This is a genomic window from Aestuariicoccus sp. MJ-SS9 (genome assembly GCF_032586235.1).
Classification (GTDB): domain Bacteria; phylum Pseudomonadota; class Alphaproteobacteria; order Rhodobacterales; family Rhodobacteraceae; genus Aestuariicoccus.
In genome coordinates this window covers 1-55,539 of the sequence record NZ_JAWHTD010000014.1, presented here as the reverse complement: position 1 = coordinate 55,539, position 55,539 = coordinate 1, and the positions used below count along the sequence as shown (strand labels likewise).

The 55,539-nt window shown below is 62.0% G+C and carries 54 protein-coding genes, 1 tRNA gene and 1 pseudogene (1 of these 56 only partly in view); 20 read left to right on the top strand and 36 right to left on the bottom strand.

Annotated elements, in window-relative coordinates:
* From folP to RXV88_RS11685, 4 genes are all read left to right on the top strand, one after another.
* Positions 1-709, top strand: the 3' portion of a protein-coding gene (gene folP, locus RXV88_RS11700; protein WP_316293049.1) for a dihydropteroate synthase. 320 nt of this gene lie to the left of the window's left edge; only the last 709 of its 1,029 coding nucleotides appear in the window; its start codon lies off the left edge, out of view; it ends in the stop codon at positions 707-709.
* Complete coding sequence (gene glmM, locus RXV88_RS11695; RefSeq protein WP_316293047.1) at positions 699-2,048, top strand: phosphoglucosamine mutase; 1,350 nt, start codon at positions 699-701, stop codon at positions 2,046-2,048. Before folP ends, glmM begins: the two co-directional genes overlap by 11 nt.
* Position 2,049: 1 nt before the next feature.
* On the top strand, positions 2,050-2,859 hold the full coding sequence (locus tag RXV88_RS11690) for a phosphodiesterase (RefSeq protein WP_316293045.1): 810 nt from the start codon (positions 2,050-2,052) through the stop codon (positions 2,857-2,859).
* 102 nt (positions 2,860-2,961) lie between these two features.
* A tRNA-Gly gene (locus RXV88_RS11685) sits at positions 2,962-3,036 on the top strand.
* A 111-nt stretch (positions 3,037-3,147) separates the two neighbouring features.
* Here RXV88_RS11685 and RXV88_RS11680 read toward each other — a convergent pair.
* The 16 genes from RXV88_RS11680 to RXV88_RS11605 all read right to left on the bottom strand — a co-directional run bounded on the left by RXV88_RS11680 (position 3,148) and on the right by RXV88_RS11605 (position 18,160).
* On the bottom strand, positions 3,148-3,552 hold the full coding sequence (locus RXV88_RS11680) for a MarR family transcriptional regulator (RefSeq protein WP_316293044.1): 405 nt from the start codon (positions 3,550-3,552) through the stop codon (positions 3,148-3,150).
* A 117-nt stretch (positions 3,553-3,669) separates the two neighbouring features.
* Entirely contained in the window at positions 3,670-4,626 is a 957-nt protein-coding gene (locus tag RXV88_RS11675) for an NAD(P)/FAD-dependent oxidoreductase (RefSeq protein WP_316293043.1), read from the bottom strand.
* 73 nt (positions 4,627-4,699) lie between these two features.
* The gene (locus tag RXV88_RS11670; RefSeq protein WP_316293041.1) at positions 4,700-6,808 is read right to left on the bottom strand and encodes a molybdopterin cofactor-binding domain-containing protein; all 2,109 of its coding nucleotides are present in this window, start codon (positions 6,806-6,808) and stop codon (positions 4,700-4,702) included.
* On the bottom strand, positions 6,805-7,263 hold the full coding sequence (locus tag RXV88_RS11665; protein ID WP_316293038.1) for a (2Fe-2S)-binding protein: 459 nt from the start codon (positions 7,261-7,263) through the stop codon (positions 6,805-6,807). Before RXV88_RS11665 ends, RXV88_RS11670 begins: the two co-directional genes overlap by 4 nt.
* On the bottom strand, positions 7,257-7,736 hold the full coding sequence (locus RXV88_RS11660) for an OsmC family protein (RefSeq protein WP_316293036.1): 480 nt from the start codon (positions 7,734-7,736) through the stop codon (positions 7,257-7,259). The genes RXV88_RS11665 and RXV88_RS11660 overlap by 7 nt, the downstream gene beginning before the upstream one ends.
* Positions 7,733-8,992 (bottom strand): hypothetical protein, encoded by a 1,260-nt coding sequence (locus RXV88_RS11655; protein ID WP_316293033.1) that lies wholly within the window; start codon positions 8,990-8,992, stop codon positions 7,733-7,735. Before RXV88_RS11655 ends, RXV88_RS11660 begins: the two co-directional genes overlap by 4 nt.
* Positions 8,989-10,503: a tripartite tricarboxylate transporter permease gene (locus RXV88_RS11650; protein WP_316293031.1), complete on the bottom strand. Its 1,515-nt coding sequence runs from the start codon at positions 10,501-10,503 to the stop codon at positions 8,989-8,991. Before RXV88_RS11650 ends, RXV88_RS11655 begins: the two co-directional genes overlap by 4 nt.
* Positions 10,496-11,008 (bottom strand): tripartite tricarboxylate transporter TctB family protein, encoded by a 513-nt coding sequence (locus RXV88_RS11645; RefSeq protein WP_316293028.1) that lies wholly within the window; start codon positions 11,006-11,008, stop codon positions 10,496-10,498. Before RXV88_RS11645 ends, RXV88_RS11650 begins: the two co-directional genes overlap by 8 nt.
* 85 nt (positions 11,009-11,093) lie before the next feature.
* Positions 11,094-12,095, bottom strand: a complete 1,002-nt coding sequence (locus tag RXV88_RS11640) for a tripartite tricarboxylate transporter substrate-binding protein (protein WP_316293026.1) — start codon at positions 12,093-12,095, stop codon at positions 11,094-11,096.
* A 98-nt stretch (positions 12,096-12,193) separates the two neighbouring features.
* Positions 12,194-12,955: a sulfite exporter TauE/SafE family protein gene (locus tag RXV88_RS11635; protein WP_316293025.1), complete on the bottom strand. Its 762-nt coding sequence runs from the start codon at positions 12,953-12,955 to the stop codon at positions 12,194-12,196.
* Positions 12,952-13,929 carry a PhnD/SsuA/transferrin family substrate-binding protein gene (locus RXV88_RS11630; protein WP_316293022.1) on the bottom strand — a complete coding sequence of 326 codons (978 nt, stop codon included), beginning with the start codon at positions 13,927-13,929 and terminating at the stop codon, positions 12,952-12,954. Before RXV88_RS11630 ends, RXV88_RS11635 begins: the two co-directional genes overlap by 4 nt.
* The gene (locus tag RXV88_RS11625) at positions 13,926-14,678 is read right to left on the bottom strand and encodes an ABC transporter permease (RefSeq protein ID WP_316293020.1); all 753 of its coding nucleotides are present in this window, start codon (positions 14,676-14,678) and stop codon (positions 13,926-13,928) included. The genes RXV88_RS11630 and RXV88_RS11625 overlap by 4 nt, the downstream gene beginning before the upstream one ends.
* A 7-nt stretch (positions 14,679-14,685) precedes the next feature.
* The gene (locus tag RXV88_RS11620; RefSeq protein WP_316293017.1) at positions 14,686-15,486 is read right to left on the bottom strand and encodes an ABC transporter ATP-binding protein; all 801 of its coding nucleotides are present in this window, start codon (positions 15,484-15,486) and stop codon (positions 14,686-14,688) included.
* Positions 15,486-16,301 (bottom strand): ABC transporter permease, encoded by an 816-nt coding sequence (locus tag RXV88_RS11615; protein ID WP_316293015.1) that lies wholly within the window; start codon positions 16,299-16,301, stop codon positions 15,486-15,488. The genes RXV88_RS11620 and RXV88_RS11615 overlap by 1 nt, the downstream gene beginning before the upstream one ends.
* A 66-nt stretch (positions 16,302-16,367) precedes the next feature.
* The gene (locus RXV88_RS11610) at positions 16,368-17,354 is read right to left on the bottom strand and encodes an ABC transporter substrate-binding protein (RefSeq protein ID WP_316293012.1); all 987 of its coding nucleotides are present in this window, start codon (positions 17,352-17,354) and stop codon (positions 16,368-16,370) included.
* An 86-nt stretch (positions 17,355-17,440) separates the two neighbouring features.
* A complete protein-coding gene (locus RXV88_RS11605) occupies positions 17,441-18,160 on the bottom strand; it encodes a FadR/GntR family transcriptional regulator (RefSeq protein WP_316293010.1) in 720 nt (239 codons plus the stop codon).
* A gap of 132 nt (positions 18,161-18,292) precedes the next feature.
* Between RXV88_RS11605 and RXV88_RS11600 the strand changes: the two genes are divergently transcribed.
* Positions 18,293-18,976: a fumarylacetoacetate hydrolase family protein gene (locus tag RXV88_RS11600; RefSeq protein WP_316293009.1), complete on the top strand. Its 684-nt coding sequence runs from the start codon at positions 18,293-18,295 to the stop codon at positions 18,974-18,976.
* Positions 18,977-19,056: 80 nt separating this feature from the next.
* Here the strand turns inward: RXV88_RS11600 and RXV88_RS11595 are convergent, their stop codons facing one another.
* Positions 19,057-21,279 (bottom strand): NADP-dependent isocitrate dehydrogenase, encoded by a 2,223-nt coding sequence (locus RXV88_RS11595; protein ID WP_316293006.1) that lies wholly within the window; start codon positions 21,277-21,279, stop codon positions 19,057-19,059.
* Positions 21,280-21,530: 251 nt separating this feature from the next.
* On the opposite strand from RXV88_RS11595, the gene RXV88_RS11590 reads away from it, so the two are divergent.
* The 3 genes from RXV88_RS11590 (at position 21,531) to RXV88_RS11580 (ending at position 24,302) form a co-directional block, all read left to right on the top strand.
* A complete protein-coding gene (locus RXV88_RS11590) occupies positions 21,531-22,865 on the top strand; it encodes a serine hydrolase (protein WP_316293004.1) in 1,335 nt (444 codons plus the stop codon).
* Positions 22,862-23,353, top strand: a complete 492-nt coding sequence (locus RXV88_RS11585) for a hypothetical protein (protein WP_316293003.1) — start codon at positions 22,862-22,864, stop codon at positions 23,351-23,353. The genes RXV88_RS11590 and RXV88_RS11585 overlap by 4 nt, the downstream gene beginning before the upstream one ends.
* Positions 23,354-23,507: 154 nt before the next feature.
* Positions 23,508-24,302: an inositol monophosphatase family protein gene (locus RXV88_RS11580; RefSeq protein ID WP_316293002.1), complete on the top strand. Its 795-nt coding sequence runs from the start codon at positions 23,508-23,510 to the stop codon at positions 24,300-24,302.
* Positions 24,303-24,338: 36 nt separating this feature from the next.
* On the opposite strand, the gene RXV88_RS11575 is transcribed toward RXV88_RS11580, so the two are convergent.
* From RXV88_RS11575 to RXV88_RS11555, 5 genes and pseudogenes are all read right to left on the bottom strand, one after another.
* A complete protein-coding gene (locus tag RXV88_RS11575) occupies positions 24,339-25,427 on the bottom strand; it encodes an ABC transporter ATP-binding protein (RefSeq protein ID WP_316293000.1) in 1,089 nt (362 codons plus the stop codon).
* Positions 25,424-27,652: an iron ABC transporter permease gene (locus tag RXV88_RS11570; protein ID WP_316292998.1), complete on the bottom strand. Its 2,229-nt coding sequence runs from the start codon at positions 27,650-27,652 to the stop codon at positions 25,424-25,426. Before RXV88_RS11570 ends, RXV88_RS11575 begins: the two co-directional genes overlap by 4 nt.
* 39 nt (positions 27,653-27,691) lie before the next feature.
* Positions 27,692-28,717: an ABC transporter substrate-binding protein gene (locus tag RXV88_RS11565; protein WP_316292997.1), complete on the bottom strand. Its 1,026-nt coding sequence runs from the start codon at positions 28,715-28,717 to the stop codon at positions 27,692-27,694.
* Positions 28,718-30,242: 1,525 nt separating this feature from the next.
* Positions 30,243-30,963, bottom strand: a pseudogene (locus RXV88_RS11560) (IS6 family transposase).
* 262 nt (positions 30,964-31,225) lie between these two features.
* Positions 31,226-31,897, bottom strand: coding sequence for a GntR family transcriptional regulator (locus tag RXV88_RS11555; RefSeq protein ID WP_316292996.1), 672 nt, complete (start codon positions 31,895-31,897; stop codon positions 31,226-31,228).
* A gap of 123 nt (positions 31,898-32,020) precedes the next feature.
* Between RXV88_RS11555 and RXV88_RS11550 the strand changes: the two genes are divergently transcribed.
* The 4 genes from RXV88_RS11550 to RXV88_RS11535 all read left to right on the top strand — a co-directional run bounded on the left by RXV88_RS11550 (position 32,021) and on the right by RXV88_RS11535 (position 36,071).
* Positions 32,021-33,019, top strand: a complete 999-nt coding sequence (locus RXV88_RS11550; protein ID WP_316292994.1) for a TRAP transporter substrate-binding protein — start codon at positions 32,021-32,023, stop codon at positions 33,017-33,019.
* 79 nt (positions 33,020-33,098) lie between these two features.
* Positions 33,099-33,584, top strand: a complete 486-nt coding sequence (locus tag RXV88_RS11545; protein WP_316292991.1) for a TRAP transporter small permease — start codon at positions 33,099-33,101, stop codon at positions 33,582-33,584.
* A gap of 10 nt (positions 33,585-33,594) precedes the next feature.
* Positions 33,595-34,878: a TRAP transporter large permease gene (locus RXV88_RS11540; RefSeq protein ID WP_316292989.1), complete on the top strand. Its 1,284-nt coding sequence runs from the start codon at positions 33,595-33,597 to the stop codon at positions 34,876-34,878.
* A gap of 47 nt (positions 34,879-34,925) precedes the next feature.
* The gene (locus RXV88_RS11535) at positions 34,926-36,071 is read left to right on the top strand and encodes an alpha-hydroxy acid oxidase (protein ID WP_316292987.1); all 1,146 of its coding nucleotides are present in this window, start codon (positions 34,926-34,928) and stop codon (positions 36,069-36,071) included.
* Positions 36,072-36,100: 29 nt separating this feature from the next.
* On the opposite strand, the gene RXV88_RS11530 is transcribed toward RXV88_RS11535, so the two are convergent.
* From RXV88_RS11530 to RXV88_RS11470, 13 genes are all read right to left on the bottom strand, one after another.
* Complete coding sequence (locus tag RXV88_RS11530; protein WP_316292985.1) at positions 36,101-36,505, bottom strand: methylglyoxal synthase; 405 nt, start codon at positions 36,503-36,505, stop codon at positions 36,101-36,103.
* Positions 36,486-37,001, bottom strand: coding sequence for a 2,4'-dihydroxyacetophenone dioxygenase family protein (locus RXV88_RS11525; RefSeq protein WP_316292983.1), 516 nt, complete (start codon positions 36,999-37,001; stop codon positions 36,486-36,488). The genes RXV88_RS11530 and RXV88_RS11525 overlap by 20 nt, the downstream gene beginning before the upstream one ends.
* A 10-nt stretch (positions 37,002-37,011) precedes the next feature.
* Complete coding sequence (locus RXV88_RS11520) at positions 37,012-37,713, bottom strand: SDR family NAD(P)-dependent oxidoreductase (RefSeq protein WP_316292981.1); 702 nt, start codon at positions 37,711-37,713, stop codon at positions 37,012-37,014.
* Positions 37,710-38,336, bottom strand: a complete 627-nt coding sequence (locus tag RXV88_RS11515; protein WP_316292980.1) for a 2-dehydro-3-deoxy-6-phosphogalactonate aldolase — start codon at positions 38,334-38,336, stop codon at positions 37,710-37,712. Before RXV88_RS11515 ends, RXV88_RS11520 begins: the two co-directional genes overlap by 4 nt.
* A complete protein-coding gene (locus RXV88_RS11510) occupies positions 38,333-39,253 on the bottom strand; it encodes a 2-dehydro-3-deoxygalactonokinase (protein ID WP_316292978.1) in 921 nt (306 codons plus the stop codon). Before RXV88_RS11510 ends, RXV88_RS11515 begins: the two co-directional genes overlap by 4 nt.
* Positions 39,234-39,923, bottom strand: coding sequence for an RraA family protein (locus tag RXV88_RS11505; protein WP_316292977.1), 690 nt, complete (start codon positions 39,921-39,923; stop codon positions 39,234-39,236). Before RXV88_RS11505 ends, RXV88_RS11510 begins: the two co-directional genes overlap by 20 nt.
* A gap of 12 nt (positions 39,924-39,935) precedes the next feature.
* Positions 39,936-40,967 (bottom strand): C-terminal binding protein, encoded by a 1,032-nt coding sequence (locus RXV88_RS11500; protein ID WP_316292975.1) that lies wholly within the window; start codon positions 40,965-40,967, stop codon positions 39,936-39,938.
* Positions 40,960-41,454, bottom strand: a complete 495-nt coding sequence (locus RXV88_RS11495) for a lactoylglutathione lyase family protein (protein WP_316292973.1) — start codon at positions 41,452-41,454, stop codon at positions 40,960-40,962. The genes RXV88_RS11500 and RXV88_RS11495 overlap by 8 nt, the downstream gene beginning before the upstream one ends.
* A 22-nt stretch (positions 41,455-41,476) precedes the next feature.
* On the bottom strand, positions 41,477-42,265 hold the full coding sequence (locus tag RXV88_RS11490) for an SDR family oxidoreductase (protein ID WP_316292970.1): 789 nt from the start codon (positions 42,263-42,265) through the stop codon (positions 41,477-41,479).
* A 1-nt stretch (position 42,266) separates the two neighbouring features.
* Positions 42,267-43,256, bottom strand: a complete 990-nt coding sequence (locus tag RXV88_RS11485) for an ABC transporter permease (RefSeq protein ID WP_316292968.1) — start codon at positions 43,254-43,256, stop codon at positions 42,267-42,269.
* Entirely contained in the window at positions 43,253-44,776 is a 1,524-nt protein-coding gene (locus tag RXV88_RS11480; protein ID WP_316292966.1) for a sugar ABC transporter ATP-binding protein, read from the bottom strand. The genes RXV88_RS11485 and RXV88_RS11480 overlap by 4 nt, the downstream gene beginning before the upstream one ends.
* Positions 44,777-44,863: 87 nt before the next feature.
* Positions 44,864-45,898: a sugar ABC transporter substrate-binding protein gene (locus tag RXV88_RS11475; protein ID WP_316292965.1), complete on the bottom strand. Its 1,035-nt coding sequence runs from the start codon at positions 45,896-45,898 to the stop codon at positions 44,864-44,866.
* A gap of 26 nt (positions 45,899-45,924) precedes the next feature.
* Positions 45,925-46,794, bottom strand: coding sequence for an SMP-30/gluconolactonase/LRE family protein (locus RXV88_RS11470; protein ID WP_316292964.1), 870 nt, complete (start codon positions 46,792-46,794; stop codon positions 45,925-45,927).
* 108 nt (positions 46,795-46,902) lie between these two features.
* Here RXV88_RS11470 and RXV88_RS11465 point away from each other — a divergent pair, with 108 nt between their 5' ends.
* From RXV88_RS11465 to RXV88_RS11440, 6 genes are all read left to right on the top strand, one after another.
* The gene (locus RXV88_RS11465) at positions 46,903-47,574 is read left to right on the top strand and encodes a GntR family transcriptional regulator (RefSeq protein WP_316292963.1); all 672 of its coding nucleotides are present in this window, start codon (positions 46,903-46,905) and stop codon (positions 47,572-47,574) included.
* 135 nt (positions 47,575-47,709) lie between these two features.
* Positions 47,710-49,272 carry a sugar ABC transporter ATP-binding protein gene (locus RXV88_RS11460; RefSeq protein WP_316292961.1) on the top strand — a complete coding sequence of 521 codons (1,563 nt, stop codon included), beginning with the start codon at positions 47,710-47,712 and terminating at the stop codon, positions 49,270-49,272.
* 2 nt (positions 49,273-49,274) lie between these two features.
* Entirely contained in the window at positions 49,275-50,261 is a 987-nt protein-coding gene (locus RXV88_RS11455; protein ID WP_316292959.1) for an ABC transporter permease, read from the top strand.
* Positions 50,262-50,316: 55 nt separating this feature from the next.
* Positions 50,317-51,306 carry a substrate-binding domain-containing protein gene (locus RXV88_RS11450; protein WP_316292957.1) on the top strand — a complete coding sequence of 330 codons (990 nt, stop codon included), beginning with the start codon at positions 50,317-50,319 and terminating at the stop codon, positions 51,304-51,306.
* A 54-nt stretch (positions 51,307-51,360) separates the two neighbouring features.
* The gene (locus RXV88_RS11445; protein ID WP_316292956.1) at positions 51,361-52,263 is read left to right on the top strand and encodes a hypothetical protein; all 903 of its coding nucleotides are present in this window, start codon (positions 51,361-51,363) and stop codon (positions 52,261-52,263) included.
* A complete protein-coding gene (locus RXV88_RS11440) occupies positions 52,251-53,060 on the top strand; it encodes an NAD(P)-dependent oxidoreductase (protein WP_316292954.1) in 810 nt (269 codons plus the stop codon). Before RXV88_RS11445 ends, RXV88_RS11440 begins: the two co-directional genes overlap by 13 nt.
* A 494-nt stretch (positions 53,061-53,554) precedes the next feature.
* Here RXV88_RS11440 and RXV88_RS11435 read toward each other — a convergent pair whose 3' ends face one another.
* The gene (locus tag RXV88_RS11435; RefSeq protein ID WP_316292952.1) at positions 53,555-53,977 is read right to left on the bottom strand and encodes a hypothetical protein; all 423 of its coding nucleotides are present in this window, start codon (positions 53,975-53,977) and stop codon (positions 53,555-53,557) included.
* Here RXV88_RS11435 and RXV88_RS11430 point away from each other — a divergent pair.
* Positions 53,954-54,325: a hypothetical protein gene (locus tag RXV88_RS11430; RefSeq protein WP_316292950.1), complete on the top strand. Its 372-nt coding sequence runs from the start codon at positions 53,954-53,956 to the stop codon at positions 54,323-54,325. The genes RXV88_RS11435 and RXV88_RS11430 overlap by 24 nt on opposite strands.
* Positions 54,326-54,497: 172 nt before the next feature.
* Positions 54,498-55,169: a DUF6639 family protein gene (locus tag RXV88_RS11425; protein WP_316292948.1), complete on the top strand. Its 672-nt coding sequence runs from the start codon at positions 54,498-54,500 to the stop codon at positions 55,167-55,169.
* The last annotated feature ends 370 nt before the right edge of the window (positions 55,170-55,539 follow it).

The window sequence follows — 55,539 nt, the reverse complement described above, 5'->3', positions numbered from 1 at the left end:
GGGCGCGGACATGATCGACATCGGCGGCGAAAGCACCCGGCCCGGCGCGGCCACCGTGCCCGTCCCGGCCGAGATCGCCCGGATCGAGCCGGTGATCACCGGGCTGCGCCACCTGGTGCCGGTGCCGCTTTCGATCGATACCCGCAAATCCAGCGTCGCCGAAGCCGCCATCGCCGCCGGCGCGCGGCTGGTCAACGACGTGTCGGGCTTTACCTACGACAAGATGCTGGCGCCGTTCGCCGCCCGCAACAACCTGCCGGTCTGCATCATGCATGCCCAGGGCGATCCCGAGACCATGCAGGACGATCCGCGCTATGACGACGTGCTGCTGGACATCTACGATTTCCTCGCCGCGCAGGTCATCTTTCTGGAAAACCTCGGGATCCCGCGCGACCGGATCGTGATCGACCCCGGCATCGGCTTTGGCAAGACCGTCGCGCACAATCTGGCGATCCTCAACGGCATCTCGATCTTTCACGGCATCGGCTGCCCCATCCTGCTGGGTGCCTCGCGCAAGGGCTTCATCGGCAAGCTGGCCGATGCCCACCCCGCCGCCGCCCGCGCGCCGGGATCGGTGGCGGTGGCGCTGGCGGCGGTGGCGCAGGGCGTGCAGTTCCTGCGCGTCCACGACGTGGCCGAAACCCGCCAGGCGCTGACGCTCTGGCAGGCGGTCGAACAGGTCGAACAGGGAGAACATCATGTCGCGTAGACTATTCGGCACCGACGGCGTGCGGGGCACGGCGAACACACATCCGATGACCGCTCAGATGGCGCTGGCCATCGGCGCCGCCGCCGGGCGCTATTTCCGGCGCGACGCCAGCAACGTGCACCGGGTCGTGATCGGCAAGGACACGCGCCTGTCGGGCTATATGTTCGAGAACGCGCTGACCGCCGGGCTGACCAGCACCGGCATGAACGTGTTGCTGCTGGGGCCGGTGCCGACGCCCGCCGTCGGGCTGCTGACGCCCTCGATGCGGGCCGATCTGGGGATCATGATCTCGGCCAGCCACAACCCGCATCAGGACAACGGAATCAAGTTCTTCGGCCCCGACGGGTTCAAGCTCAGCGACGAGGCCGAGGCCGAGATCGAGGCCCTGATCGAGGCCGGTGTGGAACCCGCGCAAGCCGGCAACATCGGCAGCGCCAAACGGATCGACGACGGCCGCTTCCGCTATCAGGAGCGGGTGAAATCCACCTTCCCGCACGGCATGCGGCTGGACGGGATGAAGGTGGTGGTGGATTGCGCCAACGGCGCCGCCTACCGCGCCGCCCCCGAAGTGCTGTGGGAGCTGGGGGCCGATGTGATCCCCGTGGGCGTCACCCCCAACGGCAAGAACATCAATGCCGACTGCGGCTCGACCAAGCCGCGCGTGGCCGCCGAGACCGTGGTCGCGCATGGGGCGGACATCGGGATCTGCCTGGATGGCGACGCCGACCGCGTGATGATCATCGACGAGACCGGCACCGTGGCCGACGGCGACCAGATCATGGCGCTGATGGCCGCCCGCTGGGCCGCCGAGGACCGGCTGCGCGACCGCACGCTGGTGGCGACGGTGATGTCGAACCTCGGGCTTGAACGCTTCCTTCAGGGCCAGGGCCTGCGGCTCGAGCGCACCGGCGTCGGCGACCGCTACGTGGTCGAGGCGATGCGGCGCGGCGGATGGAACCTGGGCGGCGAGCAATCGGGCCATATCGTCATGACCGATTACGCCACCACCGGCGACGGGCTGATGGCCGGGCTGCAATTCCTGGCCGAAATGGTGCGCACCGGCCAGCCCGCCAGCGCGCTGGCGCGCAACTTCGACCCGGTGCCGCAGCTCTTGAAGAACGTGCGCTACGCCGCCGGGCAGACACCGCTCGAGGCCGCCTCGGTCAAGGGCGCCATCGCCGAGGCCGAGGCGACGCTGGGCGACAAGGGGCGGCTCTTGATCCGCAAGTCGGGCACCGAACCGCTGATCCGTGTGATGGCCGAATGCGAGGATGAGGCGCTGCTGGTGCGGGTCGTCGACAGCATCGTGGCCGAGGTCCAGGCGCAGGCCGCGGCCTGACATGGCCAAGGCCCTGATCCTGACGGATCTGCACCTGACGCAGGGCGGCCAGACGATCGCCGGGCTGGACCCGGCCCAACGGCTGAGCGCTGCGCTCGACCATGCGCTGGCGCGCCATAGCGACGCGCAGGCCATCGTTCTGCTGGGCGATCTGACCCACCACGGCGGCCGCCGCGAATATGCCGTGCTGCGCGAGATCCTGTCGGATGTCGCACTGCCGGTGATCCCGACGCTGGGCAACCACGACCGCCGCGCCGGATATTACGAGGTCTTCCCCGACGCGCCCCGCGACACGGAGGGTTTCGCGCAATCGGTGCTAGACCTTGGCACCCACCGGCTGATCGTCCTCGACACGCTGGACGAGGATGGCATCGCCCCGCGCCACGGCGGCTATCTTTGCGACAGGCGGCTTGGCTGGCTGTCGGACCGCCTGGCCGAGGACACGCGGCCGACGGCGGTGCTCTGCCACCACCCGCCCTTCCGCACCGGGTTCGACGGGATGGACGCGATCCGTCTAATCAACGGCGCGGCGCTGCTCGACCGGCTGCAGGGCGCGCCGCAGGTCACGCAGCTGATCTGCGGCCATATCCACCGCACCATCGCCGCCAGCGTCGGGCGGCTTGCGGTGTCGGTTCTCAAGAGCCCCTGCCACCAGATGCCCATGATCCTCGGCCCCGGCGACAGCACCCTGTCCGAGACCGGCGCGGGCGGCTACGGCATCCTCTTGGCCACGGACGGCGGCTTTGTGCTGCACAGCGATGACGTGACGGCGCAGCCGGTGTTCAGCGACCCGGGCTCTGCCAGCGGGTGACGTGCGGCGGTGCGCCAGACCCGGTCAAAATCCGCCGCAAGGCGCGATTTTCCACTTGCAGAGACAGGCGCATCCTTCTACATGCCTCTCACCATTTGGCACGCGGGCGTAGCTCAGGGGTAGAGCATTACCTTGCCAAGGTAAGGGTCGTGAGTTCGAATCTCATCGCCCGCTCCAGATGGTCCGGCTCATGCCGGTCAGCAGACAAGGCCGCCCCCGGGCGGCCTTTGCTTTTTCGGCGCCAAGGCGTGGAGGCCGCGGCACCTTTGGTCGTCTTCGCAACCCGCATCAACCCGAAACGGCCTTCTGTACCAGCGCCACGAAGCGGCGCCGTTCCTGCGGTGTCAGTGCCGCGTGGATGTCGGCCTGCAGGTCCCTCCCCAGCGGCGTCAGCGCGGTCAGCAGGGCCTCGCCCTGACGCGTGAGGGTCAGGCTGCGCGCGCGGCGGTCCTGGGTGTCGACCCGGCGGGTGACCAGCCCCTTGCGTTCGAGCCGCTGCACCACCCCGCCAATGGTCGCACGGTCATAGGCGATGCGCCCGGCCAGCGTGGCCTGGTCGATGCCGGGATGGCGCGCGAGCGTCGCCAGCGCGGCATACTGGACCGAGGTTAGGTCGATCCCCGCCGCCTTCAGCCAGTCCTGAAACACCGCGTTCGACTGCTGGAGCAGCCGCCGGATCAGATGGCCCGGCATGTCGAACAGGGGGGGAGCCCTCGGCTATTGGGCACCTCATCAACGATACGCACGCGTATCACGCCAAAGGCCAGACCCGAAAGCCGGGGCATGCCGGACGCGGGACGGAGCGGGCCCTTACCCCGCGCCGAGGCTTGCCAGAAGCGCGCGGGCCATGGCCTGCCCGCTCAGGCAGGCGTCCTCGGCCAACGCGCCGCGGGTCCAGTCGCCGCCGATGAAAAGGCCGTCCTCAGGCGCAAGGACCTCTTGCCCCAGCGCGCGCTCGGTCTGGGCAAAGCGCCAGCGGTGCGCCATGGCGATCCGGACCGGCGGCAACGGGCCAAGCCTTTCTGCCAGCGCGGCCAGAAGCCGGTCGCGCACCTCGTCGCGGTCCAGCTCGAGATTGGCGCGGGTCCACTCGGCCGTGGCGTGGGCGACCCAGCATTCGCCGCCCGGCCGACCGGGCTTGTCGCTGTCGCGCAGGATCAGTTCGAAGGGGTCGGCGTCCTTGATGACAGGCGGCGCATCGACCGGCGCGTCGAAAGCGGCCATCAGGGCCCAGCACGGCGCCATGACCACATCGGCGAGCGGCCCACTGACGCTGTCCATGCCGCCGAAGATGCGCAGAACCTGCGGGGCGGGAATGGCGACGGCGACGCGGTCGAAAACCTCGACCCTGTCGGCGCTTTGCAGCCGCCAGCCGCCCGCGTGCCGTTCCGCACCCGTCACTTCGGTGGAAAAGCGGATGTCCAGCCCCTCGGCCAGCGGACGGCAGAGCGCGCTCATCCCCGGCGTGCCGACCCAGGGGGCGGTGCCGGTCAGCGCGGCTCCGCCGGGCCATTGCGCGGCATGGCCCGCCTGCCCGGCCGCGTCAAGCCAGGCCGCTCCGGCCTCTGTCGTGGCGACGATCCCCTGCGCGCCGTGATCGAATTGCACCCCGTCGCGCCGCCGTGTGGCCATGCGCCCACCGATCCCGCGGCTTTTCTCGAAGACCACCGGGTCATGCCCGGCCTGTCGCAAAAGCTGCGCGCAGGCAAGGCCCGCGGGGCCTGCGCCGATCACGGCGGTACGGGGGCTGGTATTCGGGTTGGGCACGTGAAGAACCTCCGGCAAGGCGTTGAACACGCTAAGGGAATTAGCCCGCATTTCGCCGAGTCAATGGCGCGGCTCAGGCCTGCAAAGCTGCGCCCATGATGGTGTCGGCATCGAACGGCATCCGCCGCAGCCGCAGGCCCGTCGCGTCGAAAATGCCGTTGGCGATGGCGGCGACGGTCGGGCCCGGGCTGGCCTCGCCCGCACCGACCGACGGCGCGTCCGACGGGCCGATGAGCGTGATGTCGATGGGCGGGACGTTGTCGAAGCGCAGCACCGGGTAGCTGTCCCAATCGAGGCTCTCGCGCCCCTCGCGGCCCCAGACGACCCGTTCATGCAGCGCCCAGCTTGCGCCCTGCAACACCCCGCCTTCGAGCTGTGCGCAGAGCCCGTCGGGGTCGACGACGCGCCCCGCATCCGCCACCAGATGCACCGCTTGCAGACGCACCGCGCCCAGATCGTCCACCGTCAGATCGACGGCCAGACCGACGCGGGTCATGGCATTCTTGTATTGCGCATAGGCGATGCCGCGCCCGGAGCCCTCGGCCAGCTTGGGCAGCCGGTCGGCCAGCGCATCCAGCACCGCGATGGCGCGCGGATCGTCCAGATGCCGGCGGCGATAATCGATCGGGTCGCAGCCCGCACGGCGCGCCAGATCGTCCATCGTGCATTCCATGGCCAGAACGTTCGTCGGCGCGCCAAGGCAGCGCAGCGCCGATGGCCGCATCGGCAGATCGGGGACAAGCGCCTTGACCATGCGCTTGTCCGGGATGCGGTAGATCGGGTCCAGATTGCGGTGCAGACCGGCGTGGGTGCCCATGTTGGGTTCCGGCACGAAGCGCGGCACATCAGCGTCGCGCAGGCTGTTGGCCACAAGCCGCGCCGCCCCGGCGCGGTTGGGACCGGCACGCGGGCGGCCGCGGTGGGTGTCGCCCCGCGCCTCCATCCACAGGGCGGCGATGTCGCCGCTCTGGTCCAGATCGCCCGCCACGCTGACTGTCATGGCGGTGCCGAGCGGTTCCAGCCCATGCTCGTCCTCGCGCATGTATTTCAGCAGGATCGGCGTGTCGGGGATCGCCCGCGCCACCAGTGCCGCGTCGAAGGCCGCGTCGTCGGCCCCGTTGTGGCCATAACAGCCCGAGCCGGGGGTATGTTGCAGCACCACGCTTTCGGGGTTCAGGCCGAGGCTGTCGGCGATGCTGTCGCGCAGGAAATAGATGCCCTGGCTGTGGGTCAGGATTTCCAGCTTTCCCTCCGTCCACTCGGCCAGAGCCGCCGAAGGGGCCAAAGCGCCGTGCATGGTGTAGGGCCGCTCATACCGCGCCTCGAAGTCCGGGTCGGGCACGGGGTCCGGCACCGGCGCGTCCTGTGACGGCGTGCCGTCCAACACCGCGAAGCGCTGCGCGTCGCGGGCCTGCATGATCTCGAAAATATCGCCGGTCTCGAGGCCTTCGCCAATGTCCCACTGGCACGCCGTGGCCAGCGACTGCGCCGCGCGCACCACGGGCCATTCCCGGGGGCCTGCGACCGCCAGAAAGGAGTCCTCGCGCACGATCGTCAGCCCCGCGTCGCGCCAGCGCGCCTCGGCCTCCGGATCGACAGCGGCCAGCCGCGCGCCGCCCATGGGCGGGCGGACGATGCGGGCGTGCAGCATGCCGGGGCGGTCCAGATCGTGGACATAGGCAAAGCGGCCCTCGACCATCTGGCGCAGACCGCGCGGTTCGAGATCGGGCAGCGACGCGTCCAGCACGCGTGGCGCGGCCTGAGGATCGACGCGCAGATCGGCGGGCAGATCGGCAATGGTCTCGACCAGGTCGAACTGCCGGTTGGTGGCGCGGTGGCTGATCTGCCCGTCCGCCAGATCGAGCGTGTCCGCCGCGACCCCCAGGCGCTCGGCCACCAGCGCCAGCGCGGCACCGCGCGCCGTGGCGCAGGCCAGACGCTGGGCGCGGCCGCTCTGCAGGATCGAGTTGCTGCCCGAGGTGATGCCCTCATCGGGGCTGTCGCCGGTGCGCACCGGGGCCACGTCGATGCGGTCGAACGGCAGGGTGGTTTCCTCGGCGGCGATGCGCATCAGCGCGGTCGAGATGCGCTGCCCCAGATCGACCTTGCCGGTGCGCAGGACCAGCCCGTCCCCATCGGCCCTGAGCCAGTCGCGGACCAGCGGATGTGCGTCGAGGCTCATGTCTGCCCCTCAAGCACCGCTTCGGCGGCGGTCAGAACGCGCGGATGGCTGCCGCAGCGGCACAGATGCCCGGTCAGCGCCTCTTTCAGCGCCTCGCGATCCTTGGCGGCGCCAGCCCGCGCCAAGGCGGCGACGGCGACCACCAGCCCGGCGGTGCAATAGCCGCATTGCGCCGCGCGCGCCTCGACAAAGGCGTCCTGTACGCACCGCCCCTCGGCAGTGTCCGTCAGCCCCTCGATGGTCACGATCTCGCGCCCCTCGAAGACCGCCGCCGGGGTGGCGCAGCTTTGCACCGCCTCGCCATCGACGAGCACGGTACAGGCCCCGCATTGTTCCAGCCCGCAGCCGATCTTGGTCCCCTTGAGCCTCAGCTCGTCGCGCAGCACATAGGCCAGCGGCGTGTCCGGGTCCGAGGTCAGCTCATGCTCGGCGCCGTTGATCGTCAGCTTCAGCATGGCGCGACCTTTTCCCAGGTCACGTCCAGCACAACATCGGCCGAGGAAAAGAGATTCATCACCGGGCAGCGGTATTCTACGTTGCGCTTTAGCCGCGCCAGCCGTTCGTCGGATTCCTCGGTATGGATGCGGATGCGCATCTTGACCCAGTTGAAATAGGGCCGCACCCCCTGCACCCCGCGGCTGCCACGCTGGTCGACCTCGCCGTCGGCCTCGATATCCACCGCGGAATACTCGAACTTCATCGCCTCGGCGCAGCGGTTGATGATCACACCCTCGCAGCCGCAGAGCGACGCCAGCGTCATCTCGAGCGGCGTGGGGCCGGTGTTGCTTTCCTTTTCGTCGGTGATCACCACGTGGTCGCGCACCATCATCACGCTGCGGGTCGAGGCCTCGTTGCGCATCGCCACGCGGCGGATGCCAAGCGCCTTGCGGTTCGGGTCGACGCTGGGCGGCAGCAGGTCGTCGCTCATGAGGTCATCTCCAGAATGTCGAGCCCGCTGTTGCGGTCGAGCAGGTAGATCCGTCCGTCCTCGCCCACGTCCACGTCGTTGGATTGCGGCGGGGCGCCGTCGGGGCCCGGGCCGGGGATGAAATGCGCCACCTCCTGCGGCAACAGCGGATCGGCCAGGTCGAGCACCCGCAGACCGCCCGCGAACCAGGTGCAATAGACCAGCGTGCTGTCGAACTTTTCGCGGAACTGGTGCGCACCGAAGCGCGCGCCGGGCTGGCCCACGAAGGGACTGGCGCGTTCGCTCAGATCCCAGGCCGCGACCGGCTCGATCTTCGACAGGTCGGTCACGTCCATCACCCAGACAAAGCCGTGCAGGCGGCCGGGCTGGTGGTCGTGTTCTTCGTCGATGGCCACCGCATAGCGCCGCCCGTTGATCGTCTGTTCCAGGGGCATGACGGTATGCGTGGGTTCGGGGATCGCCTTGGGCCAGACGTAGCTGGCGATCTGGCGCGGGTTCGTCAGGTCCGAGCCATCGAGCACCCGCATCCCCGCGTGCCAGCAGGCCGCCCAGAACTCGTCCCCGCAGCGCATCGCGTGGTGCAGCCGGTGGGAATAGCCGACACCCGTGGGCGTCTCGCCCGCCGCGACGTGCTGGCCCGGCATGTGCCAGCGCGAGATCTCGCGGGGGTTCGTGGGGTCGGCCAGATCGTAGATCACCAGGATATTGCCGACATAGCCCTCCATCTCGGTCGAGATGTAGGCATGGTTTTCGTCCATATCGAACCGGTGCACGCCGAAGCCGTGGGTCTTGACGTAGGACAGCAGTTTGGGCGCGGTCTTGTCGGAAATGTCCCAGACGCGAAAGCCGCCGCCGTCGTAGCCGCGCTCTCGCGCCTCGTCGAGCACGGCGATGTCCGACGGTTCGACCCCCAGGGCGGCGACTATCGCGGCCTCGCTGTGACCCTCGGCGCGCAGGCCGGGGATCTTGTCGCCCTTGCGCAGGAAATGCCGGCGGTCCTGCTCGACATTGGTGATCATCAGATCGCCCGCCACGCGCACCTTGTGGGTATGCGACCACTCGGGCGGTTCGACATGGGCCACGACGCGGGGATTGGCCGGGTCCGACACATCCACGATAGAGGTGCCGTGCGGCGGTTTCATGTGCCCGATATAGGCGTAATTCCCCTGCACCACGACCTGCCCGCCCCCGGGCGTCTCAAGCCGTCCAAGATGCCGGATGTTGCGCGACAGGGGGACGTCGTATTCGACCTTCATTGGATCACCATCTCTTTCCGCTTGCGGCGTTTTTCGAAGACCATCGGCAGCACCAGCGACACGATCAGCGCCACCCACAGGATATTGCCCAGCGTCGACGAGAAAAGCACCGTGATGTCGCCTTCGGACTTTTTCAGCGCGCGCAGGAAGTAGGTTTCCAGCAGCGGGCCGAGGATGACGCCGATCAGGATCGCGGCCACGTGATAACCGGTGCGCCGGGCGATATAGCCGATCACGCCGAAGACCAGCGCCAGGTACATGTCGAACATGTATTCGCGCGGCACGAAACCGCCGACCAGCGTGAACGAGATGATCATCGGCGCAAGGTAGATCGTCGGCACCGTGGTGACCCGGCTCATGTAGCGCGACAGCGGCAGGATCGTGAGGATCATCAGCAGATAAGCCACGGCCATCGCCATGAACATGCCGTATCCCACCTCGGGCTGGCGCTGAAACAGCGACGGGCCAAAGCTGACGCCGTGGTATTGCATCACCACCAGCATGATCGCCGCCGTCGCCCCGCCCGGGATGCCCAGCACCAGAAGCGGCACCAGAGTGCCCGAGGTCACGCCGTTGTTGGCGCTTTCAGGGGCGACCAGCCCCTCGATATGGCCGGTGCCGTATTTCTCGGGCGTTTTCGAAAAGGTCCGCGACTGCTGATAGGCGACGAAGCTGGCGATCGAGGCGCCGGCGCCCGGGATCACCCCGATCACCAGACCGATGAGCGAGGTCCAGACGATGTGCGTCCAGCGCGAAAACGCGTCGCGCACGCCCTCGAAGGTCGCCGCCCACGAGGGGCTCTCCATCGCCGCCTGCCCTTTCTCGGTCAGGATCACCCGTTTCTCGATGATGATAAAGGCCTCGGACACCGCGAAAAGCCCCACCAGCGCGGGGATCAGCGGCACGCCGTCATAAAGCTCCAGAAAGCCCATGGTGCCGCGCGGGGTGGCATAGACCACATCCGTGCCGATTGCGCCGATCATCAGCCCGAAAAAGCCCGCGATCAGGCCTTTGACCATATCCTGCGCGGCAATCGAGGCGATCAGCGAGATGCCGAACAGCATGACCACGATCATCTCGACCGAATGCATGTAAAAGCCCACACGGGCAAGCAACGGCATGGCCGCCAGCGCTATCACCGTGGTCAGCAGCCCGCCGATGGAGGACGACACGAACGAGATCGCCAGCGCCTGCTGGCCCCGCCCCTGCTTGGTCATCGGATAACCGTCGAGCGGCGTCGCCGCCGCACCCGCGGTGCCCGGAATGTTGACGAGGATCGCCGGGATCCCCGCGCCCATCCGCGCCGCGCAGTAAAGCGTGACCATAAAGATCAGGCCCGTCTGCAAATCCATCGCCAGCGTCAGCGGCATCAGGATGATGATCGTGTTGGCCGCCGAAAAGCCGGGAATGCCGCCCACGATGAGCCCGAGGAAGATGGTGGGGATGATCACCCACCAATAGCCGATCGTGTCCAGGAACACGCTGCCCAGAAGCGAAAGCGTCTCACCCATTGGCCAGCACCGTCTTCATCGTCTCTTCGAACCAGCCGCGCGGAAAGCGCGTGTCAAAGGCCCAGATGAACACCGCCCAGCCGCCCAGCGACATCGCCGCCGACACCAGCGTCACCAGGCCCGCGCGCTTGAACCGGCCCAGGATCAGCATGCTGAGCCACAAAAAGAGAAAGGTCGTCAGGGTGAAGCCCAGCTCATCGATGAACCAGCAATAGCCGACGGTCGTCACGAAGAGCCCCAGCCGTCCGGTCCGCAGATCCTCGTAGGTGACGAGATTGCCGAAGGTCAGCGAGCATTCCTCCTGCGACAGCATCTTCAGCGCTTTCACGAAGAACAGAGCGCAGAGAAAGAGCAGAACGCCGCCGATGGCGAAGGCGCTGACCTGCGCCGTCCAGGGCGAATTCCAGATCGTGGTGAAATAGTAAAGCGTGAAGACGACCGCCATCGCCGGGATGATAAGCTCGCCGCCCAGATGGCGTGTCGGCCGGTCGGGATCGTGTTTCATCGTGGCTCCTCTGCCGGATGGATTGCCCTTTTGCGGGCCGAAAGATGGCGGCGCCCCGCCGGGGGCGCCGCCTTGTGGTTCCGGATCAGGCGCCGGTCAGCAGCGGCTTGTACTTGGCGCCAAGCTCGAGCATGTCCTTCATGAACTGCGCGCATTCCTCGACGCCGCCATAGCTGAGGTATTCCGGCGCGCCGCCGGTGGCGACATAGGCCTCGAGCAGGGCGGGATCCTCGAAGGAGGCCGCAAAGGTTTCCTGCAGGCGCGCGTAGCGGTCCGGGTATTGCTCGGCCGCGGCGCGGTGGATGCCGAAGGCGCGGGCCGACAGCATCTCGGGCAGGTTCATGTCGAAGGCCTCGTTGATGCCGGGCGCGTTGTCGAGCCGCTCACCCACGCGGTTCTCGCCGAAGACCAGCAGCGTCTTCACCGCGTCGCCCGCCGCGACCACCGATCCCGAAGTCAGAACGGAGAAGTCGACCTCGCCTGTCACCGCGCCCGCGACCGTGTTCTTGCCGCCCGAGAGCGGGATCAGGTTGAACGAGGCGCCGGTCTTTTCACCCAGCGCCAGAAGCCCGATCGACGCAGGGTGCGCCATACGGCTCGTGCCCACGGTCATCGTGCGCTTCTGCGCCTCTTCGATGATCGCGTCCATGGTCTGGAACGGGCTTTCGGCACCGACGAAGAGGCAGCTCGGATCGACGTCCACGCGGCCGAAGTAGAAATAATCGTTAATGTCGAAGGTCGGCTCCTGCATGGCCCAGTTCAGAACCTCGGGGCCCATGTTGCCGAAGATCAGGCTGTAGCAATCGGGCTCGGCCTTGCCCATGTAGATCTCATAGCCCACGCGGCCCGACGCGCCGGGATAGAAGCCCGGTTCGAAATCGGTGCCCAGCTTTTCCTTCCAGACGCTGGTGAAGGCGCGGAAGTTGCGGTCCGCGCCGCCGCCTTCGCGGGTCGGGATATAGACCGAGATGTTGCGCTCCGGAAAACTCTGGGCGCGCAGAATGCCGGGCGCGGCCAGCGTCATCGCGGATGCGGCGGCCCCGGTGCTCAGCAGCGTGCGGCGGGTGATGAAAGTCTTGCGGGTCATGGTGTCCTCCCTTGGTGTCATGTCCATCGCGCCCGATTTGCCCTTGTTCCGCGATGCGCCCGGACGCGGCGCGCTCGCGGTTCTTGTGCTCTGTTGCGTTATCCCCCCGGCACGGCCAGCGCCGTTCCGCCCGACCAGATCAGCCGCAGCGCCAGAAGCGTCAGAACGCCCCGCAGAACGAGGCCGAAGAGCCGCTCGTCGATCCGGGCCAGCACTTGCCGGCCCACCAGCGTGCCCAGAAAACCCGCCGCGATCAGCAGCGCGACAAAGCCGATCCATTGCGAAAAGACGAAACCCAAAAGGCCGAAGACCGCGACCTTCAGCACATGCTGGATCGTCATCAGCGCCGCGTGGGTGGCCACATGGGACATCCGGTCAAGCTCTTGCCCGCGCACGAAGGCCGCGACGAACGGGCCGGTGCCGCCGAAGAACATGGTCAGAAAGCTGGAGATCACGCCGGTCAGCGCCGCCGACCGGCGCATGAGCGCGGGCGGCCTGAAGAAGACCGACCAGAGGATGAAAAGACCCACGCCAAGCTGGATCGCACCCGCGGGCAGCTGCACCACCGTCGCGCCGCCCAGGCCCACGCCGATCAGCGCGCCGATCAGAAAGGCGGGCACGACGGCGCCATGAACATAGCGCGTCATGATCGCCAGCCGCCCGGCGTTCGACCCCACCTGCACCAGCCCATGAACCGGGATGATCGCCGCGGCGGGCAGCAGAACGGCCAGAACCGCCAGCATCACTGCCCCGCCGCCGATGCCGAAGGCGACCGTGATGAAGGACGACGCGAAACTGACCGCCGCCAGCGTCGCGGCGATGGGCCATCCCAGCCCGGCGTGGAAGAGATCGGCGCTCATCGCACGCTCTCCGGGAACAGCTCTTCGGGTGCGACCCGGCGGGCGGCCAGGTACTGCTCGACCGAATAGCGGCAGATCGTGTCCAGTTCGGCGCGGTTGGCATCGAACCCGTAGGGCCAGTAATCAGTCCCCATGCTGCCAATCGTCGCCTCCATCGCCTCGTTGAGCCAGGGCAGCGACAGCCGGTTGGCCGAGCCCAGCCAGACCTCGCGCAGGCGGTTGAGGGCAATGTCGCGCGCCTCGGTGAAGGCGGACAGCAGCGCGGCGGGCAGATCGGGGTTTTGTGCCACCAGTGACTTGCGCACGGCAATGAGGTGCATGATCGGGAAATAGCCGGTTTTGGCGTGATAGGCGCGTTCGGCCGCGCCGAAATCCGGGATGATCCGGCGGATGCGCGGATCGCCCGCCAGAAAGGTCTTGGGCGGGTTCGGGGCCAGCAGCCCGTCGATGCGAGCGTCCAGAAGCAGCTCTTGCAGGGTCTCGCCATCGGCGATGGGCTCGACCACCATGCCCTCGGGCAGTTCCAGCGCCAGCCGTTCGTGCCGCACGCCCTGATCCAGCGCGCCTGTCCGCCAGTGGATGCCCGCCGGATCGACGCCGTATTCGTCCGCCAGCAGCCCCCGCATCCAGAGCGCGGCGGTCATCTGGTATTCCGGCACGCCGACGCGCTTGCCCGCCAGATCGGCCAGGGTCTCGATTTCGGATCCCTGGCGCGCGAAGAACCCGCTGTGGCGGAACGCGCGGCTGACGAAGGCCGGGATGGCGGTATAGGCGCTGTCGCCGCGCGACACCTGCAGAACGTAACTGCTGACCGACAGCTCGGTGATGTCGAACTTCGCCTCCTGCACCGCCAGCGGGAAAAGCTTGCCGGTGGGCAGGATGTGGCTTTCGAACGTGACCCCCGGCACCGTGACCCGCCCGTCATGCAGCGGCATGACGCGGTCATGGTCCCAGGTGGCGAGGGTCAGATTCATGCCCGTGCCCCGGCGTAATACTCGATCCGGTGCTCCAGCCGCGCGATCAGATCCGCCAGCGTCAGCGCAAAGGCGAAGAGGATCAGGATCAGCGCCCAGAAATGCGCCATCAGGAAGTTCTGCGAATAAAGCGAGAAAAGCGCACCGACCCCGATGATCGACACCAGAAGCTGGCCGATCACCACGCCCTTGACGCCCCGGATCACGCCCAGACGGATGCCCGCCAGGATCTCGGGCAGGGCCGACAGCAGGACGATCTTGAACCGCTCGAACCGCGACGCGCCGAAGGACCGCGACATCTCGATCAGCGAGGGTGAGACGTGCAGCACCCCTGCCCGCGTATCGAGCGCGATGATCCAGACCGCGAACATAAAGACCGTCACGACGACTGTGGGCAGGCCCATGCCGAAGAGGATCATGATCACCGGCACCAGCGCCGACAAGGGCGCCGACAGAAAGATGTTCACCCACATATTCAGCAGGTTGTCGGCGGCCTTGACCAGCCCCATCAGCATGCCCAGCCCGATGCCGATCACCACCGCCAGCGCCAGCCCGCCCAGATAGGCCGTCACCGTCAGCCGTGCGGCGTCCATGAAGCTGGCCGTGGTCAGCACGTCCGGCAGCGCCATCAGCACTTCGCTGAGCGGCGGGAAGAGCAGCAAGAGCTCGAACTGCCCGATAAGCTCCCACAGTGCGGCCCAGAACAGGACCGCCGTGATGCGTGGCACCTTGAAGCCATAGATCTCCATGCCGGTCTTACTCCACGTAGGCCTTGAGCCCGGCCCAGATCTCGTCGATCAGGTCGAGGTATTCGGGATTGCGCCGGATCAGGTCGGGATCGCCCGAACGGTCGATCTCGGGGGTGACGATGCGGTTGAGCCGCCCGGGGCGCGGCGACAGCAGGATGATCCGGTCCGAGAGGTAAACCGCCTCTTCGATCGAGTGTGTCACCAGGATAAAGGTCTTCTTCTCGATCTCGCGCAGGCGGATTAGATCCTCCTGGAACTTGCGGCGGGTCTGTTCGTCGACGGCCGAGAACGGCTCGTCCATCAGCAGAACGTCGGCATCGACGGCCAGCGCACGGGCCAGGCCGACCCGCTGGCGCATCCCGCCCGACAGCTCGTGCGGATATTTGTCCTCGAACCCGGCCAGGCCGACCTCGGCCACGTAGTGCCGCGCGCGGTCCTCGCGTTCCTTGACCGGCACGCCCTGCAGCTCCAGCCCGAAGGCGGCGTTGCGCAGAACCGTGGCCCAGGGCATCAGCGCGAAATCCTGAAAGACGAAGGCGCGTTCGGGGCCCGGGCCCGTCACCGGGCGTCCGTTGACCGCCACCTCGCCTTTCGTCGGTTCCAGAAGCCCCGCGATGATCTTGAGCAGAGTGGTCTTGCCGCAGCCCGAGGGCCCCAGCAGCGAGGTCAGCTCGCCGCGGTTGAAATCCAGGTTGATGTCCTTCAGCGCGGTGACCGATCCGCCATAGACCTTGTGCACGCCACGCACCTCGATGACGGCGTCGGTGGCGGTCTCGGCGCTGGTTTGAATGGCAGTTGTCATGTTCATCAGGTGCCTCGTTTTTCGGGCCGGAAAATGGTCGTCTCCAACCGGTGCAGCAGCGTCACGGCGATCACCGCAAAGGCCACGATGGAGAAAATCGCCGCGTACATATGTGCGAACTTGGCGATCGAGCGGTTGAAGGTGATCAGATCGCCGATCCCCGTCGGCGTGATCAGAAGCTCGGCCAGCACGACGCCGGAAAAGCCCTCGGCCACGCCCAGGCGGGTGCCGGCGAACATCATCGGGCTGGCGGCGGGCAGGATGATCTTGGTGATCTGCTGGCTCTGGCTGCCCATGAAGCTGTGGCTCATGTCGATCAGCGACGGCGGCACGTTGCGCACGGCCTTGTAGCTGTTGATGGCGATGACCGGCATCGCCAGCATGCAGACCGCCAGCACCTTGGACGTCAAGCCGATGCCATAGACGAAGGTGATCAGCGGAATGAGCGCCGCCATGGGTGCGGCCTGCATGGTGATGAAGACCGGCAGCGTGACCCATTCCGCGTCGCGCCTGAGCCCCATCAGCACGCCCGCGCCGACACCGACGCCAAGCGAGATGACCAGCCCGATCACCAGCGGTTCCAGTGTGCGCAGATAGGCCTTGGCCATAGAGCCGTCTGCGATCATCTCCCACAGCGCGGCCATGGTTTCGAAGAAGGTCGGGAAGGCCCAGTTGAAATTCGTGCGCCCGGCGATTTCCCAGGCCGCGCAGAACAGCGCCAGCGACGCCAGCCGCCACAAGAGCGGCGTGCCCCCCAGCATCTGGAACGCCCGGCCCGTGGGGCCGGCGATCGCGTTCGGATCGGTCTGCGTGCTCGACATGTGTTGGTGTCCTTGCAGATCATGACGCGCCGCCCCGGCGTTGCACCGGGGCGGGCATTGTCAGTCTCAGTTCGCGGCCTTGGCCGCCTCGAGCGCGGTGAAGTCCCAGAAATCGGCCGGGTTCACGTCGTCGGGGTTGCCCTCGACCTGGCCGGCGGCCGACAGGAACGCGATGTCGTCGCGCGCATCCTCCGGCTTGCCCCCGTCAAGCGGGTAGATGCCGTTTTCGACCGCTTCGGCATAATAGGGCACCGCCTCGGCGATCACCTCGTCGGGCAGGTCCGGCAGCAGGTCATACTTCACGCGCAGCTCACCCACGATCTCGGGATTGTCGGCAATGTCCTTCCAGGTGCGCAGCAGCTCTTCGACAAAGATCTGCACGTCGCCGGCCCGGCCTTCCAGCACATCGGCGCGTGCGTAAAGCGCCTCGTCGGTGGCGTTCACCCCGTCAAGCGGCAGGCGCAAGAACTTGTCGCCGCCCCGCTCCTTGAGCAGGCGGAAGTTGGCCGCGTCCACGATCGAGGCGTTGATCGTGCCCTGCAGCATCGCGCCCGCGCGCACTTCGGAGCCCGGAACATACGAGATGCCGGCATATTCGATGCCGTGCACCTGCTCCATCAGGCGCATCAGCGCCTCGGTGCCCGACCCGCGCGAGTGCACGGTGATTTCCTCGCCGTCCAGATCCTGCCAGCCCGAATAGACCTCGGAGTTGACGACCGGGAAGAACAGCAGCGTCGACATGCGGTAGAACATGCGGATCGGCGCCTTGGAATTGGCCATGAACGCGTAAGGCGCGCCCACGCCGATATCCGCCTCGCCCGACAGCACGGCCTGCACGGCCACGTCTTCGGAGTTGAAGAAGGTCATCTCCATCGGGACGCCGCGTTCCTTGGCGCGCTCCATGGCGATGAGCAGGTTGAGGCTCTCGACGCTGGCGATGTCGCCCAGGCCGACGCGCAGCGGGTCAGATTGCGCAACCGCACCGCCCGCCGTCATCGCCAGCGCGGCAACCGCGCCGGCAGCTTTCAGGATAATCCTTCTGGATAGTGACATGTCGCTCCTCCCTTAGTGCATGTCCAAATGTCGGTTGCGCGGCGGTGCTCTGACGGAACCTGTCGCGCGATCTGCCCGGAAACCCCCTACTCCTCCTCGAACAACCGCGAGGACACGGACCGCAGATGCGCGCGCATGGCGGCATAGGCGGCCTCGGGATCGCGGCGCTCGATGGCGTCGGCGATGGCCTCGTGTTCGGCAAAACTCGAATGATCTTGCGGCGGGCGCACCGTGTCGCGCGTGACCACACCCCAGGCCACGGCGCGGCGCACCTTGTTGAGCTGATCGAAGAGCGCCAGCAGCAGCAGGTTGTCGCTGGCCTCGGCGATCGAGCGGTGAAACTTGTCGTCCTGCGTTTCGTAATCCTGCCAGTTGGCGGCGGCGCTGGCGCGCTCGAGCGCGATGCGCATCCGGGTCATCGCCTCGGCCGAGGCGTTCATCGCCGCCTCGCGGGCAATGGCGGGCTCAATGGTGAGGCGCGCGCGCACCATCCGGTAGGGCGTCAGCTGGCGGCCCAGATCCGCCACCCAATCGCCCGCGTCGGCCAGCGAATCGCGCGACACGAAAGTGCCCTTGCCCACATGCCGCCAGATCACGCCCTCACGCTCAAGCGCATCCAGCGCGCGGCGCAGCGCCCCGCGCGGCAGGCCCAGCTCGCCGATGAGCTGCCGTTCGGGCGGCAGGCGGTCGCCCGGGCCGTAATCGCCCTGATCGATATAGCCGCGCACACGCTCGACGATGTCGACGTCGTCCGCTGGCCGCTCGACGGCGATGTTGCCGCTATATTGGTTATCCAATTGGTTCATTGGTTCGGATCATACCGGCGTTTCCGCCATAATCAATGTATTCTTTTGCATACAAACCAAATTGGTTTGGATTGATTTATCGGATTGATCCGTGTAGAACACCCCGGATCAACACTCAGGAGGGAGAGTTTAATGTCCGATTTCGTGATCCCCGTTCCACCGACCGTATCGGTGCCGGTCGCCGGTGGCGGCGAATTTCCGGTGCGCCGGGTCTATTGCATCGGGCGCAACTACGCCGCCCATGCGGTCGAGATGGGGCATGACCCGGACCGCGAACCGCCCTTCTTCTTTCAGAAAAACCCCGACGATCTGAACCCGACGGGCGAATTCCCCTACCCGCGCCAGTCCAGTGACGTGCATCACGAGGCCGAGGTCGCGGTGTTCCTGAAATCCGGCGGCACCGACATCCCGCTCGACAGCGCGCTGGACCATGTCTACGGCTATGCGCTGTCGCTCGACATGACGCGGCGCGACCTGCAGGGCGTGGCCAAGAAGATGGGCCGCCCGTGGGAGATCGGCAAGGCGTTCGAGGCCTCGGCCCCGGTCGGCCCGGTGCACAAGGTCGAAGAGGTCGGGCATCTGGATGAGGGGCGGCTGACGCTCAAGGTCAATGGCGACATCAAGCAGGAGGGCGACCTCAACCAGATGATCTGGAAGGTGCCCGAAATGATTTCCTACCTGTCGGAATATTTCACCCTCGCCCCCGGCGATGTGATTCTGTCGGGCACGCCCTCGGGCGTGGGCCCGGTCGTCAAGGGTGATGTGATGGAGATAGAAGTCGAGGGACTTGGCGCGATGACCGTCACGGTCACCTGAGAACCCTCGCGATCTTGCGCGGCAGCCCGTCTGCCCCGCAGCACTGAACGGGCGGCGTCGATGCGCCGCCCGCTTTTCATTCAGCCGATAATGCCGTTCATCGTGGCCGAGGGGCGCATCACCGCGCCGGTCTTGGCCGCGTCGGTGTGGTAATAGCCGCCCAGATCGACCGGATGACCCTGAACCTCGGCCATCTCGGCGATGATCTTGTCCTCGTTTTCGGCCAGCTCCTGCGCGATGGGCGCGAAATGCGCAGCCAGATCGGCATCGTCCGACTGCGCCGCCAGCGCCTGCGCCCAGTAAAGCGCAAAGTAGTAGTGGCTGGCGCGGTTGTCGGGCTGGCCGACCTTGCGGCCCGGCGAACGATTGTTGTCCAGGATGCCCTGCGTCGCCAGATCGACCGCCTCACCGATGATCCGGGCCTTTTCGTTGCCGTTCGTCTCGCCCAGGAACTTCAGGCTTTCCCCCAGCGCGCAGAACTCGCCCAGCGAATCCCAGCGCAGGTGGTTTTCCTCGACCAGCTGCTGCACATGCTTGGGCGCCGAGCCGCCCGCGCCGGTCTCAAAAAGACCGCCACCGTTCATCAGCTTGACGATGGACAGCATCTTGGCCGACGTGCCCAGTTCCAGGATCGGGAAGAGGTCGGTCAGGTAATCGCGCAGCACGTTGCCGGTGATCGCGATCGAGTTCTCGCCCTTGCGGATGGTTTCCAGCGACAGCCGGGTCGCCTCGCGCGGGGCCATGATCAGGAACTTGTCGGCCACGCCCTCGGCCTCGAGGATCGGTTTGACCAGCGAGATGAGCTGCGCGTCATGCGCGCGTGTCTCGTCCAGCCAAAAGATCGCCTGGCAGCCCTCGGCCTTCTGGCGGTCGATGGCCAGCTTGACCCAGTCGCGGATCGGCGCGGCGCGGGTCGAGGCGGAACGCCAGATGTCCCCTGCCTCGACCTTGTGCTCGTGCAGCACGTCGCCATTGGCGGCGATCATGCGGACGGTGCCGTCGGCGGGGATCTCGAAGGTGGTGGGGTGCGAGCCGTATTCCTCGGCCTTCTGCGCCATCAGGCCGACGTTCTGCACGGTGCCCGCGGTCGACGGGTCCAGCGCGCCGGTTTCCTTGAAATAGGCAATCGCCTCGTCATAGACGGGCGCATAGGAATTGTCGGGGATGACGCAGTTGCTGTCGGCTTCCTTGCCGTCCGGGCCCCAGCCCTTGCCGCCCGCGCGGATCAGCGCCGGCATCGAGGCGTCGATGATCACATCCGACGGCACGTGCAGGTTGGTGATCCCACGGTCCGAGTTGACCATGTAAAGCGGCGGGCGGTCGGCCATCACCGCGTCGATGTCCGCCTTGACGGCAGCGCCGTCCGGCATGTCGGCCACCCGCGCCAGCAGATCGCCCAGGCCCGAGTTCGGGTTGACCCCAGCCGCGGCCAGCGCATCGCCGTGCTTTTCGAAGACCGGCTTGAGATAGGCGCGCACCGCGTGGCCGAAGAGGATCGGGTCCGACACCTTCATCATCGTCGCCTTGAGGTGCAGCGAAAAGAGCGTGCCATCGGCCTTGGTGTCGGCGATCTGCTCGTCCAGGAAGGCCTGCAGCGCCTTCGCGGACATGAACGTCGCGTCCACCACCGTGCCCGCCGGCAGGTCGACACCGTCCTTGAGCACGGTCACGGTGCCATCGGCCTGCACCAGTTCGATCCGCGCCTTGCCGGCCTGCGCGTCGCTCAGGATGACCGAGGTCTCGTTCGAGCGGAAATCGTTGCCCGACATCGACGACACCTTGGTCTTGCTGTCGGCCGACCAGGTGCCCATCGAATGCGGGTTGGCCATGGCCCATTTCTTGACCGCCCCGGCGGCGCGGCGGTCCGAGTTGCCTTCGCGCAGCACCGGGTTCACCGCCGAGCCCTTGATCGCGTCATAGCGCGCGCGGGCCTCCTTTTCGGCGTCGGTTGCGGGGCTTTCGGGGTAATCGGGCAAATCGTAGCCCTGCGACTGCAGTTCCTTGATCGCGGCCACCAGCTGCGGCACCGAGGCCGAGATGTTGGGCAGCTTGATCACGTTGGCCTGCGGCGCCTTCACCAGCTCGCCCAGCTCGGCCAGATCGTCGGGCTGGCGCTGCGCGTCGGTCAGGCGTTCGGGGAAGGCGGCGACGATGCGCCCGGCAAGCGAAATATCCTTGGTGCCAAAGCTGACGCCCGCCAAACCCGCAAAGGCGCGGATGACCGGAAGCAGCGAGGCCGAGGCCAGTTCGGGCGCTTCGTCGACCTTGGTGTAGATGATATCGGGATTGGTGTGTTCTGGCATGGCCTTCAAGCCCCTCTTTATTAGGTGATTCTGACGGGTCAGCCGGCCTGACCCCACCGATCAGGCCGGGTGTTAGTACACAACGCGCCAAAGTACCACTGGCCCGAAAGCCGCAGGCAGGCAGATAACGCCGCCTGCACAGGCATGAAACCGCGCCGCCGTGCGACGGGATGCGCGCCGGCACTTCTCGTAAGCCGAAAATGCCGCTAGCCTTCGGGGCCATACGTCGACCCGGACAGGAGATTATTTCAATGACGACATCGATTGCCAACGCCGTCCGCACCACCGGTCTTGTCCTCGCCCTCGGTGTGGCCGGGCCTGCCGCTGCCCAGCAGGCGCCGCTTTCGGCGCAGGAGTCCGACCCCAACGTGATGGGCTGGATGCAGGGGTTCCCGCCGCCGCCCGACAAGCTGATCACGCAGCCCGACTCGAACTATTTCAGCTTTCCGAAATTGCGCTGGTCGGTCTGCCATCTGCGGGAATTCCTGCCGACCGAGGAAATCAGCCGCGGCACCGGCGCGCCGGTGCCGCTGCCCTACCCGTCGCCCGCCACCTTTGCCGATCTCGCGCGCGAGATCGACGCGCTGACCTTCACGCCCATCGACGGCGACGCGGACATGACCTGGGAGGCATCGCTTTACGCCAATTACACCGACGGCATGCTGATCCTGCACAAGGGCGAGGTCGTCTATGAGCGCTATTTCGGCTGCCTCGAGGAAGACGGCAAGCACGCGATCATGTCGATGACCAAGTCGATCACCGGCCTTCTGGGCGAGATCCTCGTGGCCGAGGGCGTGCTGGACGACACGTTGCTGGTGCGCGACGTCATCCCCGAGATCGGCGACAGCGCATTCGCCAGCGCCACCGTGCGGGAGGTCATGGATATGACCACCGGCGTGCAATATTCCGAGAATTACTCGGACCCCGATGCCGACATCTGGGTCTATTCCCGCGCCGCCAGCCCGCTGCCGAAAGCCGCCGATTACGACGGCCCCGACGGCTATTGGGAGTACCTCCAGCAGGTCAAGGCGGAGGGCGAACACGGGGCCGAGTTTCACTACAAGACCATCAATTCCGACATGCTGGGCTGGATGATCAGCCGCGTGACGGGCAAGGCGGTGACCGATCTGGCCTCGGAACGGCTCTGGCGGCGGATGGGCGCCGAACAGGACGCCTATCAGACCGTGGACGGCAAGGGCGTGCCCTTTGCGGGCGGCGGCGTGACGGCGGGGCTGCGCGATCTGGGGCGGCTGGGGCAGCTGATGCTCAACGGCGGCGAGATCGACGGCGAGCGGCTCTTCCCCGCCGAGGTGGTAAACACCATCGCCGCCGGGGGCGATCCGTCGAAATTCGCCGGTTTCCCGACGATCCCGAACGGCAGCTACACCAGCCAGTGGTGGGTCTTTCACAACGATCACGGCGCCTATGCGGCGCGCGGCGTGCATGGCCAGACGATCTATGTCGATCCCACCGCCGAGATGGTGCTGGTGCGCCTCGCGTCATACCCACGCGCGCAGAACGGCTTCATCGACCCCACCTCCCTGCCCACCTACCAGGCGGTCGCCGAATACCTGATGACGCGATGACACCGGAGCGCGGCTGGGGGCGGCTCGACAAGGCGGCGTTCGGGCTGATCTACGGCGCGATCATGGTGCTCAGCATCCTGATGGCGATCGGCGATCACCCCGAGACGCCTGTGCGCACCGCCGTGGTGCTGTTTGGATCGGTTCTGGCGGTGACGCTGGCCAAGGCCTTTGCCGAGCTCATGGCGCACGCGCTTGACACCGGCGCGCGGATCACCCGGGCGGAGGTGCGCGCCGCCTGGCGGCACAGCAGCCCGACGCTGGCGGTGGCGAACCTGCCGACGCTCTTCTTTCTGGGCGCGGCGGCGGGGCTGATGAGCGCGGAACGGGCGGTTCTGGCCTCGCAGATCCTTTGCATCGGTCTGCTGGCGACCTTGGGCGTGCGGGTCGGGTGGACCATCGACCGCAGGCTGGCGCCAAGCCTGCTGGGCGGGCTTTTCGCCGGGGCGGTCGGACTGGCGCTCGCCCTTCTGAAGCACGCGATCCACTGAAGCGCCTGGCGCTTTGTCAGACCCAATTAGCGGGCGCGATCCTCGGCCACCGGCCTGGACGATACGCGACAGACCCGCGCAAAAATAGCCGTCGCATCGCCGCGCCGGATGCTGTTACCATGACCGGGCACACTGTCCCCAACCGGATCGGATCATGACACAGCAGGCCGCCAACCGTTTCGAATTCGCCCTGGCCCTGAGCCGCGAGGCCGGGCGTACCGCGATGGGCTATTTCGCCGACCGCTCGACCCTCGTCGTCGACCAGAAAGGCACGCAGGACTGGGTGAGCGAGGCCGACCGCAACGTCGAGGCCTTTGTGCGCGCCCGCATCGCCGAGGCCTTCCCCGACGACGGGATCGTCGGCGAGGAAGAGGCCGCGAAATCCGGGACCAGCGGTTTCGACTGGGTCATCGACCCCATCGACGGGACGACGAATTTCGTCAACGGGATCCCGGCCTGGACGATCGTGCTGGCGGGCGTCGCCGGTGGCTCCACCGAATTCGGCGTCATCCACGACCCCAACGTCGACGAGACCTTTGCCGCGATGCGGGGTCACGGCGCCACGCTGAACGGCAAGCCGATGCACGTCGCAGACGGGGTGGCGCTGGCCAGCGGGACCGTCGCGGTCGGCTATTCGAACCGGGTCGAAGCGAAGAACGTCGTGCCGGTCATATCCGCGCTGATCGACCGGGGGGCCATGTATCACCGGAACGCCAGCGGCGCGCTGTCGCTGGCCTATGTCGCTGCCGGCCGGCTGCTGGGCTATGTCGAGGAACACATGAACGCCTGGGATTGCCTTGCCGGGCAGTTGATGATCGCCGAGGCGGGCGGCCGGATCGAGGATCAGGACGCAGCCGCAATGATCCGCGACGGCGGCCGGGTGATCGCCGGCACGGCAGAGGTCTTTGACACGCTGGTCGCGCTCTGCGACGCGGCGTGGGAAGGCTGACGCTCTCCTCGCCAACCGTGACGACGCGCCAGGCGATCAGGCAGCGGGCGGCCCCTCCTCCGGCAGCAGAACGGGCCCCTTGCGGGCAAAGGCCATGGTCGTCTGCGATCCGGGCTCCAGCGGGGCGTCGACATCGTCGAGAACGGCAAAGACCTGGCCGAATTCGCCGGTCAGCGTGTATTCCATGCGCTCACCCACATAGGTCGCCTTGGCCACGGTCGCGACGATCCCGTCGCTGGCCCCGAGCGCGATGCGCGACGGACGGACCGCAAGCGTCGCCGGACCGCGGCCCAGCCCCCGCGACGGCAACCGGTAGCGATAGCCGCCGATGGCGATGGTCGCCTCGTCGTCCTGCACATCCTCGATCTCGCAGGCGATCAGATTGGCCTCGCCGATAAAATCCGCGACGAACCGGTCGTTCGGCGCGTCGTAAAGCTGTCTGGGCGTGCCCATCTGCGCGATGGCGGCGTTGCGCATGACCACGATCTCGTCGGACACGGCCAGCGCTTCTTCCTGATCGTGCGTGACGTAGACCACGGTCAGCCCGAGGTCTTTCTGGATGGCGCGGATGTCTTCGCGCACCTGACGGCGCAGCTTGGCGTCGAGGTTCGACAAGGGTTCGTCGAACAAGAGCACCTGCGGTTCCAACACCAGCGCGCGGGCCACCGCCACACGCTGCTGCTGACCGCCCGACAATTCCGAGGGAAGACGCGCGTCGAAGCCCTTGAGCCCGACCAGGTCCAGCCCCGCCAGCGCGCGCGCCCGCGCCTCGTCCTTGGCGAAGCCCGAAAACGTGAGGCCGTAGGTGACGTTCTCGAGCACGCTCATATGCGGAAAGAGCGCATAGGACTGGAACACCATCGACACGTCCCGGTCGGTCGCGGGCAGTTTGGTGACATCCCTGTCGCCGATCGAGATGGTGCCAGAGCTTGCCATCTCGAGCCCCGCGATCATCCGCAGCGTCGTGGTCTTGCCGCAGCCCGAGGGCCCCAGAAGCGTGACCAGTTTTCCCGCCTCCACATGCAGGTCGATGCTGTCGACGGCGACGACGTTCTTGCCGAACACCTTCGACACCCCGTCGAAGCGCACCGGCGCGGCTTTGGAGCTGATCTTCGCTTCGGTCATTTCATTCTCTCCGAGGCAAGTTGCGTGCGGCGGCCGATCTGAACCCGGCCGACGAGAAGCTGCAGGAACCCGACGGCCGCCAGCATCACGAAGATGAGCGTCGTGGAATAGGCGATGGCGAGGCCATAGTCGTTGTTCTCGACCCGCCCGATGATATAGCTCGTCGCCATGTCGTAGCGCGCCGACACCAGGAAGATGACCGCCGAGATCGCCGTCATCGCCCGCACGAAGCTGTAGACCAGCGCCGCCAGGATCGCCGGGCGCAGCAGCGGCAGGATCACCCGCCGGAAGGTCTGCCAGGAATTCGCGCCCAGCGTCAGCGAGGATTCGTCCAGCGACTTGTCCAGCTGCGACATGCTGGCGATGCCCGCCCGCACACCCACGGGCATGTTCCGGAAGATGAAGCTGATGACGAGGATGACGCCGGTGCCCGTGATCTCGATGGGCGGCACGTTGAAGGCCAGGATATAGCTCACGCCGATGACCGTGCCGGGGATGGCGAAGGACAGCATTGTGCCGAACTCGAACGCGTTCTTGCCGACAAAGCTCTGACGGGTCAGCAGATAGGCGGTCACCAGCCCCACCGCGGCGGTCAGCGGCGCGGCGATGGCGGCGATCATGATCGTGGTCCAGAAGCTGTCCCAGGCGGCGCCCGACCAGCGGATACCCCCCTCCTCGAGCCGGACCGAAAAGGCGGTGACGTAGTGCTTGAGCGTCAGCGAGTTGTCGACGCCCCAAAGCTCGACCACGCTGCCGTAAAGGATCATCGCATAGACGACCATGGTGAAAAGCGCCCAGCCGATCGCGACGGCCAGAACCGGGATGGCCAGAGCGTTTGGCATCAGCGGATGTACGCCCGCGTCGCCCTTGCCGGTGACGGTCGTATAGCTTTTCTTTCCCAGCCACGCGCGCTGCGCGTAAAACGCCGAGAGGGTGAAGAACAGCAGCACCATGGCAAGCACGGCAGCCCGGCCCTGATCGTATTGCGCGCCGACGATGGCAAAGAAGATCTCGGTCGACAGAACGTCGAAATTGCCGCCCAGCACCAGCGGATTGCCGAAATCGGCCATGCTCTCGATAAAGCCCAGCAGGAAGGCGTTGGCGAGCCCCGGCCGCATCAGCGGCAGCGACACGGTCCGGAACGTCTGCCAGCGGTTCGCGCGCAGGGTCTGGGCGGCCTCCTCCATCGAGGGCGACACGCCCTCGACCACGCCGATCAGCACCAGAAAGGCGATGGGCGTAAAGGCCAGCGTCTGCGCGATCAGCACGCCGGGCAGGCCGTAAAGCCAACGCGTCGGCTGCACGCCGAACAGATCGGCGAAGAATTGCGTGACCGACCCCGAGAGGCCGAAAAGCAGGATCAGCGCCAGCCCGATCACGAAAGGCGGCGTGATGATGGGCAGCACGGTAAGCGCCCGCAGGCCGCGCTTGTAGCGAAAGCCCGAGCGCGTGACGACCAGCGCGAAGGCCAGCCCCAGAACGGTGGTGATCAGCCCGACCGCGATGGCCAGGAAAAGCGAATTCCACGCCGCCCCGCAGCGCGCGCCGGCCAGGCAGCCCAGCCCCCACAGACGGTCGTCAAAGAACTTGGCGGCGAAGACCCCGACCGAATAGCTGCCCTCTTCGGTGACGAAGGCCGCGAACAGCATCTTGGCGATGGGAAAGAACACAAAGGCCGTGACGATGGCGATGATCCCGCCAATGGCGCTGACGACAAAGACGTCGCCGTTGATCGCCCCGCGCGCGGCGACGCCCTGCGTCAGCAGGAACAGAAAGGCCGAGGCGCAGATCATCGCGCCGTATCCCATGCCGAACTGCCGGTCGCCCAGCTTGCCAAAGAGCGCCTGCATCCATTCGTAGTTGAACCCGCGAATGCCGATGGAGAAGCCCTGCGCGATGAGCCAGGCAAAGCCGAGCGTACCGGACAGGATCAGCACCTTTGCATAAAGCGGGTCCGACTTCGGCCGCCGCAGCACCAGCAAAGGCAGCGCCAGCGGCACGATCAGCGGCGCAAGCCAAAGCTTTTCACCCTGCCCGATCAGGAACAAGGCCGGGGCGTAATCTTCGTCGAAAGGGTAACCGTCGACCAGCCATTCGAAAGACCAGAGCCCGCCGTCGACCATGTACCATGGCAAAAGGCAATATCCGACCCACCCGGCGACGAACCAAAATATCAGAACCGAAGACGCCCGGCCCTGGCCGGCCTCGTCGGAGCCGGGGCGCATCGGCGAAGATGCGCCCCTCAGTCCAGAAATCGCCACGGTTTACTGCGGCAGGGTCGAGACGTCTTCGTCCCACTTCTGCAAGAGCCGCTTGCGCTCGTCCGACGACCCGTACTTCTTGAAGTCGTAGTCGATAAGCTTGATCGTGCTCATGTCGGGCGCGCTGTCCGATGTCTGCGCGGACTTGTTGGACGGCACCTGGAAGGCGTTGACCTGAAGCGCCAGGTTCTGCGCCTCGGCGCTGAGCGCCCAGTCATAGAACGCCTTGGCCTCGTCCTCGTTGCGCGCACCGTCGATGATCGACATCGATCCGATCTCATAGCCGGTGCCTTCGCAGGGCGCGACGACCTTGACCGGGAAGCCCGCGACGGCCTGTGCCACGGCGTCATGCATGAAGACGATCCCGATGGTGTTCTCGCCGCGCCCAGCCGCCTTGATCGGGGCCGAGCCCGACTTGGTGTACTGGTTGATGTTCTTGTGCAGCCCCTTCATGAACTCGAAACCCTCGTCCTCGCCGAAAATCTGCACCATCGAGGCCAGCGTCGTATAGGCCGTGCCCGACGAATTCGGGTTCGCCATCTGCACATGCCCCTTGTACTCGGGCTTGAGCAGGTCCTTCCAGCACGAAGGCTCGGGCAGGCCGTTCGCGGCCAGCAGGTCGGTGTTGTAACCATAGCCGAGCGCGCCGGAATAAATGCCGATTGTGCGATTGCCCGCGCTTTCGGCCTGGTTGATGGCCCAGTCGTGCAGTTCCTCGCGCATCGGCGAGATGTATTCCATTGTCAGCCCTTCTTCGGCGGCCTGCAGATGCGGATCGCCGGTGCCCCCCCACCAGACGTCGCCCTTGGGGTTCGACGCCTCGGCGCGGATCTGGGCAAAGGTCTCGCCCGAGGATTTGCGCGTCATGTCCACGTCGATGCCCGTCGCATCCTCGAAACTGCGCGCCATCAGCTGGCACCAATCCTCTTGCGCCGAGCAATAGAGCGTCAGGTTGTCCGCCGAGGCAGCACCCGCGCTGACCATGAGCGCCGCGAGCGAGGCCGCGGCCGAGACTTTGATTTTCTTCATGTTCTTCCTCCCTTGATTGCGACGCGACCGGTTTTCCGGTTGTTTTCTTTCGAACGTCGCACCGAAACTTTGCACAAGACCGTGCCGTCTGTCATCCATTTGCTGACGCATACGCCCAAACCGGCGGTCGGGTCACAGGGTCACATGAAACTGAGAGCGATGCCGCAACCGTCCGTCATGCCGCCCCTCCGTGAAACTCGTCCAAGGCCGGTCGCTGAGGGACCGGGCGGTGAAAACGCCGTTCTCGCCCACGCCCAAGGGCCGTCCTCGCAATGACCACAGACCTCGATCCGGTCCTGCGGAATTCGGAAATGCTGACCGACGAACAATGCCGACTGAGGTCCATCGGGACCCTGCGGCTGACATAGAAGACACCTTCCTTTTTGAAGATATTTTGAAGCCATAGAGGGCGGAAGTGTTCTCCGACATGTTCTACTACCTCTGTCGCGACTGACAAAAGCTGCCGCAAAACAATACCTTGGAGAAGGTTTTTGGTGCCCCCACACGGTTTGCGGCTTGTTTCCAACCACGTTAGCGGGTGGACCTTCTTCCCGTGCTTTAGACGAGGTTCGACGCTCGTTACAGGCACTTAAGGCACTGCCTTACTCAGCAAAGTAAGGGCTACCAGAGCCATGGAAGTTCGGTCAACAGGCGCATTTGGTACTACGGTTTGAACTACGGCACGGAGACAGGCCATTACCGTGCCTGACTGCAGCTGGCGGATTGCCCCTGCCGCAGATGGTGAGAGGCATGTCTTTGCCGTGCCACGGATGTCAGGGTGGGCCGGGATCGTGGGGAGCCTCACAGGGACTCTGAGAGAGTCACGGAGAGGCTTCTCGGCGTGACCCAGGGTTACCCTAGCCAAAACAGCCAGAGGCTACTGTACGAGTCACACAGCCTGCCTCTGCGGGCGTTCTGGATGGCAGGGTCTTATGGCGTGGTTGTGGCCTGTCCTAGGCTTGCTCGATGGTGACCCAGGGGGAATGGCCACAGCCCCGTAGCTCGGCTCATCAAGGTGGCTGTGGAGGCATTCCTGGCGACCAGGCAGGGGGGGGCGAGTGCCACCCCGGGGGTATCCCGTTATCGTATATGACCTCGACCCAGGATGGGGTGTGGGAGGTGTAAAGCTACGGGGCTGGTTGGCTGGTTAGGGTTGGGAGGTTACCCAAACACGGCCCTCCAAACATCAGGGTGGCCAAGTTTGACAATTGTCTCGATCAAGGGGGGAGGGAGAGTTGGTGGTCAGGCAGTGTTGGTGTTGGTTGGCCAGCACGGGTGGGATGGCTAGGCCGTGCTAAGTGTTACTAGTACCCGGTTAAAAGCCCTCCTCTGGAAGAAGACTTCTCTGGAAGACCGACACGACCAGACCCGCTCCAGCCGAAGAAGAAAGCGCCAAGCGGACTGAAAAAAGCAGCTAACCACGTTCGGTTCATTTGGTGGTGTTCGGCGGTGCGGGGTTCAAACGGCCTGAACGGTGCTGCCAGACGGATTCGAACCCGTCTCCACAAGGACAGTAGGACTTCCCTTATACCGCGCCAAGTTCGCGCCACTCGGCGAGAACGGCGGCGCGGTTCCTCTTGAAAATGGCTCTGGACGTGAGATTGCGATCGGAGTTGTAATGGTTGGAAACTGAGGCGTGGACAGCGGCGAATTTCTGAAGACTTCGCATCCGCCGAAACCGGAGCATCGCCCGCTCCCGTCGTCGGAATGGTAGGTGCGAGTTCTCCGCCCTGTTGTTGAGCCAGCGACCCGTCTCCTGCCGATCGTCAGCTCCGAGTTCTTTCAGAGCAGCTCCATATGACCGAAGCTTGTCCGTCACGATGACCTCGGGCTGACCGTGTTTCCGCATTGCTTTCTTGAGGAATTTCAACGCCGCCCTCTTGTCACGCGTCTTCGTGACGAAGCTCTCAAGAACTTCCCCTTCGTGATCGACGGCCCGCCAAAGATACGGCCCGCCAAAGATAATGACGCTCGCCGTTAATCTTCACGAAGATCTCATCGAGGTGCCAACGCCAGCGGCTCGATTTCATGCCTTCGATCCGGCGCTTCCGGATCTCGGAGGCAAACATCGGGCCGAACCTGTGCCACCAATATCGAACCGTCTCGTGGCTGATCTCGACGCCACGTTCATGCAGCAGATCTTCTACATTCCTGAGCGACAGAGGGAAACGGACGTACAGCATCACCGCCAGGCGGATGATTTCCGGGCTGCTGTGAAAGCCCTTGAACGGGTCAGGTTTGCTCATGTTGTAACGCTACGAGGCCGCCCTGCCCGTCTCAACCGAAAACCTTCTGACAACACCTCAGATCGAGTTTCGAGGAACCGAAAGTTGGCGTGGCGCACACCGTCATTCTAAGTTTCCTGAAGGTTGGCTTGAGAGGTTTATCAGTCTCAGTGAGCTTTCGCTGCTCACTGCAAAATCCGGATTTCCGCGTTGTATGCGCTGCGATTTCGTCGATTCCTGTCACGCGTATCGCATAGAACACGAAACGCAGGTTCCACGTTTCCTAGTCTTGTCCAACGCCAACTAAATCGGAGTAAGCACGCTCACCACGTGTGATTTGGCGTTTCAAGACAGTCTGTGCTGACTTGACTTTGCCTTCGGACAGGAGTTTCGCAATCGCTTCGTGTTCCTCAAAAGATTTTGCCGTTCGATCCGGACGTTGAGACAAATGCGTCCGCATGGTTTGGACGATATCGCTGACTTTCTGGTATCCTTGCCGAAGGTAATTGTTGTCACAATATCTGAAGAAGGCGTCGTGGAAATCTGCATCCAGCTCAAGGTACTTTTCGACTGCATCCGCTTCTCGGGCTTTGGACATTTTGGTTACGATGTCGCCAAGCTCATCGAGCAAAGCCGCTGGATTTCCTTCAAGCGCCAAGTCAATTGCAGATGTTTCGAGAATGAGCCGAAATCGGCATAGCTGTACTACGTCCTTTTCTGACAAGCTGAAGACAAAAGCGCCCCGCTGAGGAATAATCTGGACGAGACCTTGAAGGTTCAGCGCAGCCAAGGCTTCACGAATCGGGGTTTTACTCATGCCAAAAGTTGACGACAGCTTCGCTTCCTGGAGCGACTCGCCCAGTTGAAAAGTGCCCCTGATAATGCCCTGCCGGATGTGATCCTCGGCAATTTTACTCAGTGAATCCGGGCGTTTGATCTGAAGCGCATCCGCCATGTTTGCTTCGCTCCTCCCTTATTTCCATCAAAGTAGCACATCCCTTGTTGATTTCTATATTGCATCTGATATGTCAGATGTCAGTTAAGGAAAATACCATCAACCAATCCTTGGGAGGATACCTTGTTCAAGAAATCCACATTCGCGCTCAGCGTTGTCATATCGGCTGGGCTTTCGTTCGCGGCATCGGCTGAAACGGTCATCAAAGTCGGTCACGGTGCCGCCGAAGCGTTCCACATGCATCGTGCGCTGTTGAAATTTGAAGAACTGGTTGAGGCCGGTTCAAACGGCGAGATTGACGTGCAGATCTTCCCCTCTTCGCAGATGGGCCCCGACCGCGAGATGATCGAAGGTGTCCAGACCGGTGTTCTCGAAATGGCGATCCCGCCTTCTTCGTTCTTTGCAGGTTGGGATCCGGCGTTTGCTGTCATCGAGCTTCCCTACATGTACGCGTCCAAGGACATTGCTTTTGACGTGCTCGACAGTGATACCGGTGACGCGATGCTTGCCCGCGTTGAAAATCAGGGGCTCGTGGGTCTTGGCTGGCTGGAACTGGGCGTGCGCAATGTCACGAACAATGTCCGCCCCGTCGCCACGCCGGAAGACCTCGAAGGTGTGAAGTTGCGAACCATGAAGGTTCCGGCCCATGTCGCTACGTTTGAAACGCTGGGGGCAAACCCGACGCCGATGAACTTTGGTGAGGTTTATTCAGCACTTCAGCAGGGTGTCATCGACGGTCAGGAAAACCCGCTTGCAATCATCACGTCGCAGCGTTTCTACGAGGTGCAGAAATACCTGTCGACCACGGGTCACGTCTTTGCGGTCTATATGCCGGTTATTTCAAAGCCATTCTTTGATGGCCTTTCCGCTGAACACCAGCAGTTGATCCGCGAGTCGATGGCAGCCGCACGGGCGTATCAAGCCGAAGTCGTTGCCGCCGAAGATACCGCGCAACTCGAAGAAATCCGCGCCGCTGGCGTAGAGGTTCTGGAATTGACGGCAGAACAACGTCAGGCGTTTGCCGACAAAACCGAAAGCGTGCGTCTTCAGTACCGCGAAGAAGTCGGTGCCGAAGCGTATGACGCCTGGGTTGCGGCCGTAGCCGCGGCAAGCGGAAGCTGATCTTCGGTCAATTCAGCCAATAAGGGCACCCGCGCCATGCACGGTACGGGTGCCCCATTCGTCTACGGGGAGGTGAATGATGTCGGTAATCAAGTGGATTGGTCTGAACGCCGAAAAGGCTTTGGCCAGCGCGCTTTTGGCCGCGATTGTCTTGCTGATCTTTGGCAATGTGTTCATGCGCTATGTCATGAATGCCTCGCTTTCCTGGGGGGAAGAGCTGACACTTTGGTTGTTTGTCTGGTTTGTCTGGATCGGCGTCAGCTATGCCTTTCACACTGGCGATCATGTGCGCATCACGGTGCTGCGGGATGTCCTAAGCGAGCGGGCCCGGCTTTTTGCGGATGTGGTGATTGCGCTGCTGGTGCTGGGGTTTCTCGTGGTGCTCACCTACGAGTGCGTCAAGCTGATCAGGATGCCTTTTGTCGCCAGCCAAACTTCGGTCGTTCTCGGCCTGCATATCCCAATTCTCTACGCCTCGGCGCCGGTCGGTGCGGGCCTGTCCGCGATCCGCGTTGTTCAGCACCTCGTGCGAACCTTGCGTTTGATCGCACAAACCAAAGCGTGAGGGCCCACACATGTTAGCTGCAATTCTTTTCCTGACGCTTTTCGCACTTTTGCTTTTCAGCGTGCCCATCGGCATCTGCCTTGGTCTGGCGACAATGATCGTGATGGTCTTTGTCGAAGGAACGCCGCCGATGGTGCTTCTGGCCCGCTCGGTGGTCACGGGAGCGGACTCCTTTCCCCTAATCGCGGTGCCGCTGTTCATTCTGGCGGGCGATCTGATGCAGCATGGCGGGATGTCGCGCCGTCTGGTCGGCTTTGCCAACGCGCTCATCGGCCATATCCGGGGTGGGCTGGCTTATGTGAACGTTCTGGCCTGCGTGTTCTTCGCTGCAATCTCAGGGTCGTCTCCCGCGACCGTGGCGGCGATCGGATCGAATATGATCCCCGAAATGGAAAAGGTCGGCTACACGCGCAAGTTCAGTGGCGCGCTGACCGCGTCCTCGGGCATGATCGGCGTGATGATACCGCCGAGTATCCCCTTTATCATCTATGGCGTCACTGCCGAGGTTTCGATTGGCAAGTTGTTCCTCGCCGGTGTCATTCCGGGCATCCTGTTTGCGGGTATGTTCATGCTGGTCGCCCGGATTTTGCTGCGCAATGACACTGTTGTTCAGCAATCCACCACCACGTTTTCTGGCCCCGGTGTCTGGCAAAGCTTCCGGTCTTCGATCTGGGCGCTGCTTGTGCCGGTTATCATCCTAGGCGGCATCTACAGCGGCATCTTTACCCCGACCGAGGCCGGAGCGGTCGCGGTCGTATATGCCGCCCTCATCGGCATCTATGTCTATGGCGACATCACGATTAAGGACCTGCCGGAGGTCTTGGCCGGCAGCGCCAAGACCAGCGGCACGATTCTGGTACTGGTGATCATGGCAACCGCCTTTGGCAGGTTGATCACGCTTGCCCGAATTCCCACTGAACTGGCTACAACCATTACCAGCCTTTCGGACAACCCAATTATCATCCTGTTATTGATCAATGTGCTCTTGCTGGTGATCGGGATGTTCATGGAGACGATATCGTCGATCATCATCATGACGCCGATCCTGTTGCCTGTGGCAACCGCCCTTGGGGTCGATCCAATTGTCTTTGGGGTCATCCTCACGGTCAATCTGGCCATTGGGTTTTGCACGCCACCCCTTGGCGTTAACCTTTTCGTCGCCAGCAGCATATCGAAGGTGTCCATCGAGAGTCTCAGCCGATCAATCCTGCCCTTCTTCGTTGGCATGTTGATCCTCTTGATGTTGATCACCTATGTGCCTGCAATTTCCTTGGCTTTGCCCTCCCTTTGGTGATGAAGCCAAAATCGCAGCTTGCCAGGAAACAGAATTAGAGGATTCCGATGGATCTGGACCTGTCTCACCCGTCAATCGCAGACCTGCGACAGGTTGCGCGCAAGCGCATTCCGAAATTCGCCTTCGAATACCTCGACAGTGCCACTGGCCGGGAACTGGGATTACAGGTCAATCGCGATGCCCTGGATGCGATTGGTTTCATGCCAAGCGTTCTGTGTGGTCGGACCAAAGCCAACCTTAGAAGAACGCTGTTAGGCCAACAATACGACCTGCCGTTCGGGATTGCGCCCGTTGGCATGTCCGGGCTGATGTGGGCCGGCGCCGAACGGATGCTGGCGCAGGCTGCGGTTGCACATAACATCCCGTTTTCACTGTCCAGTGTGGCGGTCGCATCCCCCGAAGACGTAGCGCCCCACATTGGCACCAACGGCTGGTTTCAGCACTACCCGGTGAACTCTGGCGACTTACGCCGCGCCATGCTGCCGCGGATCAAGGCGGCGGGGTTTCATACGTTGATCATCACCGTTGACGTTCCCGAAGAAAGCAGGCGCGAGAGGCAAAGACGCGCGAACCTGACCGTTCCGCCAAAGGCCGACCTGCGCACGCTTGCCGAAATGGCCCGTTGCCCGGCCTGGTGCTTGGCCCATCTGCGCGAAGGCATCATGCCCCGGATGCGGTTCTTTGATGATTACATCACGCAACGCGGGCGCGAAAGTTTCACTCATGCCGGGGCGTTGATCCGGGGCATACCGGATTGGCAATACCTGCACGAATTGCGCGACGAATGGGACGGCAACCTGATCGTCAAGGGCGTGCTTCGGCCGGAAGACGCAGGCAAGATGGTGGCTGCGGGCGTGGATTGCATCTGGGTCTCAAACCATTCCGGGCGGCAGTTCGAGGCAGGTCCGGCAGTGATCGAACAACTGCCCCTCATCAGAGAGGCTGTTGGTCCGGATGTTCCCCTTATCTACGACTCCGGTGTGGCGTGGGGCCTCGACATCATGCGCGCATTGGCCAAGGGCGCTGATTTCGTCATGTTGGGGCGCGCGTTCCAATACGCGGTCGCGGCTTTTGGCGCGCGAGGGATCAACCACGCGATCCATATTCTGCGGTCTGACCTAACCGCTAATATGAGCCAACTGGGTGCCGAAGACCTGGACCAGCTGTCAGACTATCTTCTGGATCAAAACTGATTGCACTTTAGGCGAAAAGCACAGGCCCCCTAGCCTGCCTGATCGCCCAGCAAGCCCTTCACAATCAGATCGGCAGTCGAACGTGAACAGGCCATCGACAGGTCATAAACCGTGGCCAAACGGGTCAGCGCCTTGACATCAACATCGTGCGGCATCGGTGACAACGGATCGACGAAGAAGATCAGCGCGTCCAATTCGTCTTCACAAATCATCGCGCCGATCTGTTGATCGCCTCCCAAAGGGCCACTTTTCAGGCAGGTCACGTCCAGATCAGGATATGCTGCCTTGATCCGGCTGCCGGTCGTTCCGGTCGAAAAGACTGTCGCGCGCGAAATACGTGCGTGCTGATCACCCACCCATTCCACCAATTCATCTTTTCGCGCGTCATGCGCCACAAGCGCGAAGCGCAGGGTCTTACCGGATGAATTGGTCAACGTACTCTTCCCCTAGCCCGACTTCTGCAAAATGCTTCCGGCAGAGGTCAATCTTGGTGAAGACGTCCTCATAACCCGTGACCGCACCCCACGGATCGACGTAGCACATCACGCCGTTGACCTGGAAATAGGTGATCATTTCCTCGACATCGTCCGGCACGACAAGCGTGTGTGTTTCGCCCGGCGGCTCATAGACATAACCACCTTCTTCGGCGACCCAGTCATGTTCCAGATAATGCCAGCGGCCTTTCAGAACAAACCCGTGCACCGGCTGCGGATGGCGGTGGCGTGACAGAACACCGGCCTTGCGCACCTTCAAAAGGTTCATCCAGTAGCCCTGCGACCGGTTCAGGCAGAGCGGGCGGAACCACACGTTTTCCGCCTGCGGGACCCAAAGCCGCTCGTCCTCGGTGGCTGCGTTGGGGATCACGATCTCTTCCTGCGCGTCCTTTGGGAAGGGCAGTTGATAAGGCATACGGCTGGTATCTTCGGTCATATCTCTTTCCTCACATCGCCAGATAGCCACCATCGACCGGATAGACCGATCCGGTGACAAAGCTGGCGTTATCGCTGATGAGCCAGTGCACGAGCGCGCCGACCTCTTCGGGTTTTCCCCATCGTTTCATCGGTGTGCGCGCCATGATCGCTTCGGTTCTGGCCGGATCATCCCGCAATCCTTGCGTCATTTCCGTTTCGATCCAGCCGGGCGCGATGGCGTTGACCCTGATCCCGTCCTCTGCCCAACGGCCTGCCAGCGCTTTGGTCAATTGCGCCACACCACCCTTCGAGGCGGAATACGCAGGCACCAGCGGTCCGCCGAAGGTGCTTAACATTGAGGCGGTATTGACGATTGCGCCGCCGGTTTTGGCTAGCAAGGAATGGGCCGCGAGGCAGCAGCGCATTGTGCCGGTCAGGTTCACATCAAGCACGCGCGCAAACACGTCGATGTCATACTCTTCACCGCGCAACAAAATTCCCGCGCAATTCACCAAGGCGTCAAGCTGAGTCAGCCCAGCGAAGGCCGCATCGACCGAGCTTTGGTCGGTCACATCCAAGAGCTGCACGGTAATGCCGTCCTGAGGTTCGAATGTGTCAAGTTCGGATTGCGACACCGACGCTGCGGTCACGGACCATCCTGCCTTTGCAAGCGACCGCGCCACACCGGCACCGATCCCACGTGTACCGCCAGTGACAAGGGCATGTTTCATCTGAGTGTCTCCAGGGCATCGGTAAAGGCAACGGCACGCTTGCCGATATCATCCAGCGAATAGTCCGGTTTGAACAGGGCAGATCCCAACCCGAACCCATTCACGCCCGCTTTAAAATACGCGGACATGGTATCTGGTGAAATCCCTCCAACCGCTGCGACCACCGCGTCTTGGGGCAAAACCGCACGCATGGCGGCGATGGCTTTTGGCGGAACCAGTTCCGCCGGGAAGAATTTGAGCACAGACGCCCCAAGATCCAACGCTGCAAAGGCCTCGGACGGGGTCATGACACCCGGACACCAGTAAAGGCCGCGCGCTGCGGCGGCACGGCCGACATCCGGGTTCATGTTTGGCGAAACGATGATCCGCCCTCCTGCGTCAGCGACAGCATCGACTTGGGCGGCGGTCAGCACAGTGCCTGCGCCGACAATGGCGTGTGCACCATGCCGCTCTGCAATCCGCTGAATTGACTCCAGAGGTTCCGGGGAGTTGAGCGGAACCTCGATAATCTGAAACCCGGCTTCGATGAGGGTATCAGCGACCGCAAGAGCATTTTCCGGCGCCACCCCCCGCAGAATTGCAATCAAAGGGTTCCTGGCAAAAGCCGTGACAAGGTCAGTCATCCCAGCAACCCCGCCGCGCGGGCAATCAGGAAATGCCCCTTGGCTGCGATATCGTCGGGCGCGCGGCGGCACTCAAGACCCGCAGTTTGCAAAGCGCGTTCGTAGCGGTCCGACAAGTCACTGCGACCGACAATCGTGAGCGTCCCGGCCCCGCGCGCACCACGGGTCGCCGCCGCAACTTCGGTGCCGATCAACAGGCCCGACATGTAATCGGCGGTTGAGCCTTTGGGTATCTTGCCCATGAGCGGAAGCGTGCGGACGTGAAACAGGTTGTGCAGCAGATTTGCCCCACCTTCGAGACCTGCCGTCACCCCCATCTCGAAAGCCTCTTCGCTGACGTCGTCGCCCTCCATCAAGGTTCCCAGGATTGTGTGTCCCTTGAGGGCTGCGAATACTTCACCGGTCATGTAGGTCGAGAAATCCACGATCCGCCGGTCGACGACCTGGACCCATTTGCTGTGGGTGCCCGGCATCACGAAAGTCCCGTCGTTCAAGCCAAGCGAAGAGGCCCCGATGATCTGTGTCTCTTCGCCACGCATCACGTCAGGGCCGCCAGCATGTTCGGTTGAGGCGCCGGTGACAAAGTGAACAAGTGTCCCGTTTGCCACTTCTAACGACTTCAGAGCCTGCGCAAGATCGTCAGCCCCGAGCGGCATTGCGGCATAGGGTGTTTCAACCCAACCGTTCCGGCTGGTGATCATGCCAGAAGCAAGGATCGGCAGAGCGGTCTGGGCGACCCATGGGCCAATGAGGCGATCAAGGACCGCCTCAAAGCATTTGCCCGACACCTGCATGATGCCTTCGGGTGACGAGACCCCGTCAATCACCTCGCCCTCCGCACCAATCAAAAAGGCGCGCAAGGATGAGGTCCCCCAATCGACACCGATAAGCGCAGGCTCAGATGCGGCCGAATTCATTCAGAAGATCCTCGACTGTTTTGCCTTGGGCGACCCATTCGCGTGTTGCGACCTCACGGTCGGCCTGCTCTTGTGCGAGGCGCACGGTTTCCTCGGCGATCTCTTGCGGGATGACAACGACGCCCATCAGATCGGCGACGATGAAATCGCCGGGGTTCACGACCACGCCGCCGCAAGCGATGGGCACGTTGATCGAAAGCTCTTCCTTGCGTTCGGAAAACATCGTGTGCGTTCCGCGTGGCGTGATGGCACGGGTCCAGATCGGCCAGTTGATGTCTTCCAGTTCGTCTGTGTCGCGCCCTGTGCCGTCAACGATCATCCCGCGGATGCCCCGGTTCTTGGCCAACCCGCCCATAAGGCCGCCGCATACCGACGTTTGCAGATCGCCGCCTGCATCTACGACAATCACATCACCCGGCTGCGCCATTTCAAGCGCGCGCAGGGGATCAACCAGATCGCCTTTTGACAACTGCACCGTCACGGCTTGCCCCGTCACCTTGGCGCGGAATGCGGGTTTGATCGCGCTGTCCATCACGCCAGTGCGATATTGCACGTCGGCAAAGATTGCGGCTGCTGAATAGGCCTCCAGCACCTTATCGAACTTTTTCAAGAGCCCCGGGTTGCGGTCGAAATCGTTGAAGACCCTAAGATCTGTACTTACGTCTGGCATGTCTCTCTCCTGCTATGCGGTAGTTGCAGCCAATGCATCGGCATTGACGGTGTAGTCGGGCTCTTGTCCTGTCAGGACCTTGGCCACTTGGGTGGCAGCCGTGACTCGGGCAGCAAGGATGGATTCCTCCGAGTAGTAGGCGGCGTGCGGTGTCACGAGGACGTTTGGCAATGTGAACAGCGGGTTGTCATCCGGTGTCCAATTGGCCCGTTTCGCCGGCTCTTCTTCGGGGTCATCAAGACCGGCCGCGGCCAGATGGCCTTGGCTGAGCGCGCGGAAGAGAGCGGCGTTGTCGACCGTGGGGCCACGCCCTGTATTCACAAGGATCGCGCCCGGCTTCATCGCTGCGAATTCCGCGTCTGACAGAAAGTGATGTGTCTCTGGCGTCATCGGCGCTTGCATCAGGATGTAGTCGGAGCGTGCCAGCAGATCCGCCTTGCTCACCAATTCGACACCAAGCTTTGCGGCAACTTCGGCAGGCAGAAACGGATCATACGCGATCACGTCGACCCCGAATGCCTGCGCCCGAGCAACAATGGCCTGCCCAATTTTCCCCAGCGATACGACACCCATCGTGCGCCCGCGCAGACGATAGACAGGTTGTCCGCTTTGCCACTGCCAGACACCAGCATGTGTTGCCCTGTCGTAGTCTGGCAGCTTGCGGGCAAGCGTCAGCCAAAGAGCAATGGCGTGATCCGCGACCTCTTCGGTGCAATAATTCTGCACATTGGTCACAAGGATACCTTTGTCCGTCGCGGTGGCGACATCCACGATGTCCACACCAACGCCGTAGCGGGCGATGACCTCGCATTTTTGCATCCGTGTGATCGTGTCCCGACCGATCTTGGCGTATTGGTTCATCATCGCTGCGCAATGCGGGGCGAGGTCGAACAGGTCTTCTTCATGCTTGGCCTGAAGTGCTATGACCTCGGCGCCAGCGGCTTCCAGTATTTCCGTCTCAACGCTGACATCGCCAAAGTCGTAATCCGTGATGACGACCTTGGGCCTGTCCGTCCTGGGGGCGACGCTGCCGCGATCAGTCATACGCGCCTGCCGAATATGTCAGTTCGTAAGAGTGGCTGTAGAGTTCGAAAATGTTGCCAAACGGGTCTTCCATATAGACCATGCGATACGGCTTTTCGCCGGGGTAATACTTGCGCACCTGCTTCATGCGCTGCTTGCCACCCAAGCTTTCAATGATCTTGATGCGGCCTTCCAGGTCTTCGTCCTGCACACAGAAGTGAAACAAGCCGCGACGCCAGTATTCAAAAGGGCGTTCCTCTTCGACGGTTTGGGGAAATTCGAACAACTCGATACCAATGCCGTCCCCCATAGACAGGTGCGCGATACGGAATTTGCCCCAGCCTTCACCAAAGACATCGTCGCACATCTGACCGATGGCGCTGTCGTCATGCAAAACCTCGGTTGGTTCCATCAACACGTAGAGACCGAATGCTTTGGAATAGAATTCCACGGCTTTTTCGAGGTCGGGAACCGTTATGCCGATGTGAGAGAATGTAAGTGCGACCATGAGAGGCTCCTTTGTTTGATTGTCAGAGAATATTGCGAACGATGCCGCCTTCGATCCGGTGTGCAGCGCCGTTGGAGGCAGTGCTGGCCGAGATCGTGACGATCATGCGGGCGACTTCGTCAGGTTGGACGAAACGCTGGATCAGCGAGGTGGGCTCATCCGATTTGAAGTAATTGTCGACGATAGTGTCGAGCGGCGCGCCCTTTTGGGTCGCCAGACCGTCGAAATAGGCCTCCACCCCCTCTGTCCATGTGGGGCCCGGCAAGATCGAATTGACCCGCACCTTTGTGCCTTTGGTCAGCTCTGCCATGCCACGGGTAAGACCTAACATGGCAGTTTTGGTCACCGAGTAGTGGACCATCTGCGGCAAGGGTTTGACTGCCGCTTCGCTGGCCATATTGATGATAGACCCCTTCCCCCGTTTCAGCATGGCAGGCAAGAAAATCCGGCTCATCCTGACGGCGGACAGAACGTTGATGTTGAAATAGTGCAGCCAGTCCTCATCGGTGAGGTCTTCGAAGGATTTGACCGAAAAGATGCCAACATTGTTGACCAGAATATCAACGTCGCCGTGGGCCTGCGCGAATTCTGCCAGCGCCGTTGCTTCGGCGGCTTTACTCAGATCGGCGGCAAGTCCTTTGACCTCACCAAGCGGCGACAGGTCTTCGATGCAGGCTGACACCTCTGCTTCGGTCAGGCCGTGCACGATCAGGCGTGCGCCTTCCTGCAGATAGAGCTTTGCAGTCGCCTTGCCGATGCCAGAGCCCGAGCCGGTGACGAGGACAAGTTTGTCTTTCAGTCCTAAATCCACGTCACGTTCCCTTCGTCACGTTTGATGAAGTCCGGCCCGATATGCGCCCCATGAGGGCCGAAATCTCGGCGCGCCACATGTCGATGCCGACGGCCAGCAAAATGATCAGGCCCAGCACGATATTCTGAACCGACGACGGTGCTGCGTTCAGGTTCAGACCGTTCTGGACGATGACGATGGTCATCGCCCCCATCAGCGTGGCAAGAATGTTGCCGCGACCACCCGCAAGGCTGGCCCCACCCACAACCGCCGCAGCAATGGCCTGCAATTCAAGCGTCTGGCCATAATTGGGCGAGCCCGAGTTCAAGCGCGCGGACATCAGGATTGCGCCGACTGCCGTCATGAAACCGGCGATCACAAAAGTTGTTGTCTGAACCTTGCGCACGTTGATGCCGGTCAGAACGGCGGCAGCCGGGTTGCCGCCGACCGCATAAATCTCGCGCCCAAGTTTGGTGTAATTCATCATGAAGGCGGCAAGCGCGTAGAAGACCACCAGATAGAAAAAGGGCAGCGGAACGCCGAACAGCTTGCCGTAAAAAATCGGCTCAAGCGCGGGATCGAGCGAAAAGATGGGTGAGCCGTTGTTGAAGGTCAGCGCGAGGCCACGAAACGCAATCAATGCAGCCAGCGTGGTGATGAAAGACGGGATCCGCCCGTAAGCCGTTATCAGACCGATGAAAAGGCCAAGCAATCCACCGGCGACCAGAATGAGCGGGAGTGCCAAAACAAGCGGAATACCGATGAATTTTAGCATCTGAGCTAAAATCATCGTCAGCAGTGCCACCATCGACCCGGAACTCAGATCGATGCCAGCGGCAAAAATCACGATGGTCGAGCCAATGGCGATCAGGGCCACAATGCTGACCTGCAAGGACAGGTTCGACAGATTGCCGGGGTTCAGAAAGCGCTCTGTCGTCAGCGCAACAATCAGGGCGACGATGACCATGGCCGCAAAGGGCCCGATCAATTGCGTGTCAAAGATCCGCTTCATGCGAAAGCCTCCTCGGGCGTGGGATGTTGGACATCGGCGGAGGCCCGCACAAGATCGCTATGGGTCAAGTTTGACGCATCAACGGTACGCACAATCGTCCCGTGCTGAACGATTGCGATCCGATCGCTCATTGCCAGTAGTTCGTCGTGGTCTGAACTAATCAGAATGATGGATTTGCCGGCGCGGGTGAGTTTGTTGATCAACTTGTAGACCGCAATCTTTGCGCCGATATCGATCCCTTGTGTCGGCTCATCAAGGATCAGGATCTCCGAGTCCGAGAACAGCCACCGCGCAATCACGATCTTCTGCTGGTTGCCGCCGGACAGGAAGTTGACGGTCTTCTCTTCGGCCTGGGTCGAAATTTCCAAATCGCGGATCAAGTCTCGCGTCGCTTGCTCCTCGGCCTTGAGGTTCAGAATACCGAACCGGCTCAGGCCGCCCAAGGATGCCGCCGTAATATTCCCACTGGCGCGGAAATTAAAAAACAGGCCGTCATATTTTCGGTTCTCGGGGACCAAAGCCAAACCAGCACGGATTGCATCGATCTCCCGATCAAAGCGCACCGGATTGCCGTTCAGGTTCATCTGCCCAGAGATCAGTTCGTCAGTCCCGAACAGGGCGCGCGCGATCTCGGTGCGACCGCTGCCCAAAACGCCGCCAAGGCCGAGCACTTCCCCCCGGCGCAGGTCAAAGGACACCGCCTTCACGCCCGCTTTCGTCGCCAGCCCTTGCGCCTTGAGGACGACCTCATCAGTTGCGTTCTGTTCTTTCGGATAATGCTCGCCAATGTCTTCGCCAACCATAGCGTTGACGATTTCGGCAACGTTGATGCGGGTTTCGCCACTGGCGCGCACGACGCGGCCGTTCCGCAGGATGGTGACCTCATCGACGATCCGTTCGACTTCATCGAGCCTGTGAGACACATAAAGAATGGCGGTGCCGTGGCTGCGCATATTGCGCAAAAGCGCGTGCAGGCGCTCAATCTCATCTTCGCCCAGGGCCGCCGTCGGCTCGTCCAGAATGATCATGCGGGCGTCCATCGCGATGGCCTTGGCAATCTCGACCAACTGCTGCTCCCCCACCGAAAGTGTGCCCGTGATGACATCAGGTGAGACGTCTACATTCATCTCTTTCAGAACGCGCGCGGCTTCATCATGTACCTGGGTCCAGTCGATCACGCCAAAGCGTGACCGCGGCATGTTGCCCAGAAAGATATTCTCGCCGACCGACAGTGTCGGCACGATTGAAAATTCCTGAAACACGGTCGCGATGCCCATATCGCGCGCCGCTTGAGGATCGCTGATCGTCACCGGTTTGCCGTTGTGCAGAATTTGTCCGCTGTCGGGCTGCTGCACGCCGGACAGCGTCTTGATCATTGTCGACTTGCCACATCCGTTTTCGCCAAGCAGCCCATGGATTGAGCCGGGCAATAGCTTGATGCACACCTTGTCGTTCGCCAGAACGCCTGGGTAGGCTTTGGTGATGTCGACAAATTCCCAAAGGGGCGTTGCGGGTGCCATCGTGCGGGCCTCGATCTGGACGTGGGTTGCGGTTGGCTAGAGCCCCCGGCGACACGCGAACGCGTCACCGGGAAGCAGGGAGAACGCTCAGTACTCTTTGGAGGGCTGCGGGAAGAGCTTTTCGGGCTCTTGCAGCACACTGATCGCGCCATCTTTGTCTTCAATCGACGTCGGTGTTTCGATCCAACCGCCGGGATAGGTCCCGTTCAGCGCATCAATGGTCGCGTGCATCGCCGCCTTGCCCATCAAGAACGGCGAGGTGTTGACGGTCGCGGTGATGCTGCCTGCTGCGATTTCTTCCAGACCTGACGTATCCCCGTCATTGCCCAGCAGAACGATGTCGGACCGGCCGAGCGCTTTGGCGGCAAAAGAGGCACCGATGATCATGTAATCGTTCGCGGCAAAGATCATGTCGAGATCAGGGTGCGACTGAAGGATGTCCATGCCGGCGGTATTGCCTCCTTCGACGTTCCATTTGCCGTCGATGGACACAACAACTTCGAAATTCTCGTTGCCTTCGATCCCGTCGAGGAAGCCACCCACGCGTTCGGTCGAGTGATAGCCGGGCTGCCCTTCGATGATGCCGACTTTCAGAGGTTTGTCGCCGTAAGTCTCAATGGCCCAATCGGCAATTGCATGTGTCCCATTGCGTTGGGAGTATCCGACGACACCGTGAATAGGCGTAGGAAAATTCGGGATGTCCGAGTTGATCATCAACACGGCCATGCCCTTGTCGACGGCCTGCTTGAGCAAAGGGGCCGCCGCAAATTCATCGTGCGTTCCAAAGATGATCGCGTCGACATCCTGGGTCAACACGTCCTGGATCATGCCCATTTGACCGTTGATGTCTGCACCCGATTGCGGGGCGAGCATGAAGACTTCGACGCCCTCTTCAGCGGCGACCGCTTTGATACCTTCGCCAATGGCGATGTAATAATTGAACTCAGTTGCCGGTGGCATGAACGCGATGCGGAATGTCTCGTTCTTGGGCGCAATCGCATCAATCGGGGCCTGCGCGCCATCGGTGAGTGGTACCGGCGTCGGGTAGTTTTCGGCGACTGCGACGGTCGCCAATGCGGCGAAACCCGCTGCCAGCGTCGTATTCATCAGGTGTTTGATCATAGTCTTCTCCTCCAGAATTGAGTTGTTTATCCGTTGAACGGCGTGTCGATCACGCCGCGAACGCCGGGCTTTACGGCAAAGAGGCCGCCTGATTCCGGTTCTTTTGTGAGTGCGTCTTCGTCGCTCATCAGGCGCGAGGTCGTGATGAACAGCGAGTCGAGCTCGGGTCCGCCGAAAGCACAGCAAGTGGGCTTCCAGACTGGAACTTCTATTATGTGGTCAATGGTGCCGTCCGGGGCCACGCGCACAACGCGGCGACCTTCCCATTCGGCATTCCAGACACCGCCTTCGGCGTCGACACAGGACCCGTCGGGCAGCCCGGGTTCATCTTTGAATAAGGCATGAACACGCCGGTTCGAAACCGAACCTGTGAGTGTGTCGTAGTCATAGGCCACGATCTCGCGATCCGGGGTATCGGCAAAGTACATCGTGGCACCATCTGGCGAAAAGCAGGTGGAATTCGCACAGGACACGTGATCGATTATCGTTCGCACACTCAGGTCAGTATCGACGCAGATGACGGACGAATCCGCCTTGCCTGACACTTCATTCATGCCCCCGACAATCAACCGACCTTGGCGATCGGTTCGCCCGTCATTGAGCCGCGTCTCGGGGTTTTTCGGCTCGAACAGCGTCACGAGGGTTTCTTTTTTGGTGAGCGGATCGAACAAAACGACACGATCCGCAAAGGCAACGATCAAGCCCCCGGTTGCGCGCGGAGTAAAGCAGCAAACGCGCTCTGGCATCGTATGCGACGCGCTTTGCGACGTTGATGGGTCAAAGGACCAAAGTGCGCAGCCTTCGATGTCTGTCCACCAAACCAACCCGTCGGATGGGTTCCAGAAGATCCCCTCCCCGTGCTGGTTTTTGCAGTCAACAATCAGCTCTGCGCGCATTCCTGTAACCTCCCCCATATCATTCTGATATCTGATATACCAGCTTGCCTTATCTGGTGTATCAGATAACTTCGATCTGGCAACAAGTTTTTTTGGAGACCCCCGCGCATGGCACTCGAAAGACCAAAATCGCTGCGAGAACTTGCCTTAGAGCACTTGCGGAACAGCATCATCGACGGCTCTTTGAAGATGGGCCAGGTCCTGTCAGAGCGAAAAATCTCCGAGGAGCTTGGGGTCTCGAAGTCGCCAGTGCGCGAAGCGCTTGCACAATTGCGCGATGAGGGGCTTGTCAGCATCGAGCCTCAAAAAGGCGCGCGCGTGTTTTCCCTATCGGAACCGGAAGTGACGCAGATTTGTGATTTCAGGCAGGCAATTGAAACGGCTGCCTTTGAACTGGCACTCTCCCGCGACCCCGATGGATTGGCGCAAGACATGCAGCAAGTCGTAAATGACATGGAGCGGGAACGCGCACGTGGCAACGAAAAGGGCTACCTTTCCCTTGATACCGCATTCCATCAAATGATTTTTGAACATGCCCGGAATGACTATCTGACCGCCAGCTACACGCGCTACATCGGCAAGATCGCTGCTTTGCGGACCCATCTGGCAAAGCTGCCCCAGCACACTGATCTGTCGTTTGATGAGCATCGCCAAATCGCGATCGCGGTACGCGAAGGGAATCTCGATAAGATTAAAGCGCTCTTGAAAGAGCACATTGATCGCACACGGCAAACGTACAAAAGCGCCGCGATCGTTCTGGAAGGAGCCGTGGCGTCCTAGCCAATTAAAAAATGCGAAATGAACACAAGGGCGGTCCTGACCAGGGCCGCCCTTTCTTCATGATACAACACCGCGTCCACTTTCATATTGACATCTAACATATCAGATTCCAATCAAAGAGAGGGAGGATTTTTAATGCTAGCTGCGTCGGGTCACGACACGTCTCATGCGCAACCGCTTATCCAGCTGGATGAGGTCGGGAAAAGCTTTGGCACGAACATTGTCCTGAACGGCGTCAACTTCGCATTGCGGCCCGGTGAGGTGCACGCGCTTTGCGGGGAAAACGGCGCGGGGAAATCCACCTGTCTTGGTCTTCTCTATGGGCTTCACCAGCCGTCAACGGGAAGAATTCTGTGTGACGGTGTCGAACAGCGGATCGAAAACCCGTCGCATGCACAATCCCTTGGGATCGGTTGCGTTTTTCAGGAACTCAGCCTCGCTGGCGCGCTTTCCGTTGCAGAAAACATCTATGCCGGGCGGGCCCCTACCCGTTTCGGAGTGGTCAACTGGCCTGAACTGCGCGGCCGCGCAGAGACCTTGCTGGCAGAGTTCGGCCTGAATATCGACGTCTCAAGACCCGTCGACAGCCTGCCCATCAGTTCCCGTCAGATTGTGGAAATTGCCAAGGCGTTATCGCTGAACTCAAGGGCGCTTTTGCTAGATGAACCGACGTCCGCCCTGGCCCCAGATGAAGTGGACGCGCTGTTCGACGTGCTGCGCCGCCTGACTAAAAAGGGCATTGGCATCGTCTATGTCAGTCACCACATGGCCGAGATTTTTCGGATTTCTGATCGCATTACCGTGTTGCGAGATGGCCGTCATATCAGCACATTGCCCGTGTCCGACACGTCACAGGAACAAGTCGTTGCCGAGATGATCGGGGGCGCGCATCCGGGCGACATCAATCGGTCCGGCAAAGTGAGCGGCCAAGAGGTTCTGAGCGTCAAGAACCTCACGCTCCCCGGTGTATTTGAAGATATTTCGTTCTCCATCAAGGCCGGTGAAATCGTCGGCATGGCCGGACTGATGGGCGCCCGCCGCAGCGAGATCGTTCGATCCATTGCTGGCTTGATGCACGGTACATCGGGCCAGGTTTTGCTGCATGGCGAGACCGTGAAGTTCCCGTCTTTGCGGGACGCGATGCGCGCGGGAATTGGGTTTGTCCCCGAAGAACGCAAGACAGAGGGTTTATTTCTTGAACAATCGCTCAGCGACAATCTGATTGCCGCCAGCCTTTCCGAACACACGGCCTTTGGCGTCATGCGCAAGCGGTCGATCAAGGCCGCAAGCACTGCGGCGATCGATGCCTTCAGTGTGAAGACAAGCGGTATCGCGGAGCATGTCGGCGATCTTTCGGGTGGGAACCAGCAAAAGATCATGTTGGCCAAATGGCTCAAGCGTGCACCTGCCCTTTTGATCATCGAAGAGCCGACCAAGGGCGTTGATGTTGGAGCCAAGTTCCAAATCCACACAGAGCTTTTGCGCCGCGCCGCAGAAGGGATGGCCATCCTCGTCGTGTCCTCTGATTTCCCCGAACTCGTCTCGCTCTCTACACGTATTCTTGTGGTCCACGAAGGGCGCATGATGGGCGACATTGCCGCCTCTGAGGCGACAGAAAATACGCTTCTTCGCATGGCGGCTGGAAACGCACGTCCCACGCAAGCTTTGCCAACCCCTCTTTCAGGAGTCGCTCCGTGACCATGACCGCTCAAGCCGCATCCGTTGAAAAGCGGCCACTCCTGCGCCGCACTTTACAAGCTTTTGTCGACGTTCGTGAGCTGACGCTGATCGTCCTGATTGCCTTGATCATCATCGTGATGTCCAACATAAATCCCTACTTCTTCAGTACTTCGAACTTTCGCGCGGTGGCCGTGGGCATGGCCCCGACTGCGATTATTGTGATTGGCATGGCAATCCTGCTGGCATCCGGAGGGTTCGATTTGTCGGTCGGTTCCGTCATGGCACTTTCATCCACGGTGGTCGCGATGCTGCTACTGACTGGCATGCCGATCCCGCTTGCCGTGATCTGCGGGCTGATCCTTGGCGGGGTAATTGGCGTTGTGAACGGTGTGCTGGTGACGAGCCTTGGCATAAACCCCTTGATCGCAACGCTGGGAACCATGTCGATTGCACGTGGTATCGCCCTTGTTCTGACAGAAGGCTTTTCCGTTTCAAGCCTGCCTGCATCCTTCGCGTGGCTTGGCAAAACCGACATCGGCGGCTTTCCCGTGATTGTCCTGCTGACCGTTGTGCTTGTCATCGTATTCGACCTGGCCGTTCGCCACACCCGGTTTTTCCGTCAGGTCTATTTCATTGGCGCTAACGAAAAGGCCGCAGTACTGTCGGGCATCCACGTCACCCGCGTCCGCATCATCCTATATGCCCTGACCGGCGTTCTGGCCGCTTTGGCCGGCGTTTTGCTGGCATCACGCCTGATGAGCGGAACACCAACAGCCGGCAACGGGATCGAGCTGCAGGTTCTTGCGGCAGCCGTTATAGGCGGCGCGTCACTGCGCGGGGGCGAAGGCACAATTCTGGGCGCATTTCTCGGTGTCGTCTTCGTTGCTCTGATCAACAACACGATGACCATGCAAGCGGTGTCGATCTACTGGCAAATGATCGTGATCGGCGGCGTCCTCGTCTCGGCCGTTGCTCTGGACATGATGATCCGAAGCAAACGGGGCTGACCGCGTGCACCCAATGACCAGTCAACAACCAAACCAAATTCAACAGGAGGTCCTCATGACCAAAATCAACAGACGTAATCTTCTTGCAGCTGGTGCTGGTGCTGGCATGGCTTCGGCCTTTGGCGTACCGGGTCTGTCCAGCAAGGCGCTCGCGCAGGGCAGCGGAATGGAATACATTTTTCTGTCCGTCGTCACGCAGGTGCCTTTTTGGGTCGACCACCGCAATGCGCTGGATGACGTCAGTGAACTTCTGGGTGTGAAGACAACATTCACCGGTCCTCTGGATTTCGACACCGCCGCACAGGCGCGAATGCTTGACGAACTTATCGTGCGCCGTCCCGCAGGGATCATGATCTTCCCTGGGGACGAGGCCGCCATGGCCCCCGGCATCAACCGTGCCGTCGAAGCCGGTATTCCCGTTGCATGTCTGACAGGCGATGTGCCGAACAGTGCCCGATCCACGTTCTTTGGCATAAACGGGTTCAATGCAGGCCGCGTAGGCGGTGAGTTGTTGGCACAGGCCATCGGTGGCAAGGGTAAGGTCATTCTGGGCACGTTCCCTGCCCCATCCGTTCTTCAGCGTGTCGAGGGGTACAAATCCATCTTTGCCGAAAAGTACCCCGAAATCGAAGTTGTCGATGTGGTCAACGACAAGGCTGATCCCTCTTACGCGCCGACTGCCTATCTGCAGGCCATTCAAGCGAACCCGGATATTGTCGGCATTGGCGGCACAGACGGGGACAGCGGCAAAGGTGCTGCGATTGCCGTGAACGAGGCCGGGCGCAAGGACATCAAGATCGTCGCGATGGACCGCAATGATGACATGTTGCCCTACATCGAAGATGGCACGATTTACGGTGCGGTGGCGCAAAAATCCTACATCGAAGCTTTCCTCGCGGTCCAGATGCTGCATTGGCAGAACACTGATGGCCTGCAAGTTGTACCGGATTGGCGCGCGGCCGGTATCAACCCGCTGCCCGAAAGCGTCGACACCGGGGTCATGATGATCACCGCCGAGAACGTAGCGCAGTTCAAGCACGCGTGATCTGTCATCCCGGCGCATTCAACATGCGCCGGGACACTGCCAGGAGAGGCTACGATGTCGGACAGATGGGTAGTCATTCAGTTAACGAATAAGGACCTCGAGCTGACAATGCTCCCCGGTATCGGTGGCCGATTATGGGATGTAACTTTCGAGGGCCGATCGCTGCTTTTTCAAAACCCGGATCTCGTTGGCCAGCCCGTTGATGAGAAAAAGCTTGCCGATTTACCCACCCGGTCTCCACAATTCGCCTTTCCGCTATGGGGCGGCGAAAAATCATGGATCGCTCCTGACACGTCATGGACAGGTGGCGCGCCGTTCATTGCGTTGGATAGTGGGGCCTATCGGGTCACGTCTCGTAGCAATTCCGAAGTCGAAATGACCAGCGCGGTCTGTCCGGTCTCGCAACTGTCGGTGACGCGCCGCATCACCTTGAAGACAGCCCATTCATGGACCATCGACCATGCTGTGACCAACCATGGGAGCGGCCCGCGCGTGACGGGCATCTGGTCTGTGATGATGATCGACACGCCTGCCAAGATCGGCGTCTCCATGAAGGACCCCACCTTTCAAACCGTGTTTGGCAATGCGGGGACCTTGGTGTCCAAGCACCAAAACTGCATTCTTGCGGATTGTGCAGGGAAAAATGAATTCAAAGTGGGACTGCCAAATCCGAACGGTGAAACACTGGTTAGCTTTGGCCAAGGTGGCCCGTGGATGATGTGTTCAGTTCCGCAGCCAGTTCAAGATGATCACTATTCGCACCAGAAGCCAGTCGAGGTCTTCAACTCGGGCGACTACGACTATTGCGAGGCCGAATGGCATTCGCCTCAAGCTACCCTTTTGCCCGGCGAAACGCTGAGGTTTCAGCAAGACTTCTGCATCTGGGCTGATCGCGACCCATCGAATGCGCCCAACAGCATCAGTACAAACAAGGAATTCCTGTCATGCATGTCCTGATCACAGGTGCCGGGGGTCATTTGGGCCGCAAGCTTTTTGACGTCCTCGAAAACGATCCCGGTTATGACGTTTCGGGGATCGACATCCGGCCGGTCGATCATCCGAACATTCATACGGCAGACCTTTCTGATGACAGCAGCTGGGTGGACTTGCTGAACGGCGTAGACGTGATCGTGCATCTTGCCGGCGACCGGGAGCCAGCCGCCACATGGCCCTCGGCGATCACGCACAACATGGACGCGACGCTTTCGCTTTATCACCATGCGGTTGCAACCGGCGTCAGCCGCGTTGTCGTTGCCAGTTCCAACTGGGTTCACGGCGACAAAAGGTTCACCCATGATATGCTCAACAGCGCAACGCCACCGGGGCCGGTGAACGCCTACGGCATGTCAAAGCTGTTTTGCGAACGAACAGGCGCGTACTTCGCACAGCATCACGGGCTTTCCGTCATCTGCCTACGCATCGGCTGGACGCAATGGACACATGACAACCAACCCGGACCACACATGGCGATGGGTCGGTGGGGTCAGGAGATGTGGTTAAGCGACCGGGATTTCCTGAGTGGTATGCGCGCAGCAATCGACGCCAAAGAGGTATCCTTTGCAGCGTTGAACCTAATGTCGAACAACCCCGGAATGCGGTGGGACATCACAGAGACAAAACAGGTGACCGGTTACGATCCCCAAGATGGGAGCCCTGCCAAAGTTTCCGCTGTCATTGCTCTGAAGTCCGCCGTGAAAGGCTTCTTTAGCTTCCGGGTTCCAAGGTTTTTTGAGACCCGCTTTCCTGGATGGTGAGCAGCAAAATCCGTGCACCCTTAAAGCAATTGCGGGATCTTGACTTTGCAGCCACAGTCAAAGGCTTCATCCTAATATAGCCATATCAACCTGAGGCTCAGATCTCTCCTGAAAGTAACCGATGGGTTGCATTGGCAACACCGAGCACCTCTATTCGAAAAGCAAACTGATTTTACCACGCCCACTCTACCGCCAAACGCCCGCCAGAACCCGCCAGACGCCGATTTCACGTTGCACACATAGTGCACACGATGCCACTTAATCAATTGAATTTAAACATGAAATCGCCCAACCCATCATCGGGGCAGATTTGCTCTTGCCGTCCAATGGCAGGTCTTCGCCCGAGTTCAGACTTGGCAGCTGAAGCAAAGATCGTCTGTTTCGGGCTCTTCCAAGACATCTGAGCGAAATGGTCAGATGACGGTTGAGTACCGTCGAGCGGTCGTTCGGTCACGGACAGCCGAACTTTCAGCGTTCAATGACCGCTTCGATCCTTAGCGGGCGTCGGAGATAAGTCGAGGAATGACTGGGTCGCGGACGAAGCCGACATTCGATGCACCCTGCTGTTTTGCAATGATTTTTTTTGGCGGCGCGCCGCCTGTCCCTCGGCGGCTCAGCCATTCGCTGCTGATGAGAGACGAATCAAAAATGCAAAAAGAAAACAATCGAAAGAGATGCGGGCCAAAACCTGTCGCTTCGACACCATTGATCTGATTGTGGACTCTTTGAGGCTTTCTGTGTGCTAAGGTGGCCCCGCGTCGATGTTTTTGGGACGTGTCATCTAAGGAAGGAATTTCAAAATGCGTTTCACCCACTATGCAACCCTTGTGGCTCTTGTCCTGCCCGTGCCAGCCGCAGCATTCGATGCCAGTGGCACTGGAACTGGCACCAGCATGAACGAAGCCATACCGATCCATGATGGTCTGGTCGTGGTCAAAGTCAGCTCGATCTATGACGGGTTTGACACCGATATCGCCGACAACGCGCTCGCGACGGCCAAGGGCCCCTGTTTCGGGACAATGATCATCAACAACGGTGCAGTCTCTGGCAGCGGGGCCTGCAATTACACCGATGCTGATGGCGACGCCATCATCATGCGCTGGACCCCGACCGGCTTCAACGATGAGGGCCGGACCATCGGCACATGGGAGCTGATCGGCGGCACCGGCAAATGGATGGACGCCTCTGGTGGCGGTAGTTTCAATGCTGGTGGCGATGGCGACGAGTACACCAACATGGTCACGGGCGAAGTCTCCATGAACTGAACTATCCATCCCCCGTGTGATAGTCTGCAAGAGGGGATATGGCCTACAGGAACCTTTTTGGTCCGGAGTCCGTAGTATTCGACCTGTGACGGATCATCAGGACTCACATCGGGGACTGACTGCTGCACGCGCACCGTGATACCCTTTCCCAAATGCGCCATGGGAGGAAGACGTGCTCAAGTCTGTAGGATTTTTCGCCGGGCTTTGGGCCGCCGCCGCAACCGTTGCAAGCGCGGAAGAGACCCTTTGTGAGACAGCAGGTCTCGTCGTCGAGGGTGGAACATCAGCGTCTCGGGATCGCGTCTGCCGAATTGCCGCCCGTGAGATTCCAGAGCTTGCGACCTGCAACGTCGCAGTGCCTGAGGGTGTCACGCTTAGATTCGAGGATATTCTGCCAGAGGGCTGCATGGGCATCTTCCATTGCGGCGAAGCGCTAATCAACTTGCTACCGCCCGATCTGATGGCCGAGCGACGTGAACCGGACGGCGCCTTTGCCGGTGTGCCAGATGAGGCCTATTTCAATAGTGTTGTGGTGCACGAATTGACCCATGCCGCCTACGATGGCGTAGAATGCCCGTTAAACGATTGCCTGGCGACGAGCGAATACGTCGCCTATGCAATGCAGGTCAGGTCGCTGCCGACCGAGGCGCGCACAGCGTTCGAGGCGGCCTCCGCCTTCGATCAGCGCGTCGCGCGGGATGAACTAAGCGCGATGTATTACGCCTTCGCCCCTGACCGCTTTGCGCAGAAAGCTTGGCTGCATTTCACTCAACGCGACGACGGCTGTGAATTCATAGGACAGATCCTGGACGGCGCTGTGTTCTTCGATCGGGAGCGCTTCTGACCAAAACGTCAGAAACGGGCCATTTGCTGTTATGATCGAAATCGGCCCGACCGATCTTACCAGCATCCAGAAGAACAACAGCGGCGTGTTCCCGGTCGAGCGTCTGTACAATATTATTGACACCAGGCTAGACGTGCGAGCGCATGGGATGCGACACATGCCGGTCGGGAGCGCATGCTATCTTGCTCGTATCGATAATGAGCCGGCCACCGTCGAGATCTGTCGACTATACAGCGGTCCGTTTGGCAGCTGGGCGCCAAGACCGCCTTCATCGAGCCGGGATCACCCTGGGACGAGCTGTCCGCGGATGATGTGCGCAGAGCGGTCGAAGTGACGGCCATCGGTGCCTTTCTGACCGCCAAGCACGCAG

What these genes read in the sequence shown, in the direction of transcription:
- glmM (WP_316293047.1), top strand. Translation starts at nt 699, where the DNA reads ATGTCGCGTAGACTATTCGGCACCGACGGCGTGCGGGGCACGGCGAAC.
- RXV88_RS11690 (WP_316293045.1), top strand. Translation starts at nt 2,050, where the DNA reads ATGGCCAAGGCCCTGATCCTGACGGATCTGCACCTGACGCAGGGCGGC.
- RXV88_RS11680 (WP_316293044.1), bottom strand. Translation starts at nt 3,552, where the DNA reads ATGCCGGGCCATCTGATCCGGCGGCTGCTCCAGCAGTCGAACGCGGTG.
- RXV88_RS11670 (WP_316293041.1), bottom strand. Translation starts at nt 6,808, where the DNA reads ATGAGCCTCGACGCACATCCGCTGGTCCGCGACTGGCTCAGGGCCGAT.
- RXV88_RS11665 (WP_316293038.1), bottom strand. Translation starts at nt 7,263, where the DNA reads ATGCTGAAGCTGACGATCAACGGCGCCGAGCATGAGCTGACCTCGGAC.
- RXV88_RS11660 (WP_316293036.1), bottom strand. Translation starts at nt 7,736, where the DNA reads ATGAGCGACGACCTGCTGCCGCCCAGCGTCGACCCGAACCGCAAGGCG.
- RXV88_RS11655 (WP_316293033.1), bottom strand. Translation starts at nt 8,992, where the DNA reads ATGAAGGTCGAATACGACGTCCCCCTGTCGCGCAACATCCGGCATCTT.
- RXV88_RS11650 (WP_316293031.1), bottom strand. Translation starts at nt 10,503, where the DNA reads ATGGGTGAGACGCTTTCGCTTCTGGGCAGCGTGTTCCTGGACACGATC.
- RXV88_RS11645 (WP_316293028.1), bottom strand. Translation starts at nt 11,008, where the DNA reads ATGAAACACGATCCCGACCGGCCGACACGCCATCTGGGCGGCGAGCTT.
- RXV88_RS11640 (WP_316293026.1), bottom strand. Translation starts at nt 12,095, where the DNA reads ATGACCCGCAAGACTTTCATCACCCGCCGCACGCTGCTGAGCACCGGG.
- RXV88_RS11635 (WP_316293025.1), bottom strand. Translation starts at nt 12,955, where the DNA reads ATGAGCGCCGATCTCTTCCACGCCGGGCTGGGATGGCCCATCGCCGCG.
- RXV88_RS11630 (WP_316293022.1), bottom strand. Translation starts at nt 13,929, where the DNA reads ATGAATCTGACCCTCGCCACCTGGGACCATGACCGCGTCATGCCGCTG.
- RXV88_RS11625 (WP_316293020.1), bottom strand. Translation starts at nt 14,678, where the DNA reads ATGGAGATCTATGGCTTCAAGGTGCCACGCATCACGGCGGTCCTGTTC.
- RXV88_RS11620 (WP_316293017.1), bottom strand. Translation starts at nt 15,486, where the DNA reads ATGAACATGACAACTGCCATTCAAACCAGCGCCGAGACCGCCACCGAC.
- RXV88_RS11615 (WP_316293015.1), bottom strand. Translation starts at nt 16,301, where the DNA reads ATGTCGAGCACGCAGACCGATCCGAACGCGATCGCCGGCCCCACGGGC.
- RXV88_RS11610 (WP_316293012.1), bottom strand. Translation starts at nt 17,354, where the DNA reads ATGTCACTATCCAGAAGGATTATCCTGAAAGCTGCCGGCGCGGTTGCC.
- RXV88_RS11605 (WP_316293010.1), bottom strand. Translation starts at nt 18,160, where the DNA reads ATGAACCAATTGGATAACCAATATAGCGGCAACATCGCCGTCGAGCGG.
- RXV88_RS11600 (WP_316293009.1), top strand. Translation starts at nt 18,293, where the DNA reads ATGTCCGATTTCGTGATCCCCGTTCCACCGACCGTATCGGTGCCGGTC.
- RXV88_RS11595 (WP_316293006.1), bottom strand. Translation starts at nt 21,279, where the DNA reads ATGCCAGAACACACCAATCCCGATATCATCTACACCAAGGTCGACGAA.
- RXV88_RS11590 (WP_316293004.1), top strand. Translation starts at nt 21,531, where the DNA reads ATGACGACATCGATTGCCAACGCCGTCCGCACCACCGGTCTTGTCCTC.
- RXV88_RS11585 (WP_316293003.1), top strand. Translation starts at nt 22,862, where the DNA reads ATGACACCGGAGCGCGGCTGGGGGCGGCTCGACAAGGCGGCGTTCGGG.
- RXV88_RS11580 (WP_316293002.1), top strand. Translation starts at nt 23,508, where the DNA reads ATGACACAGCAGGCCGCCAACCGTTTCGAATTCGCCCTGGCCCTGAGC.
- RXV88_RS11575 (WP_316293000.1), bottom strand. Translation starts at nt 25,427, where the DNA reads ATGACCGAAGCGAAGATCAGCTCCAAAGCCGCGCCGGTGCGCTTCGAC.
- RXV88_RS11570 (WP_316292998.1), bottom strand. Translation starts at nt 27,652, where the DNA reads ATGCGCCCCGGCTCCGACGAGGCCGGCCAGGGCCGGGCGTCTTCGGTT.
- RXV88_RS11565 (WP_316292997.1), bottom strand. Translation starts at nt 28,717, where the DNA reads ATGAAGAAAATCAAAGTCTCGGCCGCGGCCTCGCTCGCGGCGCTCATG.
- RXV88_RS11555 (WP_316292996.1), bottom strand. Translation starts at nt 31,897, where the DNA reads ATGGCGGATGCGCTTCAGATCAAACGCCCGGATTCACTGAGTAAAATT.
- RXV88_RS11545 (WP_316292991.1), top strand. Translation starts at nt 33,099, where the DNA reads ATGTCGGTAATCAAGTGGATTGGTCTGAACGCCGAAAAGGCTTTGGCC.
- RXV88_RS11540 (WP_316292989.1), top strand. Translation starts at nt 33,595, where the DNA reads ATGTTAGCTGCAATTCTTTTCCTGACGCTTTTCGCACTTTTGCTTTTC.
- RXV88_RS11535 (WP_316292987.1), top strand. Translation starts at nt 34,926, where the DNA reads ATGGATCTGGACCTGTCTCACCCGTCAATCGCAGACCTGCGACAGGTT.
- RXV88_RS11525 (WP_316292983.1), bottom strand. Translation starts at nt 37,001, where the DNA reads ATGACCGAAGATACCAGCCGTATGCCTTATCAACTGCCCTTCCCAAAG.
- RXV88_RS11520 (WP_316292981.1), bottom strand. Translation starts at nt 37,713, where the DNA reads ATGAAACATGCCCTTGTCACTGGCGGTACACGTGGGATCGGTGCCGGT.
- RXV88_RS11515 (WP_316292980.1), bottom strand. Translation starts at nt 38,336, where the DNA reads ATGACTGACCTTGTCACGGCTTTTGCCAGGAACCCTTTGATTGCAATT.
- RXV88_RS11510 (WP_316292978.1), bottom strand. Translation starts at nt 39,253, where the DNA reads ATGAATTCGGCCGCATCTGAGCCTGCGCTTATCGGTGTCGATTGGGGG.
- RXV88_RS11505 (WP_316292977.1), bottom strand. Translation starts at nt 39,923, where the DNA reads ATGCCAGACGTAAGTACAGATCTTAGGGTCTTCAACGATTTCGACCGC.
- RXV88_RS11500 (WP_316292975.1), bottom strand. Translation starts at nt 40,967, where the DNA reads ATGACTGATCGCGGCAGCGTCGCCCCCAGGACGGACAGGCCCAAGGTC.
- RXV88_RS11495 (WP_316292973.1), bottom strand. Translation starts at nt 41,454, where the DNA reads ATGGTCGCACTTACATTCTCTCACATCGGCATAACGGTTCCCGACCTC.
- RXV88_RS11485 (WP_316292968.1), bottom strand. Translation starts at nt 43,256, where the DNA reads ATGAAGCGGATCTTTGACACGCAATTGATCGGGCCCTTTGCGGCCATG.
- RXV88_RS11480 (WP_316292966.1), bottom strand. Translation starts at nt 44,776, where the DNA reads ATGGCACCCGCAACGCCCCTTTGGGAATTTGTCGACATCACCAAAGCC.
- RXV88_RS11475 (WP_316292965.1), bottom strand. Translation starts at nt 45,898, where the DNA reads ATGATCAAACACCTGATGAATACGACGCTGGCAGCGGGTTTCGCCGCA.
- RXV88_RS11470 (WP_316292964.1), bottom strand. Translation starts at nt 46,794, where the DNA reads ATGCGCGCAGAGCTGATTGTTGACTGCAAAAACCAGCACGGGGAGGGG.
- RXV88_RS11465 (WP_316292963.1), top strand. Translation starts at nt 46,903, where the DNA reads ATGGCACTCGAAAGACCAAAATCGCTGCGAGAACTTGCCTTAGAGCAC.
- RXV88_RS11460 (WP_316292961.1), top strand. Translation starts at nt 47,710, where the DNA reads ATGCTAGCTGCGTCGGGTCACGACACGTCTCATGCGCAACCGCTTATC.
- RXV88_RS11455 (WP_316292959.1), top strand. Translation starts at nt 49,275, where the DNA reads ATGACCGCTCAAGCCGCATCCGTTGAAAAGCGGCCACTCCTGCGCCGC.
- RXV88_RS11450 (WP_316292957.1), top strand. Translation starts at nt 50,317, where the DNA reads ATGACCAAAATCAACAGACGTAATCTTCTTGCAGCTGGTGCTGGTGCT.
- RXV88_RS11445 (WP_316292956.1), top strand. Translation starts at nt 51,361, where the DNA reads ATGTCGGACAGATGGGTAGTCATTCAGTTAACGAATAAGGACCTCGAG.
- RXV88_RS11440 (WP_316292954.1), top strand. Translation starts at nt 52,251, where the DNA reads ATGCATGTCCTGATCACAGGTGCCGGGGGTCATTTGGGCCGCAAGCTT.
- RXV88_RS11430 (WP_316292950.1), top strand. Translation starts at nt 53,954, where the DNA reads ATGAACGAAGCCATACCGATCCATGATGGTCTGGTCGTGGTCAAAGTC.
- RXV88_RS11435 (WP_316292952.1), bottom strand. Translation starts at nt 53,977, where the DNA reads ATGGATCGGTATGGCTTCGTTCATGCTGGTGCCAGTTCCAGTGCCACT.